The organism is Streptomyces sp. NPDC045955 (genome assembly GCF_056430805.1).
The window spans coordinates 324,558-382,228 of the sequence record NZ_JBWKKY010000004.1; the positions used below are offsets into that span (position 1 = coordinate 324,558).

At 71.5% G+C, this 57,671-nt stretch carries 47 protein-coding genes, 3 pseudogenes and 1 riboswitch (1 of these 51 only partly in view); of the genes and pseudogenes, 29 read left to right on the forward strand and 21 right to left on the reverse strand.

Features of this window, described 5'->3' with window-relative positions:
* From AC07F0_RS10700 to AC07F0_RS10710, 3 genes are all read right to left on the reverse strand, one after another.
* Positions 1-375, reverse strand: a 375-nt coding sequence (locus tag AC07F0_RS10700; protein ID WP_478976861.1) for an ALF repeat-containing protein, incomplete at its 3' end; no start/stop codon positions are given.
* A 114-nt stretch (positions 376-489) separates the two neighbouring features.
* Positions 490-2,208 (reverse strand): protein kinase domain-containing protein, encoded by a 1,719-nt coding sequence (locus AC07F0_RS10705; RefSeq protein WP_478976864.1) that lies wholly within the window; start codon positions 2,206-2,208, stop codon positions 490-492.
* Positions 2,209-2,504: 296 nt separating this feature from the next.
* Positions 2,505-3,086, reverse strand: coding sequence for a hypothetical protein (locus tag AC07F0_RS10710; protein ID WP_478976867.1), 582 nt, complete (start codon positions 3,084-3,086; stop codon positions 2,505-2,507).
* Between the two features lie 274 nt (positions 3,087-3,360).
* Between AC07F0_RS10710 and AC07F0_RS10715 the strand changes: the two genes are divergently transcribed.
* From AC07F0_RS10715 to AC07F0_RS10770, 12 genes are all read left to right on the forward strand, one after another.
* The gene (locus AC07F0_RS10715; RefSeq protein WP_436731275.1) at positions 3,361-4,215 is read left to right on the forward strand and encodes a bifunctional methylenetetrahydrofolate dehydrogenase/methenyltetrahydrofolate cyclohydrolase; all 855 of its coding nucleotides are present in this window, start codon (positions 3,361-3,363) and stop codon (positions 4,213-4,215) included.
* On the forward strand, positions 4,205-4,822 hold the full coding sequence (locus tag AC07F0_RS10720) for a DUF3017 domain-containing protein (RefSeq protein WP_478976870.1): 618 nt from the start codon (positions 4,205-4,207) through the stop codon (positions 4,820-4,822). The genes AC07F0_RS10715 and AC07F0_RS10720 overlap by 11 nt, the downstream gene beginning before the upstream one ends.
* Before the next feature lie 367 nt (positions 4,823-5,189).
* Positions 5,190-6,452, forward strand: a complete 1,263-nt coding sequence (locus AC07F0_RS10725; protein ID WP_478976873.1) for a helix-turn-helix domain-containing protein — start codon at positions 5,190-5,192, stop codon at positions 6,450-6,452.
* A 790-nt stretch (positions 6,453-7,242) separates the two neighbouring features.
* Complete coding sequence (locus AC07F0_RS10730; RefSeq protein ID WP_020273344.1) at positions 7,243-8,232, forward strand: malate dehydrogenase; 990 nt, start codon at positions 7,243-7,245, stop codon at positions 8,230-8,232.
* Positions 8,233-8,449: 217 nt separating this feature from the next.
* On the forward strand, positions 8,450-10,246 hold the full coding sequence (locus tag AC07F0_RS10735) for a hypothetical protein (protein ID WP_478976876.1): 1,797 nt from the start codon (positions 8,450-8,452) through the stop codon (positions 10,244-10,246).
* Entirely contained in the window at positions 10,233-10,589 is a 357-nt protein-coding gene (locus AC07F0_RS10740) for a hypothetical protein (RefSeq protein WP_478976878.1), read from the forward strand. Before AC07F0_RS10735 ends, AC07F0_RS10740 begins: the two co-directional genes overlap by 14 nt.
* Positions 10,590-10,644: 55 nt before the next feature.
* Positions 10,645-11,613, forward strand: a complete 969-nt coding sequence (locus AC07F0_RS10745; protein WP_478976881.1) for a hypothetical protein — start codon at positions 10,645-10,647, stop codon at positions 11,611-11,613.
* Between the two features lie 166 nt (positions 11,614-11,779).
* Complete coding sequence (locus tag AC07F0_RS10750) at positions 11,780-13,300, forward strand: aldehyde dehydrogenase family protein (RefSeq protein WP_478976884.1); 1,521 nt, start codon at positions 11,780-11,782, stop codon at positions 13,298-13,300.
* Positions 13,301-13,382: 82 nt separating this feature from the next.
* Entirely contained in the window at positions 13,383-14,912 is a 1,530-nt protein-coding gene (locus AC07F0_RS10755) for a GMC family oxidoreductase (RefSeq protein ID WP_478976887.1), read from the forward strand.
* Between the two features lie 32 nt (positions 14,913-14,944).
* Complete coding sequence (locus tag AC07F0_RS10760) at positions 14,945-16,015, forward strand: quaternary amine ABC transporter ATP-binding protein (protein WP_051185602.1); 1,071 nt, start codon at positions 14,945-14,947, stop codon at positions 16,013-16,015.
* A complete protein-coding gene (locus AC07F0_RS10765; protein WP_478976890.1) occupies positions 16,015-17,964 on the forward strand; it encodes an ABC transporter permease in 1,950 nt (649 codons plus the stop codon). Before AC07F0_RS10760 ends, AC07F0_RS10765 begins: the two co-directional genes overlap by 1 nt.
* Before the next feature lies 1 nt (position 17,965).
* The gene (locus tag AC07F0_RS10770; protein WP_478976893.1) at positions 17,966-18,922 is read left to right on the forward strand and encodes an ABC transporter substrate-binding protein; all 957 of its coding nucleotides are present in this window, start codon (positions 17,966-17,968) and stop codon (positions 18,920-18,922) included.
* A 6-nt stretch (positions 18,923-18,928) separates the two neighbouring features.
* Here AC07F0_RS10770 and AC07F0_RS10775 read toward each other — a convergent pair whose 3' ends face one another.
* The 3 genes from AC07F0_RS10775 to AC07F0_RS10785 are packed head-to-tail and all read right to left on the reverse strand — an operon-like array spanning position 18,929 to position 20,606.
* A complete protein-coding gene (locus AC07F0_RS10775) occupies positions 18,929-19,648 on the reverse strand; it encodes an isocitrate lyase/PEP mutase family protein (protein WP_478976896.1) in 720 nt (239 codons plus the stop codon).
* Positions 19,645-20,091 carry a carboxymuconolactone decarboxylase family protein gene (locus AC07F0_RS10780; protein WP_478976899.1) on the reverse strand — a complete coding sequence of 149 codons (447 nt, stop codon included), beginning with the start codon at positions 20,089-20,091 and terminating at the stop codon, positions 19,645-19,647. The genes AC07F0_RS10775 and AC07F0_RS10780 overlap by 4 nt, the downstream gene beginning before the upstream one ends.
* On the reverse strand, positions 20,088-20,606 hold the full coding sequence (locus AC07F0_RS10785) for a carboxymuconolactone decarboxylase family protein (protein WP_478976902.1): 519 nt from the start codon (positions 20,604-20,606) through the stop codon (positions 20,088-20,090). The genes AC07F0_RS10780 and AC07F0_RS10785 overlap by 4 nt, the downstream gene beginning before the upstream one ends.
* Positions 20,607-20,653: 47 nt before the next feature.
* Between AC07F0_RS10785 and pdxR the strand changes: the two genes are divergently transcribed.
* Together pdxR and AC07F0_RS10795 are read left to right on the forward strand one after the other, a co-directional pair.
* Complete coding sequence (gene pdxR / locus AC07F0_RS10790) at positions 20,654-22,042, forward strand: MocR-like pyridoxine biosynthesis transcription factor PdxR (RefSeq protein ID WP_478976905.1); 1,389 nt, start codon at positions 20,654-20,656, stop codon at positions 22,040-22,042.
* A gap of 48 nt (positions 22,043-22,090) precedes the next feature.
* The gene (locus tag AC07F0_RS10795) at positions 22,091-22,558 is read left to right on the forward strand and encodes a carboxymuconolactone decarboxylase family protein (RefSeq protein WP_478976908.1); all 468 of its coding nucleotides are present in this window, start codon (positions 22,091-22,093) and stop codon (positions 22,556-22,558) included.
* 83 nt (positions 22,559-22,641) lie between these two features.
* Here AC07F0_RS10795 and AC07F0_RS10800 read toward each other — a convergent pair whose 3' ends face one another.
* The 6 genes from AC07F0_RS10800 to AC07F0_RS10825 form a co-directional block, all read right to left on the reverse strand.
* Entirely contained in the window at positions 22,642-23,442 is an 801-nt protein-coding gene (locus AC07F0_RS10800) for an aminotransferase class IV (protein WP_478976911.1), read from the reverse strand.
* Between the two features lie 11 nt (positions 23,443-23,453).
* Positions 23,454-24,632: an FAD-dependent monooxygenase gene (locus tag AC07F0_RS10805; protein ID WP_478976914.1), complete on the reverse strand. Its 1,179-nt coding sequence runs from the start codon at positions 24,630-24,632 to the stop codon at positions 23,454-23,456.
* Positions 24,629-26,188, reverse strand: coding sequence for a class I adenylate-forming enzyme family protein (locus AC07F0_RS10810; protein ID WP_478976917.1), 1,560 nt, complete (start codon positions 26,186-26,188; stop codon positions 24,629-24,631). Before AC07F0_RS10810 ends, AC07F0_RS10805 begins: the two co-directional genes overlap by 4 nt.
* A gap of 68 nt (positions 26,189-26,256) precedes the next feature.
* The gene (locus tag AC07F0_RS10815) at positions 26,257-27,780 is read right to left on the reverse strand and encodes an AMP-binding protein (RefSeq protein ID WP_478976920.1); all 1,524 of its coding nucleotides are present in this window, start codon (positions 27,778-27,780) and stop codon (positions 26,257-26,259) included.
* Positions 27,777-30,194, reverse strand: coding sequence for an aminodeoxychorismate synthase component I (gene pabB / locus AC07F0_RS10820; RefSeq protein ID WP_478976923.1), 2,418 nt, complete (start codon positions 30,192-30,194; stop codon positions 27,777-27,779). The genes AC07F0_RS10815 and pabB overlap by 4 nt, the downstream gene beginning before the upstream one ends.
* Positions 30,195-30,224: 30 nt before the next feature.
* Positions 30,225-30,803: an antibiotic biosynthesis monooxygenase gene (locus AC07F0_RS10825; protein WP_478976926.1), complete on the reverse strand. Its 579-nt coding sequence runs from the start codon at positions 30,801-30,803 to the stop codon at positions 30,225-30,227.
* 400 nt (positions 30,804-31,203) lie between these two features.
* Here AC07F0_RS10825 and AC07F0_RS10830 point away from each other — a divergent pair, with 400 nt between their 5' ends.
* From AC07F0_RS10830 to AC07F0_RS10850, 5 genes are all read left to right on the forward strand, one after another.
* Positions 31,204-31,560, forward strand: coding sequence for a hypothetical protein (locus AC07F0_RS10830; RefSeq protein ID WP_478976929.1), 357 nt, complete (start codon positions 31,204-31,206; stop codon positions 31,558-31,560).
* Between the two features lie 14 nt (positions 31,561-31,574).
* On the forward strand, positions 31,575-32,756 hold the full coding sequence (locus tag AC07F0_RS10835; protein ID WP_478976932.1) for a glutathionylspermidine synthase family protein: 1,182 nt from the start codon (positions 31,575-31,577) through the stop codon (positions 32,754-32,756).
* Between the two features lie 147 nt (positions 32,757-32,903).
* Positions 32,904-32,990: riboswitch (ZMP/ZTP riboswitch) on the forward strand.
* Positions 32,990-34,471, forward strand: a complete 1,482-nt coding sequence (locus tag AC07F0_RS10840; RefSeq protein ID WP_478976935.1) for a glycine hydroxymethyltransferase — start codon at positions 32,990-32,992, stop codon at positions 34,469-34,471. (Overlaps the previous riboswitch by 1 nt.)
* 103 nt (positions 34,472-34,574) lie before the next feature.
* Positions 34,575-35,588, forward strand: a complete 1,014-nt coding sequence (trpS, locus tag AC07F0_RS10845) for a tryptophan--tRNA ligase (RefSeq protein ID WP_436731014.1) — start codon at positions 34,575-34,577, stop codon at positions 35,586-35,588.
* A 141-nt stretch (positions 35,589-35,729) separates the two neighbouring features.
* Positions 35,730-36,308: a 2'-5' RNA ligase family protein gene (locus tag AC07F0_RS10850; RefSeq protein ID WP_436731015.1), complete on the forward strand. Its 579-nt coding sequence runs from the start codon at positions 35,730-35,732 to the stop codon at positions 36,306-36,308.
* Positions 36,309-36,320: 12 nt separating this feature from the next.
* Here AC07F0_RS10850 and AC07F0_RS10855 read toward each other — a convergent pair whose 3' ends face one another.
* Both AC07F0_RS10855 and AC07F0_RS10860 read right to left on the reverse strand, forming a co-directional pair.
* Positions 36,321-37,076 carry an SDR family NAD(P)-dependent oxidoreductase gene (locus AC07F0_RS10855; RefSeq protein ID WP_436731016.1) on the reverse strand — a complete coding sequence of 252 codons (756 nt, stop codon included), beginning with the start codon at positions 37,074-37,076 and terminating at the stop codon, positions 36,321-36,323.
* A gap of 19 nt (positions 37,077-37,095) precedes the next feature.
* Positions 37,096-38,478 (reverse strand): FAD-binding protein, encoded by a 1,383-nt coding sequence (locus AC07F0_RS10860; RefSeq protein WP_478976938.1) that lies wholly within the window; start codon positions 38,476-38,478, stop codon positions 37,096-37,098.
* A 133-nt stretch (positions 38,479-38,611) separates the two neighbouring features.
* Here AC07F0_RS10860 and AC07F0_RS10865 point away from each other — a divergent pair, with 133 nt between their 5' ends.
* The 4 genes from AC07F0_RS10865 to AC07F0_RS10880 are packed head-to-tail and all read left to right on the forward strand — an operon-like array spanning position 38,612 to position 41,442.
* Positions 38,612-39,133, forward strand: coding sequence for a phosphatase PAP2 family protein (locus AC07F0_RS10865; RefSeq protein WP_478976940.1), 522 nt, complete (start codon positions 38,612-38,614; stop codon positions 39,131-39,133).
* Positions 39,126-40,070, forward strand: coding sequence for a decaprenyl-phosphate phosphoribosyltransferase (locus AC07F0_RS10870; protein ID WP_478976943.1), 945 nt, complete (start codon positions 39,126-39,128; stop codon positions 40,068-40,070). The genes AC07F0_RS10865 and AC07F0_RS10870 overlap by 8 nt, the downstream gene beginning before the upstream one ends.
* Positions 40,067-40,519, forward strand: a complete 453-nt coding sequence (locus AC07F0_RS10875; protein WP_478976946.1) for a GtrA family protein — start codon at positions 40,067-40,069, stop codon at positions 40,517-40,519. Before AC07F0_RS10870 ends, AC07F0_RS10875 begins: the two co-directional genes overlap by 4 nt.
* Positions 40,507-41,442, forward strand: coding sequence for a YihY/virulence factor BrkB family protein (locus AC07F0_RS10880; RefSeq protein ID WP_478976949.1), 936 nt, complete (start codon positions 40,507-40,509; stop codon positions 41,440-41,442). Before AC07F0_RS10875 ends, AC07F0_RS10880 begins: the two co-directional genes overlap by 13 nt.
* Here the strand turns inward: AC07F0_RS10880 and AC07F0_RS10885 are convergent.
* The gene (locus AC07F0_RS10885; protein ID WP_478976952.1) at positions 41,390-42,697 is read right to left on the reverse strand and encodes a D-alanyl-D-alanine carboxypeptidase family protein; all 1,308 of its coding nucleotides are present in this window, start codon (positions 42,695-42,697) and stop codon (positions 41,390-41,392) included. The two genes, AC07F0_RS10880 and AC07F0_RS10885, sit on opposite strands and share 53 nt — an antisense overlap.
* Before the next feature lie 91 nt (positions 42,698-42,788).
* Here AC07F0_RS10885 and AC07F0_RS10890 point away from each other — a divergent pair, with 91 nt between their 5' ends.
* The 3 genes from AC07F0_RS10890 to AC07F0_RS10900 all read left to right on the forward strand — a co-directional run bounded on the left by AC07F0_RS10890 (position 42,789) and on the right by AC07F0_RS10900 (position 46,270).
* Positions 42,789-43,028, forward strand: coding sequence for an SCO4848 family membrane protein (locus AC07F0_RS10890; protein ID WP_086604478.1), 240 nt, complete (start codon positions 42,789-42,791; stop codon positions 43,026-43,028).
* A gap of 23 nt (positions 43,029-43,051) precedes the next feature.
* Positions 43,052-44,548, forward strand: coding sequence for a metallophosphoesterase (locus AC07F0_RS10895; protein WP_478976955.1), 1,497 nt, complete (start codon positions 43,052-43,054; stop codon positions 44,546-44,548).
* A gap of 165 nt (positions 44,549-44,713) precedes the next feature.
* Positions 44,714-46,270 (forward strand): ABC transporter substrate-binding protein, encoded by a 1,557-nt coding sequence (locus tag AC07F0_RS10900; RefSeq protein ID WP_478976958.1) that lies wholly within the window; start codon positions 44,714-44,716, stop codon positions 46,268-46,270.
* Positions 46,271-46,489: 219 nt separating this feature from the next.
* On the opposite strand, the gene AC07F0_RS10905 is transcribed toward AC07F0_RS10900, so the two are convergent.
* Genes AC07F0_RS10905 through AC07F0_RS10915 form a run of 3 tightly spaced genes read right to left on the reverse strand, consistent with a single transcriptional unit; the run spans position 46,490 to position 48,210 of the window.
* The gene (locus AC07F0_RS10905) at positions 46,490-47,233 is read right to left on the reverse strand and encodes a TetR/AcrR family transcriptional regulator (protein ID WP_478976960.1); all 744 of its coding nucleotides are present in this window, start codon (positions 47,231-47,233) and stop codon (positions 46,490-46,492) included.
* A 17-nt stretch (positions 47,234-47,250) separates the two neighbouring features.
* Entirely contained in the window at positions 47,251-47,790 is a 540-nt protein-coding gene (locus AC07F0_RS10910; RefSeq protein WP_478976963.1) for a thiol-disulfide oxidoreductase DCC family protein, read from the reverse strand.
* Between the two features lie 12 nt (positions 47,791-47,802).
* Positions 47,803-48,210 carry a hypothetical protein gene (locus AC07F0_RS10915; protein WP_478976966.1) on the reverse strand — a complete coding sequence of 136 codons (408 nt, stop codon included), beginning with the start codon at positions 48,208-48,210 and terminating at the stop codon, positions 47,803-47,805.
* A gap of 119 nt (positions 48,211-48,329) precedes the next feature.
* Here AC07F0_RS10915 and AC07F0_RS10920 point away from each other — a divergent pair, with 119 nt between their 5' ends.
* Positions 48,330-48,722: a hypothetical protein gene (locus AC07F0_RS10920; protein ID WP_478976969.1), complete on the forward strand. Its 393-nt coding sequence runs from the start codon at positions 48,330-48,332 to the stop codon at positions 48,720-48,722.
* Positions 48,722-51,193 (forward strand): DUF4132 domain-containing protein, encoded by a 2,472-nt coding sequence (locus AC07F0_RS10925; protein WP_478976972.1) that lies wholly within the window; start codon positions 48,722-48,724, stop codon positions 51,191-51,193. Before AC07F0_RS10920 ends, AC07F0_RS10925 begins: the two co-directional genes overlap by 1 nt.
* 52 nt (positions 51,194-51,245) lie before the next feature.
* Here the strand turns inward: AC07F0_RS10925 and AC07F0_RS10930 are convergent, their stop codons facing one another.
* Positions 51,246-51,410, reverse strand: a complete 165-nt coding sequence (locus AC07F0_RS10930; RefSeq protein WP_478976975.1) for a hypothetical protein — start codon at positions 51,408-51,410, stop codon at positions 51,246-51,248.
* Positions 51,411-51,541: 131 nt separating this feature from the next.
* On the opposite strand from AC07F0_RS10930, the pseudogene AC07F0_RS10935 reads away from it, so the two are divergent.
* Positions 51,542-55,942: pseudogene (locus AC07F0_RS10935) on the forward strand (polymorphic toxin-type HINT domain-containing protein); the annotation flags it as partial.
* Positions 55,943-56,946: 1,004 nt separating this feature from the next.
* On the opposite strand, the pseudogene AC07F0_RS10940 reads toward AC07F0_RS10935, so the two are convergent.
* Positions 56,947-57,307 (reverse strand): annotated as a pseudogene (locus AC07F0_RS10940) (tyrosine-type recombinase/integrase); the annotation flags it as partial.
* Between the two features lie 38 nt (positions 57,308-57,345).
* Positions 57,346-57,671, reverse strand: a pseudogene (locus tag AC07F0_RS10945) (hypothetical protein); its annotated part runs 253 nt beyond the window's last position; the annotation flags it as partial.

Here is a 57,671-nt window from a genome sequence, read left to right on the forward strand (position 1 = left end):
GCCGGCTTCCCGCTTGACGCCCCGGCCGGAGTCCGGGTCGGCCAGGATGCGGGCGATGGCGACGCGGTCGTCCTCGGCCTGGGCGAGGCGGTAGCCCGTCTTCAGGAACTCCCGCATGTCCTCCACGGTGCCGTCGAGGGCCTCGTTGGCCTCCCTGACGACGCCTCGGCCACTGTCCTCGTCGGCGATGATGCGGAGGATCGCGATCCGCAGGTCGTCCTCCGACATCTCGTCCACCGGCGTGCCGTCCGTCACCGCGGTGGCGGACACGGCGGGGGCCGCCGGGGCCGGGCCGGCGGCGAGGGCCGGGGTGGTGAGCAGGAGGGCCGGCGCCAGGGCGGCGGCGACGATCAGGGCACCGCGGGTGGGTCTCATGCGTGAACCGTCCTAACGGGTAAGGGAGTTGGTGAGGCCGGGTGGTGCCAGGCGGCTGCCTGGGCCCGGTGCGGACATCCTCACATTGACCGCCGCGGGCGGCAGCTCCCTTTTTCAGGTCGAGGAGCGCAGCGCCGCCCACGTCCCGGGGCCGACCTTGCCGTCGGGGTCCAGCCCCTTGGCGCGCTGGAAGCCGCGTACCGCCGCGGCGGTGTCCTTGCCGAACTGGCCGTCCACGCCCGTGCCGCCCACGTCGTAGCCGCGCTTGGCCAGCATGCACTGCACCTGTACGACGCGCCGGCCGCTGTCGCCGCGGCGGGTGAGTTCGGTGCCGGAGTAGTGGGTGCAGTCGGTGAGCCACGGGGGCCTGGCCGGGGCGGTCGGTGTCCTGGACGGTTCCGTGGCCGACGGCCGGGGCTTCGCCGTCTCCGGCGCGGGAGCGGGGCCGGTGGTACGGGTGTCGGCCTCGGCCCCGTGGTCCGAGGGACCGGGAGAGGTGCCCGTGGTCGTCCCCTCGTTCTGCGGGACCCGGCTGGACGGTGTGGGGGAATCCGGGGGGTCGAGGCCCGGCAGGGACGTCCGGTCGTAATCGTCGCCGGACGCACGGGCCGTGGGCGCGGCGGAGCCGCTGTCACCGGCCGACGAAGGGCGGGTGGCCAGAAAGGCCGTCAGGGCGAGGGCGCACACGGTGAGTACGGCGGCGACGGAGGCGTAAGGTTTCAGCCGCCGCCGGGCGGGGGTTCCGGCCGCCGGTGTCGCCACCGGCGTACTCCCCGCCGCCGCAGGCCCGAGGCCCGGCTGCCCCGCCGCCGGTACGCCGGGTAACTGTGCCGCTCCGGGCGGCGCGAACCCCGGCATCGCAGCCACCGCCGGCCGTACCCGCGGCGGCCGTAACGGACTGTCCCTCAGCACCTCGCAGGCCCGTTGCCGGGCCAGGATGCGGCTGCCCAGCGGCTCCTGCCAGGAGGCGGACCGGGGCTGTGCCGAGGCCGCGTCGACCAGGTCCTGGGGGCCGGGGCGCAGGGCCGGGTCCTTGGAGAGGCACGCCGTGAGGAGGTCGGCCAGGGCCGGGTCGGCCGTCCGCACCTCGGACATGACCTCCGCGTTCGGCTCCTCCGAGGCGATGCGGTGCAGGACGTCCACGCCGGTGCCGTCGCCGAAGGGGGCGTGTCCGGTGACCGCGTGGACGACCGTGCTCGCGCAGCAGAACACGTCGGAGGCCGTGTCGCAGCGGCCGTCCCTGAGGTACTCGGGGGACATGAAGGCGGGGGTGCCGACGCGGTTGCCGGTCGTGGTGATCGCGCTGGCGTCGACGGCCTGGGCGATGCCGAAGTCGACGACGTGTGCGCCCTGTCGGGTCAGGAGAACGTTGGAGGGCTTGAAGTCCCGGTGCACGATCCCGGTCGCGGCCAGCGCGCCGAGCGCCCGCCCGAGATCGGCCACCAGCCGCCAGGCGTCGTCCGGTGGCAGGACACCGCAATCCCGCACCGCCTCCGCCAGGTTGAGACCGGGTAAGTACACGGTCGCCATCCACAGCAGCTCGCTGTCCGGTTCGAAACCCGTGCCCAGCAGCTCGGGTGTGTAGGGCGCGCCCACGCGCGCGTGCACGGTGGCCTCCCGCTCGAACCGCCGCCGGAAGGGCACGTCCTCGGCGTACTCGGGCCGGATGACCTTCACCGCGGCGAGCCCGGGCGTCCCGTCCCCGTGCCGCGCCAGATAGACCCGTCCCATACCGCCCCTGCCGAGCAGCCCCAGCGGTACGTACGGTCCGACCCGCACCGGATCGGCGGGCCGCAGCGGTACGCAACCGGTCTGCGCGACGGCGTCTGACATGGATCCCCCGGCTGTGGTCCTGGCAGCGATGCCGGAAACGGTACCGGAGGCAGGCCGCCGGCCTGACGTACCCGGCGCCCGGGGAGTACCTGTGAACTCTGAGGGTCACCGGTTCGGCGAAGCACAGACGGCGGGCCATGGCCGGGATGGACTCGGAGGGGGTGAGCGGCGGCCTCCCGTGCCTGACAGCCATGGACGTCAGACCAGGGCGACGCACCAGGGCCGTGCCCCCCTCGAACGGGTGAGACACGGCCCTTGGACGTGATGGGCGCGAACTGTTCCGCCCGCCGGGTCCGTCAGTAACGGGGGCGGTTGAACCAGGCCTTGCCGCCCGCGTTGCCGACGAACACCGCGACCAGGATGGCCAGGACAGTGTGCACCAGGCCCACGAGGATGAACGGGTAGATGCCGAGGACGGCGGTGATGATGGCGAAGACCAGGATGGTGACGCGGGCGCCGTTGCCGCCGTTCTTGAACTTCGTCGCCAGGACGGCCGCGAACACCAGCCAGGCCAGGCCGAAGACCACGTAACCCCAGATCACGCCGGTCGACTGGCCGACCAGGTCCTGGAAAGCGGTGTTGTCCTTGAGGGACTCGTCGTCCTTCGCGGAGTTGAGGGCCGCGGCGGCGAAGGCGAAGATGGCCACGCCGATGACCTGGAGGCCGACGATGACCCACATCATCACGCGGGCCGCGCCCACGGAGCCCGGCATCGCCGTCGGCGCGGCGGGACCGCCGTACTGGGACACCGGAGGGGCCTGCGGGTAGCCGTACCCGGGCGCCTGCCCCTGCTGCTGCGGGTAGCCGTAGCCCTGCTGCGGCTGCTGCGGCTGTCCCTGGGGAGCGCCGTAGGGGTTGTTGGGGTCGCCGTAGCTCATGGGGACTTTCCTCCGTTGGTCCGAGTGCGGGGACGACGCGTGACATCCGCACGGAGGAAAATCTTCAGTATTGCGACCGTCCCCCCGTTGAGCTGCCCGCGGCACTTGTCAGGTCATCGTTCTTCACCAGTGACGGGCTTGTCCAGCCGCATTCCTGATGTGTTGTGCAAGTGCAACATCACTGATCATGGGCGGATACGGGGGGAGGGGCCCCGCGGTGCCCGTATTGCGGCCGGATTGGAACCGTGGGCGGGTCATCCGCGAGGATGGGGTCATGACCGCCCAGATTCTCGATGGCAAGGCCACCGCAGCCGCGATCAAGTCCGATCTGACCGCCCGCGTGGCGGCGCTGAAGGAGAAGGGCGTCACGCCCGGCCTCGGCACGATCCTGGTCGGGGAGGACCCCGGCAGCCAGAAGTACGTCGCCGGCAAGCACCGTGACTGTGCGCAGGTCGGCATCGCCTCCATCCAGCGCGAGCTGCCGGCCACGGCGACGCAGGAGGAGATCGAGGCGGTCGTCCGCGAGCTGAACGAGGACCCGGCCTGCACGGGTTACATCGTGCAACTGCCGCTGCCCAAGGGCATCGACGAGAACCGCATCCTGGAACTGATGGATCCGGACAAGGACGCGGACGGCCTGCACCCGATGAACCTCGGCCGTCTGGTCCTGAACGAGCCGGCCCCCCTGCCCTGCACCCCGAACGGTGTGCTGACCCTCCTGCGTCGCTACGGCGTGGAGACCAAGGGCGCGGAGGTCGTGGTGGTCGGCCGGGGCGTGACCATCGGCCGGCCGATGCCGCTGCTGCTGACCCGGCGCAGCGAGAACGCGACCGTGACCCAGTGCCACACCGGCACGCGTGACCTGTCGGCGCACCTCAAGCGGGCGGACATCATCGTCGCCGCCGCCGGTTCCGCCCATCTGATCCGCGCCGAGGACGTCAAGCCGGGCGCGGCCGTCCTGGACGTCGGTGTCTCCCGCAGCGCCGAGGGCAAGATCGTGGGCGACGTCCACCCCGACGTGGCCGAGGTCGCCGGCTTCATCTCCCCGAACCCCGGCGGAGTCGGCCCGATGACCCGCGCCCAGCTGCTCGTCAACGTGGTCGAGGCGGCGGAGCGCAGTGTCGGCTGAACGGAACGCGGGGAGCGCGGCGAGCGCGGGCAGCGCCTCGGACGCCGGGGGCGCGGAGAGCGCCCCGGCCGTCACGGGCGCGCAGGCCGTGCACGGTGAGCCCGACGCGCTCGGTGTGGTCGATGGTGACGCCGATGCCGCGGTGCGCGACGAGGACGGCGACCTCACCGTGCGCGATCCCATCAGTGCCCCCGACGCCGAGGGGCGGCCGCGGCGGGTCACCCGGCGGTTTCCGTTGTTCACCAAGGACACCGCGCGGCCCGAGGGCGGTGGCCGGGCCGCGCCCGGCGACGCGTTCGCGCCGGCGCGGCAGTGGCCCGTCCTCGCCGTGCTGGGGCTGGTCGGACTCGGGCTGCTCGTGACCGCGTTCGGGCAGTTCCGGCTCGGGACGCTGCTGATCGGCATCGCCCTGCTGGGCGGTGGCGCGTTGCGCTGGCTGCTGCCGGACGTCGGCATGCTCGCCGTACGCTCCCGGTTCACGGACATCGTCACGTACGCCGTCATGGGACTGGCGATCGCCTTGCTGGCGATGATGGCGCAGCCGAATCCCTGGCTCCAGATCCCGTTCCTGAAGGACACACTGCACTTCACGGTCACCAGCGAGTGACCGACGGCGGTCCGTCCTCTCCCCCGAGGAAGGACGGGCCGCCGTCACGGCCCACCCTCCTGCACGGCGAACGGCCTGTTCAACGGCTGTCAGTACGCTGTGGCACGGAAGTGACGGTTCCGGTACGCCCGCCGGGAGATTCGGCATGAAGTGGTGCAAGGACGGGTTCGGCATGGACAATCGGGACGGTCCAGGGTGTATCGCGCGCGGGCCCTGTGCTCCTGTGCGCCCCCGGTCGGGGAACTGAGATCCTGGGAGGGCGCATCCCTGTGGGTAGCCAGAACGGGGACTCGGCCGAGGCCGCCGACGCGCGGGGCGTACAGCGCGGGAAACAACAGCACGTACCGGGGGGAAGAGGGGGGACGCAATGCCTCGTTGGAGGGCCTTGCCGGATGAGCTCGATCCGCAGATCAGGGAGTTCACCAGCCAGCTGCGCAGACTCGTGGACCGCAGTGGTCTGAGCATCGCGTCGGTGGCGGACCGCACGGGCTACAGCAAGACGTCGTGGGAGCGTTATCTGAACGGCCGGCTGCTCGCGCCCAAGGGCGCGATCGTGGCGCTGGCCGAGGTCACCGGGACCAACCCGATGCACCTCACCACCATGTGGGAGCTCGCCGAGCGCGCCTGGAGCCGCTCGGAGATGCGGCACGACATGACGATGGAGGCCATCCGGATATCCCAGGCGCGCGCCGCGCTGGGCGAGTTCGGCGGGCAGGACTTCGGAAGTCCGGCGGCCGGTGCCAAGAGCGACGGCAAGACGGCCGCCGCGGGCGGTGGAGGGGCGGGCAACCGAAGCGGCAGCGCCACGGTGACGCCGGGCATCGCGGGCCCGGCGGGCGTCGCCCCGACCGTGCCACCGCAGCCGACGGCGCCCGAGGTGCAGGACTCCACCGGCAGCGACGGGACCGGGGCCAACTCGTGGGGAGTCGCCGGATACCAGGGACCGTCCCAGGGCCGGGGGCGCACCGCCGGCACGGGGACCGGCGCCACGCCCGGTTCTGGTCCCGGCACCACCCGGATGCCGGGCGTCGGGCCGGACGCGTACGACACGCCCCCGCGGGACGCCGTCCCGGCGGGCGCGGGTGGTCCCGGCGGCACGGGCGGCTCCGGTGGGTCCGGGCGCTCCGGCAGTCCTGCCGGCAAGCGGCGGACCGCGACGTTCGTCGCGGCGGTCGTGGGTGTGCTCGTGGTGATCGCCGGCGCGTTCTACCTCACTGGTGGCGGTGGTGACGACGAGGCCAAGGGCGGCACGAAGTCGCCCTCGCCGAGCGCCACCACGAACCAGGAGCTGCCGCCCGGCGTGAAGTGCAGCGGCGACAGCTGCACCGGCAAGGACGCGGAGAACATGGGGTGCAGTGGTGACCTGGTGACCACGGCCCGGACCGCGACCGTCGGCACGACCGTCGTCGAGGTCCGCTACAGCGAGACCTGCAAGGCGGCCTGGGGCCGTATAACCCAGGCGGCCCAGGGCGACGAGGTCCAGATCAGCGCGGGCAAGGCGAAGCAGACCGGCAGCATCACGGCCACCGGCGACACCATCGCGTACACCCCCATGGTCTCGGTCAAGAACGCCACCGACGCCAAGGCCTGCGCAACCCTGGCCTCCGGCCGGCAGGGCTGCACGGAGTAGGGAAACCACCGCCCGGCACCCGACGAGGGTGTGGCTTCCGGTGGCGCGCCTGGCCCCGGCCGGGGGTGATCCGGCCGGGTGGGCTGGGGTCCGGCGCAGCGACTGGCACACAGAGGGCTGCCGTGCCCGGGGCGGGGCGTGGGGCTTCTGGTCGGGGGCTGGGGCCCGGTTGCCCTCCGCGTGCGGCGGGCCGCGCTGTCCCCGGTGGGCGCCTGGCTTGCGGCCGGAGTGCGGGGAGCCGGCAAGTGCCGGGCACACAGGGGCGCCTCGCGCCGGGCACACAGGGGCCCCTCGCGCCGGGCGGGGCCCCGGCGGCCTTGCTTCAGCGCCGGAGGAGAACTGCCCCCTGCGGGCGGGCGTCCGGCATCCGGCCGGGGCCAGAGGCTGCTGGGCGTCGGTGAAACGCGGGGTGCTTCGCGCCGGGGCGGGCCCATCGCGCCTGGTCGCAGGGGCGGACACCGGGCGCGGGCCCCGGCGGCAGGACCGGGTGCGGGAGGAATTTGGGTGAGAGTGGCATGCGCGGGGGAATCGGGGGCACGCGAACCGTACCCCCACGGGACTCCGGCTTGGTCGGTTCCCCCCGGCGGCCGCCTTCGTCCTCCTCTCCCGGACGGGCGGCCGCCTTTTGTTCGGGTGTCGGGTGGGTTGTGGGGTGGGCCACACCGACCCGGCCGTGCGGGATCCCGGATGCGCGATAGCCTGACCGCTGGATGGATCTCTTGACGCCAAGAGATCGATCAAACGTCCGGGGCAGGGACGCCCCACCGCCAGCTGTCATACGGAGAACGCCATGACCCGCACTCCCGTGAACGTCACCGTCACCGGCGCGGCCGGCCAGATCGGTTACGCCCTGCTCTTCCGCATCGCCTCCGGTCAGCTGCTCGGCGCGGACGTGCCGGTGAAGCTGCGCCTGCTGGAGATCACGCCCGCCCTGAAGGCGGCGGAGGGCACGGCCATGGAGCTGGACGACTGCGCCTTCCCGCTCCTGCAGGGCATCGACATCACGGACGACCCGAACGTCGCCTTCGACGGCACGAACGTGGGCCTGCTCGTCGGCGCCCGCCCCCGCACCAAGGGCATGGAGCGCGGCGACCTGCTGGAGGCCAACGGCGGCATCTTCAAGCCGCAGGGCAAGGCCATCAACGACCACGCCGCGGACGACGTCAAGGTCCTCGTCGTCGGCAACCCGGCCAACACCAACGCGCTCATCGCCCAGGCCGCCGCGCCGGACGTACCCGCCGAGCGGTTCACGGCCATGACCCGTCTGGACCACAACCGCGCCCTGACCCAGCTCGCGAAGAAGACCGGCTCCACGGTCGCCGACATCAAGCGGCTCACCATCTGGGGCAACCACTCCGCCACCCAGTACCCGGACATCTTCCACGCCACGGTCGCCGGCAAGAACGCCGCCGAGGTCGTCAACGACGAGAAGTGGCTGGCCGAGGACTTCATCCCGACCGTCGCCAAGCGCGGCGCCGCCATCATCGAGGCCCGCGGCGCGTCCTCGGCCGCGTCGGCCGCCAACGCCGCCATCGACCACGTGTACAGCTGGGTCAACGGCACCGCCGACGGCGACTGGGTCTCGATGGGTATTCCGTCGGACGGCTCCTACGGTGTCCCGGAGGGCCTGATCTCCTCCTTCCCGGTCACCTGCAAGGACGGCAAGTACGAGATCGTCCAGGGCCTGGAGATCAACGAGTTCTCCCGCGCCCGGATCGACGCCTCCGTCAAGGAGCTCGAGGAGGAGCGCGAGGCGGTCCGCGGGCTCGGTCTGATCTGAACCTGACGCAGATCTCCTCATCGATCCCCGGGCCGCCGCGGCGGCCCGGGGATCGATGCGTTCGGGGAGCGACGCGCGGTGAAGACCTTGTGTCCATCGCCGCCGCACAGTGAGCCCTCCCGGCATTCCGCTTCCACCGGCCTCGCCGGTCACTCTATGCTGATGGCTCCTCAACTCAAGGTTGTACAAGGTTCTTTTCGCGCATCGGGGGAGTGGCGTGAGCACCGCATACGTGCCGCAGCAACCGCAGCCGACACACGCCGGCGCACCACCGGCACCGCCGCCCACGCCGCCGCACGCCAGCGAGGCGACCCGGCTGCTGTGCGCGGGCACCTATCTGGACTCCGGGTACCGGGACCGCGTCATCGAGCAGCTGCATCTCAACGAGCAGCGGATCGTGGCCCCCTCGCTCGGCTTCGACGCGGCCCGCGTCCTCGCCCACGCCCTGCGGGCCCGGCGCCACGAGCTGTTGTGGGCCGGGGCGATCCTCGGCCTGTGGATCATCGGCGCGGCGCTGACCGGGGGGCTGCTGGCCACCTTCCTGGGCCCCAGCCTCTTCCTTGCGATCGCGTCCTGGGTCAGGGGCAGCGCCGACCGGCCGCCCCTGTACCGCAGGGTGCCGGCCTTCCTGTTCCGCTGGTGGGGCCGCATCGGCTTCGCCTGGCTGCTGGTCACCACGGTGATCGTGGCCTTCGGCGGCAACGACGACGGCTCCTCGTACGGATCGTCGTATGACTCGTACGACTCGTATGACTCGTACGGCTCCTCCGGCGCGTACGGTGACGGCACGCCGGGCCTGTCCGATGTGCTCCTCCCCGCCTCCAGCGACCTGGGTGAGCTGTTCGAGCCCTGGCAGGCCTGGCTGGCGCTGGTCATGTTCGTGCTCATCGCGCTGTGCACGGCCGCGCAGCGCGGCCAGTTCGCCCGGGTGCTGGCCGCCGAACTGTCCCCGCAGCGCTTTCCGGACGCCGCCGGTGACCCCGCGGAGCAGGACGAGGGACAGCGGTTCCAGCGACTGAAGGACCGCATCCGGCTGGAACAGCACGCTCCGCTGATCATGTACCACGAGGCGCGGCCGTTCTGCGGGGCCGGTGCGGCCTACGAGACCTGGGTCCTCGCCGTCGAGCTGCGGCCCGACGGCATGAAGAAGCAGCAGCCGATCAGCAACCGGACGGTGCTGGAGAGGGTCCGGCCGCTGCTGGAGCAGCTGCGGCTGCCCTCCGAGTACGCCGGCCAGTCGGTGCGTGACCGGCTGCGCTGGCTGGAGATCGACGAGTGCGTGTTCCTGCCCGCGGAGGGGCTGCGGCGGCGCGAGGAGGCGCCGTTCCACCCGCAGGCCTTCGAGGAGCACCGGGCGCGCGCGGTCGAGGAGGGCGCCGAGAAGCGCCGGCACTTCCTGCGCATCCGCGTCGGCGGCTGGGAGGAGGAGTTGGTCGTCACCGTCTTCGTGCGCATCCACACCCAGGGCGGCATGCTCATGCTTGAGATCGCCCCGCATGTGCTGCTGCCGGTGCGCGAGGACTTCAAGGACGCCGACCGCACGGCCCACCGCTTCCGCCACAACAACGTGTTCGGCAAGGCGGCCTGGGCCGTCGCCCGGGTGCCCGGCTCGGTGGCCCGCTCCCTGGTCGCCCTGGGCAAGGGCGTGCTGTACGCGTGGCGGCTGCTGACCGGCGGCTACGCGGAGGCGTTGCCCGACGGCCCCGCCCTGTCGGTACGGGAACTGGGCTCGGTGCGGGGCGGGTCCCTCTTCCAGGAGATGGACGTCCAGCGCTACCTCAAGAGCATCCAGGACCGTGTCGCGAACGGGGTGAAGGCCGCGATCGCCGACGCCGGTTACCAGACCGGCGAGTTCGTCCAGAAGATCGTCAACATCAGCAGCGGCGGCGTGAACATCGAGGGCGGTGTCGAGGGCAGCACCTTCGCCGTCGGCAGCCACGCCTCTGCCTCTTCCACCACCACGTCCGGCGGCGCGACGCCGCAGAAGGGGTCCGACACCGATGGCAACGAATGAGCCCAGCGTCAGCATCGGCGGCAACGTCGAGCGCAGCACCTTCGCCATCGGCAGCCACGCGCACGCCGAGAGCCACCACGGCACCTCGGCCCCGCGCGACGAGGCCGCCGAGGAGCTGCTGAAGGCCGTACGGGAACTGCGGGCCGATCTGACCCGGGTGCGGCAGAGCGAGGAGACCGCGCAGCTGGACACCGTGCTGGCGGAGACCGAGGACGAGATCAGCCGGACCGGCAGGGCCGGTGAGGGCCGCCTCCAGCGGCTGCGGGACCTGCTCGGGGACGCCCAGACCGTCCTGACGCTGTTCGCGTCGGCCGGGACGGTGGCAGGGCTGCTGGGGATGTGACGTCCGGGGGCGTGGCGCCTGGAGACAAGGCGCCCGGCGAGGTGAGAGGAGCCTTATGAGCGGGGGACAGCGGTACTGGAACGAGGAGACGCAGCGCTGGGAGGACGGCACCGAGGGGGCGGCTCAGCTCACCCCGCCGCCCCCGCCGCGCCCGGACTTCACGCCCCCTGTACCGCACACGGCTGATCAGCCCGAAAGCGGCGCCTGGTCCACGTCCGAGCTGCCGCGAAATCCGCCGTCCGGCGGCTGGCCGCCCGCGGACCCGACGGCACCCCCACCGGCGGCCGTCCCCCGCGGATACAGCCGCCGGCTCGTGTGGTCCGTGCTGGGCGGCGCCGCGGCGGTCGGGGTCGCCGTGGCGCTGGTGCTGACCTTGCCGGCCGGCGGCGACGGCACGGACGACCGCGACGACAAGGCGTCGAGCGCATCCCCGACCACCGGCAGCTCGACGTCCACCGCCGAGGGGCCCGAGCCGACCCCCGAGGAGACGGCCTCGCCGTCCGACCCGGCCACCGATCCCCCCGCCGGTTACGAGCTCTACGAGGACGCCGAGGGCTTCACCATCGCCCGGCCCGTGGGCTGGACGCGGAAATCGACGACCTCCCAGCACGGCATGGACGTGGTCAATTACCGCAGCCTGGACGGCCAACGGCGACTGCAGGTGTTCGAGGTGGCGGAAGCCTCCCCCGACGAGTCCTTCGAGCTGTTCCTCTCCGACGAAACGCCCAAGGCCGAGGGTTTCCGGAAGCTCGACCTGAACCACATGAACGACGGCGGGCTCACCGCCGCCCGGCTCGAATACCTCGCCGACTCCATCGGCGGCGAGCCCGAGGTCGGCACCTGGCACATCGTCGACGAACGCTTCGTGGCCCCGGACGGCAAGGTGTACGCCATCGCCGCCTACGGCCCCGACGCGGACGGCCGCGACGACGAACACGAGCTGCTCGACATCGCGCTCGCCCACTTCTGCCCGCCGAACACGACCTGCGGGACGGGGACGGAGACGGACGCCGTCCTGGGATGAACCTGGGAGATATGCCCAGGTTTGTCCACATCTTCAGTGATGCAGCGCACTTTCAGCCATGGATTGCGCATGCAACCGGGCGCCCCGGGCAGGCGAACTCGGTCTCCTGCGTGTCACATCTGTGACACGGGGGCGCTGAACAGGAACGGAAGGGCAAGCACCGATCATGGCGGAAAGTACCGAACTTCAGGCGCGTAAAACCATCCACGCGGGAGGAGAATGGCGCGCGGCCGTCTCCGGCGTCACGCGCGAGATCATCGACCCCGCGGACGCCCTGCCGTTCGCCGTGGTCGCGGAGGGTGACGAGAAGGACACCGATCTGGCGATCGCCGCCGCCCGGCGCGCCTTCGACGAGGGGGAGTGGCCGCGGACGCCCGTCGGGGAGCGGGCCGCGCTGCTGCGCCGCGTCGCCGACCTGCTGGTACGGGATCGCGAGCAGCTCGGCCGGCTGGAGGCCCAGGACGCGGGCAAGACCGTCGAGGAGGGCCGCGTCGACATCGACTGTGTCGCCGACGCCTTCCGCTACTTCGCCGACCTGGTCGCCGGCGAGGCTCCCGGCCGGGTCGTGGACGCCGGCTCGCCCGACATCCACAGCGTCGTCGTGCACGAGCCCATCGGCGTCTGCGCGATGATCACGCCCTGGAACTACCCGCTGCTCCAGGCCAGCTGGAAGATCGCCCCGGCCCTGGCCGCCGGCAACACCTTCGTCGTCAAGCCGAGCGAGATCACCCCGATGACGACCATCGCGCTGATCGAGCTGCTCGTCGAGGCCGGACTGCCCGCCGGGGTCGCCAACATCGTCACCGGGCCGGGCCACTCGGTCGGCGCCCGGCTCTCCGAACACCCCGACGTCGACCTGGTCTCCTTCACCGGCGGCCTGATCAGCGGCACCAAGGTGGCCCAGGCCGCCGCGCCGACCGTGAAGAAGGTCGCCCTCGAACTCGGCGGCAAGAACCCCAACGTGGTCTTCGCCGACGCCTGCGCCACCGACGAGGACTTCGACACCGCCGTCGACCAGGCCCTCAACGCCGCCTTCATCCACAGCGGCCAGGTCTGCTCGGCCGGCGCCCGCCTGATCATCGAGGAGTCCGTGCGGGACCGTTTCGTCACCGAGCTCGCCCGCAGGGCCGAGAAGATCCGCCTCGGCCGCGGCACCGAGGACGGCGTCGAGTGCGGCCCGCTGGTCTCCGAGCAGCAGCGCGCCAAGGTCGAGATGTACGTCGAGTCCGCCCTGAAGGAGGGCGCGGTGCTGCGTTCCGGCGGCAAGCGCCCCGAGCCGTCCCCCGAGCGCCCGGAGAACGGCTACTTCTACGAGCCGACCATCCTCGACCACTGCCACCGCGAGATGCGCGTCGTGCGGGAGGAGGTCTTCGGGCCGGTCCTCACCGTCGAGACCTTCCGTACCGAGGACGAGGCCGTCGCCCTCGCCAACGACACCGAGTACGGCCTCGCGGGCGGCGTCTGGACCACCGACGCGGGCCGCGCCCGGCGCGTGGCCGGCCGGCTGCGGCACGGCACGATCTGGATCAACGACTTCCACCCCTACCTGCCGCAGGCGGAATGGGGCGGTTTCGGCAAGAGCGGAGTGGGCCGCGAACTCGGCCCGGCCGGTCTCGCCGAGTACCGCGAGACCAAGCACGTCTACCAGAACCTCGCGCCGAAGCCGGTGCGCTGGTTCGCGGGCTGACCTCCCCCAGGGCCGCCCCCGCCGGCCTCCGAGCCCGATCCCTTCGTCCCCTCTGGTTCATCCTCTCTGGAGCAAGCACGCCATGTCCCACAACCATGAGTACGACTATGTCGTGATAGGCGGCGGAACAGCCGGTTCCGTCATTGCCTCCCGCCTGACCGAGAACCCCGACGTCTCCGTCGCCGTCATCGAGGGCGGCCCCAGCGACGTCGGCCGCGACGACGTGCTGACCCTGCGCCGCTGGATGGGCCTGCTGGGCGGCGAGCTCGACTACGACTACCCCACTACCGAGCAGCCACGCGGAAACTCGCACATCCGGCACAGCCGGGCCCGGGTCCTCGGCGGCTGTTCCTCGCACAACACCCTGATCGCGTTCAAGCCGCTGCCCGCCGACTGGGACGAGTGGGAGGCCGCCGGCGCCAAGGGCTGGGGCGCGGTGCAGATGGAGGCGTACTTCGCGCGTCTGCTCAACAACATCGTCCCGGTCGACGAGCAGGACCGGAACGCCATCGCCCGCGACTTCGTCGACGCGGCCCAGGAGGCGCTGGGCGTGCCGCGCGTGGAGGGCTTCAACCAGAAGCCGTTCACCGAGGGCGTCGGCTTCTTCGACCTCGCCTACCACCCCGAGAACAACAAGCGGTCCTCGGCGTCGGTGGCGTACCTGCACCCGGTGATGGACCATCGGCCCAACCTGACGATCCTGCTGGAGACCTGGGCGTACAAGCTGGAGCTGGAGGGCAGCCGCGCCACGGGCGTGCACGTGCGCACCAAGGACGGCGAGGAGATCCTCGTCAAGGCCCGGGGCGAGGTCCTGCTGTGCGCCGGCGCCGTCGACTCGCCCCGGCTGCTGATGCACTCCGGCATCGGCCCGAAGGCGGACCTGGAACAGCTCGGCATCCCCGTCACGCACGACCTGCCGGGCGTCGGCGAGAACCTGCTCGACCACCCCGAGTCGGTCATCGTCTGGGAGACCAACGGCCCCATCCCGGAGAACTCCGCGATGGACTCGGACGCGGGCCTGTTCGTGCGGCGCGACCCCGAACTGCCGCACCCCGACCTGATGTTCCACTTCTACCAGATCCCCTTCACGGACAACCCGGAGCGACTGGGCTACCAGCGGCCGGAGTTCGGCGTCTCGATGACCCCGAACATCCCCAAGCCCAAGAGCCGCGGCCGGCTGTACCTGACCAGCGCCGACCCCGAGGTCAAGCCCGCCCTGGACTTCCGCTACTTCACCGACGAGGACGACTACGACGGCAAGACCCTCGTCGACGGCATCAAGATCGCCCGCGAGATCGCCAAGACCGAACCGCTGGCCGGCTGGCTCAAGCGCGAGGTGGCCCCCGGCCCGGACGTCACCGGCGACGAGGAGCTCGGCGAGTACGCCCGCAAGGTCGCCCACACCGTCTACCACCCCGCCGGCACCTGCAAGATGGGCGACGCCGACGACCAGCTGGCCGTCGTCGACCCCGAGCTGCGCATCCGCGGCCTGGAGGGCATCCGCATCGCCGATGCCTCCGTGTTCCCCACCATGACCACCGTGAACCCGATGATCGGCGTGCTCATGGTCGGGGAGCGTGCCGCCGAGCTGATCGGTGGTGGTGCCAAGTGACCGCGACCCTCGAACCCCCCACGGAGCAGAGCATGGACACGACCCCCGTCTTCTCGGTGGAGGGCCTGTGGAAGGTGTTCGGCCCCAAGGCCGACCGCGTTCCGGGTGACCCCGAGCTCACCGCCCTCGACCCCGCCGAGCTGCGCGCCCGCACCGGCTGCACGGCCGCCGTCCGGGACGTCAGCTTCGACGTGCGCAAGGGCGAGGTCTTCGTCGTCATGGGCCTGTCCGGCTCCGGCAAGTCCACGCTGGTGCGCTGTCTGACCCGGCTGATCGAGCCGACCGCCGGCACCATCGCCATCGACGGCGAGGACGTCCGCGCCATGGACCGCTCCCGGCTGCGCGAACTGCGCCGCCACCGCGCCGCCATGGTCTTCCAGCACTTCGGCCTGCTGCCGCACCGCACGGTCCTCGACAACGTCGCCTACGGCCTGGAGATCCAGGGCATGGGCAAGGCCGAGCGGCGTGAGCGGGCCGCCGAGGTCGTCGCCAAGGTCGGCCTGGAGGGCATGGAGCACCGCCGTCCCGGCCAGCTCTCCGGCGGCCAGCGGCAGCGCGTCGGCCTCGCCCGCGCCCTCGCCGTCGACCCCGAAGTCCTGCTGTTCGACGAGCCGTTCAGCGCGCTCGACCCCCTCATCCGGCGTGAGATGCAGGAAGAGGTGGTCCGGCTGCACCACGAGGAGGGCCGCACCATGGTCTTCATCACCCACGACCTCCAGGAGGCCCTCAAGCTGGGCGATCGCATCGCCCTGATGCGCGACGGGCAGGTCGTACAGCTCGGCACGCCCGAGGAGATCGTCGGCTCGCCCGCCGACGACTACGTCCGCGAGTTCGTCCGGGACGTCCCGCGCGAGCAGGTCATGACCGTCCGTACGGCCATGCGCCGCCCCGCCGCCGACCAGGACGGCAGCGGACCGGCGGTCCGGCCCGAGGCGACGGTCTCCGAGGCCATCGAGGCGGTCGCCCGCGCCGGCGCACCGGCCCGTGTCATGGACAAGGGCCGCTGCGTGGGCGTGGTCGACTCCGACACCCTGCTCGGCGTCGTCGCCGGCACGGAGCAGCCCGCCCCGCCGGGGACCGAGCAGCCCAAGGAGGCGGTGTGATGGCGACGATCACCGCATCCCCGCCGCGTATCGGCCTGCCCGGCCTCCTCAAGCGCCCGGCCGTCCGCAAGCTTCTCTTCCTGGCCCTCGCGGCCGCGATCCTCGTCCCGCTGGCGAACGCCCGCTGGGCGAGCGGCACATGGCCGAGCGCCCTGACCGTCGACTTCTCCGAGCCGCTCGCCAAGGCCAGCGACTGGATCATCGACAACCGCGACAGCCACCCGCTGTTCCTGTACTTCCTCGGCCACGTCAGCAACGTCGTCGTCATCGCCGTACGGGCCGTCTACCTCACCCTCCTCGCCGTCGGCTGGGCGGGCGTCACGGCTCTGGGCGCGCTGGTCGCCTGGCGCGTCGCGGGTGTGCGGCTCGCCCTCGGCACGGGTATCGCGTTCCTGGCCTGCGGCCTGCTCGGCATGTGGGTGCCGACGATGCAGACGCTCGCCCTGATGGTCGTCGCGGTCGTCGCGTCGGTCGTCGTGGGCCTGCTGCTCGGGCTCGCCGCCGGGCTGTCCGACCGGATGGACCGCGTCCTGCGCCCTGTCCTGGACACCATGCAGGTGCTCCCGGCCTTCGCCTACCTGCTGCCGGTCGTGCTGATCTTCGGTATCGGCGTCCCGGCGGCCGTCCTGGCCACCGTCATCTACGCCGCCCCGCCCATGGCCCGGCTCACCTCGCTCGGACTGCGCGGCGCCGACAAGGAGGTGCTGGAGGCCGTCGCGTCGCTCGGCTCCACCGCACGCCAGCGGCTGCTGACCGCCCGTCTCCCGCTGGCCCGCAAGGAACTCCTCCTCGGCGTCAACCAGACGATCATGATGGCGCTTTCCATGGCCGTCATCGCGGCCGTCATCGGTGCGGGCGGCCTCGGTGACCGCGTCTACCAGGCGCTGGCCTCGGTCGACGTGGGCGCCGCGCTCGCCGCCGGTATCCCGATCGTGCTGCTGGCCGTCGTCCTGGACCGCGTCACGGGCGCGGCGGGGGAGCGGATCGGCGCCGAACCGGAGCCCCGGCGCGGGCTCGGCTGGCTGTACGCCCTGGTCGGTGTCGTCGCCGTGGCAGTCGCCGGCCGTCTCGCGGGCCGGCTCGACTGGCCCGACTCCTGGGTCGTCGGCATCGCCGAGCCCGTCAACCGCGTGGTCGACTGGATGACCGCGCATCTGTACTCGGGCGTCCCCGTGATCGGCGGCACCGCCGACTGGGCCGGTCACTTCACCACCTGGGTCCTCGACCCGATGCGTGACGGTCTGCAGGGGCTGCCCTGGTGGTCGGTCCTGCTGATCGTCGCCGCCCTGTCTTGGGTGATCGGCACCTGGCGCACCGCGCTGACCGCCGTCCTCGCCATGGCCGCGATCGGCGCGCTCGGCGTCTGGAAGCCGTCCCTCGACACCCTGTCGCAGGTCCTCGCGGCCGTCGTCGTCACCCTCGTCGTCGGCTTCGCCACCGGCATCGCGGCGGCCCGCAGCGACCGCCTGGAGCGGCTGCTGCGCCCGGTCCTGGACGTCTTCCAGACGATGCCGCAGTTCGTGTACCTGATCCCGGTCGTCGCCCTGTTCGGCGTCGGCCGCGCCCCGGCCGTCGCCGCCGCGATCGTGTACGCGCTCCCGGCCGTCGTCCGCATCACCACCCAGGGCCTGCGCCAGGTCGACCCGGCCGCGCTGGAGGCCTCCGGCTCGCTCGGCGCGACCAGCTGGCAGCAACTGCGGCAGGTCCAGCTTCCGCTGGCCCGCCCGGCCCTGCTGCTCGCCGTCAACCAGGGCCTCGTCCTGGTCCTCGCCGTCGTCGTCATCGGCGGCCTGGTCGGCGGAGGCGCGCTCGGCTACGACGTCGTCTTCGGGCTCGCCCAGGGCGACCTGGCGACCGGTCTGGTGGCCGGCGCGGCGATCGTCTGCCTCGGCCTCATGCTCGACCGGGTGACCCAGCCCACCGAACGCCGCGCGAAGAAGGGAGCGTGACATGCGAGTCCGTACGACAGCCGCGGTCGCCGCGGTGAGCTCCCTGGCGCTGCTCACCGGCTGCGGTGCCGCCGACATGACCAAGCAGGCCTCGCCCTTCGCCAACGCGCAGGGCGCCAAGACCGTGACCATGTCCGTGCAGTCCTGGGTGGGCGCCCAGGCCAACGTGGCCGTCGCCCAGTACATCCTGGAGCACGAGCTGGGCTACCGCGTCGACACCGTCCAGGTCGACGAGGTGCCCGCCTGGGACGCCCTCAGCCAGGGCCGTGTCGACGCGATCCTGGAGGACTGGGGCCACCCCGAGCAGGAGCAGCGGTACGTCAAGGACAAGAAGACGATCACCCGCGGCGGTGAACTCGGCGTCACCGGCCACATCGGCTGGTTCGTCCCGACCTACCTCGCCAAGCAGCACCCGGACATCACCAACTGGAAGAACCTCAACAAGTACTCCCACCTGTTCCGCACCCCGGAGAGCGGCGACAAGGGCCAGCTGATGGACGGTTCGCCGTCCTACGTCACCAACGACAAGGCGCTGGTGAAGAACCTGAAGCTGGACTACCAGGTGGTGTTCGCCGGGTCCGAGGCCGCGCAGATCACGCAGATGCGGCAGTTCGCCAAGGAGAAGAAGCCCTTCCTCACCTACTGGTACTCGCCGCAGTGGCTCTTCAAGAAGGTCCCGATGACCGAGGTGAAGCTGCCGCCGTACAAGGAGGGCTGTGACGCCGACCCGGAGAAGGTCGCCTGCGCCTATCCGCACACGCCGCTGCAGAAGTACCTGAACTCGGGCTTCGCGAAGAACGGCGGCAAGGCGGCGGCCTTCCTGAAGAAGTTCAAGTGGACGACCGAGGACCAGAACGAGGTCTCCCTGATGATCGCCGACAAGAAGATGACGCCGGAGGACGCGGCGAAGAAGTGGGTGGACAGCCACCGCTCCACGTGGAAGAAGTGGCTGTCCTGAGCGTCCCTACGGTCGCAGGCCGGCGGCGATCTCCCGCAGCGCGCGGGTGGCCCGCCGCTGGAGCCCCGGCCCGAACGTGATCCGGGTGGCCCCTCGCGCGCCGAGTTCGGCGGGCGTGGGGCCACCCTCGGTCGGGGCACCCACGTTGATCGGCCCCTGGATACCGGCCCGCAGCAGCGGCAGCACCTCCGGCGGGGCCCCGATCGGATAGACGCAGTCGGCGCCCGCGGCTACGTACAACGCGGCCCGCTCGATGGCCTGTTCGGGATCGGAGACCCCGCGGGCGAAGGTGTCCACGCGCGCGTTGACGAAGAGCCGGTCACCGGCCGCGTCGCGCACCTCCGCCAGCCAGGCGGCGTGCGCACGGGGGTCCTTCAGCACCCCGTCCTCGGAGTCCTCCAGGTTGCAGCCCACCGCCCCCACCTCCAGCAGCCGCTCCACGAGCTCCTTCGGCGCGAGCCCGTACCCGCCCTCCACGTCCGCCGACACCGGCACGTCGACGGCCCGGACGATCCGGGCGACCGCCGCGAACATCTCGTCGGCCGGGACCTGCCCGTCCTCGTACCCGAGGGAGGCGGCGACCCCGGCACTGGGCGTGGCGAGCGCCGGGAACCCGGCCTCCGCGAACACCCGGGCGCTGGCCGCGTCCCACGGGCCGGGCAGCACCAGGGGATCGCCGGGCGCCCGGTGGTGGTGCAGGGCGCGGAACATCTCGGCTTTGCTCATGGCGTGTGACCTCCCGGCGGAATCCGGCGGCTGACCATCACCCGGTTCCAGTTGTTGATGGCGACGACCAGGCCGATCAGATGGGCGAGCCCGGCCTCGTCGAAGTGCTTCGCGGCCTGCTCGTACACCTCGTCCGGCACAAAACCGGTGGTCAGCACCGTCACCGCCTCCGTCAACGCCAGCGCGGCCCGCTCCCGCTCGTCGAAGACGTCCCCGGCCTCCTCCCAGGCCGCCAGCAGGTCGAGCTGCTTCTCGCTCACGCCGTGCTCGCGGGCGATCGCGAGGTGCATGTCGAGGCAGAACGCGCAGTGGTTGAGCTGCGAGGCGCGGATCACCACGAGTTCGGCCAGGGCCGGGTCGCCGAGGCCCTTCTTCGCTGTGGCGCTCAGAGCTGACAGGGCCCGGCCGACCGCCGGGTCGAGCGCCCGCGTCCGAGCCGTCACTTGTACTGGCCCGGCTGGTAGTGCCCCGGCGTCATCCGGCAGGTCACCCCGAACCGGTTCCAGGCGTTGATCGTCGTGATCGCGGCGATGAGCTGCGCCAGCTCGGCCTCCTCGAAGTGCTTCGCGGCTTTCTCATACACCTCGTCCGGCACGAAACCGTCCGTCAGGACCGTCACGGCCTCCGTCAGCTCCAGGGCCGCGAGCTCCTTCGCGGTGTAGAAGTGCCGCGACTCGTCCCAGGCGCTCAGCTGGAGGATCCGCTCGACGCTCTCGCCCGCCGCGAGGGTGTCCTTGGTGTGCATGTCGATGCAGAAGGCGCAGTGGTTGATCTGGGAGGCGCGGATCTTCACCAGCTCGTACAGCTTGTGGTCGAGGCCCTGCCGGGCGGCGATCTCCAGTCGGACCATCGCCTTGTAGACCTCGGGCGCGTGCTTGGCCCAGTCCAGGCGGGCGGGCTCCTCGGGGGCGTACTCCACGGTCGTCGTGTCGGTCGTGTCATCGGTGTGCGTCGTCATGTCCTCGACCCTAGGAAGAAAGCAGCCCAGGGGTATGGTCCATTTCCATGGTGGAATCTTGGGCCACTCTGGGCATCGACCTGCACCTGGAGCCGACCGGCCCGGGTCTGCGCCGGGGGCTGACCGACGCCCTGCGCGAGGCGGTGCGCTCCGGCCGGCTGGCCCCCGGCACCCGGCTGCCCTCCTCCCGCGCGCTCGCCGCCGACCTGGGCATCGCCCGCAACACGGTCGCCGACGCCTTCGCCGACCTGGTCGCCGAGGGCTGGCTCACCGCCCGGCAGGGCTCGGGGACCCGGGTCGCGGCCCGGACGGTGGTACCGCCGGCCGGCACGGCACCCCACCCCCGCGAACGCGCCCGCCCCGCCTACGACCTGCGCCCCGGCAGCCCCGACCTCGCCTCCTTCCCGCGCGCGGAGTGGCTCAAGGCCGCCCGCCGCGCCCTGACCGCAGCGCCCCATCACGCCCTCGACTACGGTGACCCCCGGGGCCGCCCCGAGCTGCGCGCCGCGCTCGCCGGCTACCTCTCCCGGGCCCGGGGCGTGCGCGCCGACCCGGAACGGATCGTGGTGTGCGGCGGGCTCGCGCACGGTCTGAAACTGCTCGGCACGGCCCTGCGGGCGCGCGGGGCGCGAACGGTCGCGGTCGAGTCGTACGGGCTCGATGTGCACTGGAAACTCCTGGCCGCGTCCGGTCTGCACACGGTCCCGCTGCCCTTCGACCGGCTGGGCACCGACCCCGGCGAGCTGTCCGCCGCCGACGCGGTCCTCCTCACCCCCGCCCACCAGTTCCCCATGGGCGTCCCCCTGCACCGCGACCGCCGCGCGGCTGTCGTGGACTGGGCGCGCCGCACCGGCGGGCTGGTGCTGGAGGACGACTACGACGGCGAGTTCCGCTACGACCGTCAGCCCGTGGGCGCGCTCCAGGGACTGGACCCCGACCGGGTGGTCTACCTCGGCACCGCGAGCAAGTCCCTGGCCCCCGGGCTGCGGCTGGCCTGGATGGTGCTGCCGCCGGGCCTCGCGGAGGAGACCGCCGCGGCCAAGGGCGGGGTCGACACGTGCGGGGTGCTGGACCAGCTGACCCTGACCGAGTTCCTCAACGCCGGGGCCTACGACCGTCATGTCCGCGCGACCCGCCTGCGCTACCGGCGCCGCCGCGACGCCCTGGTCGCCGCCGTCGCGGCCCGGGCCCCCGAAGCCCGGGTCACCGGCATCGCGGCCGGACTGCACGTCCTGCTGCGGCTGCCGCCCGGCACCGAGCAGTCGGTGGTCCAGGCGGCCCACTGGCAGGGCCTGGCGGTCCACGGACTCACGCGCTACCGGCACGCCGCCGCGGTCACCGAACCGGCCGACGCCCTCGTCGTCGGCTACGGGACACCGCCGGACCACGCGTGGTCGGGGGCGCTGGACGCGCTGTGCGCGGTACTGCCCGGATAATCGCGCTAATTCCCCTCAGGAATGCCGCTCAACGGATATGGTCGCCCCATGAGCGAAAGCACTTCCCTGCCCCGCGTGGCCCTGAAGAAAATAACGCCCGACGTCTCCGCCGCCATGGGCTCCCTGCATGCCGCCGCCGTTTCCGCGGCTCAGGACGCCAAACTCGAACCGGAAATGCTGGAACTGGTCAGGATCCGCGCCTCCCAGATCAACGGGTGCGCGTTCTGCATCGACATGCACACCAGGGACGCCCGCGGCCAGGGCGAGACCGAGCAGCGCGTCTACGCCCTGAACGCCTGGCGGGAGACGCCGTTCTTCTCCGAACGCGAGCGTGCGGCACTGGCGTTGACCGAGGCGGTGACGCTGGTCCACGACGGCCACGTCCCGGACGCGGTGTACGCCGAGGTGGCCGGGGTCTTCGACGAGAACCAGATCGCGGCGCTCATCTGGTCGGCCACGGTCATCAACGCCTACAACCGGATCGCGATAGCGACCCGTATGGTGCCGAAAAGCTGAACGAAATGCGGAAGATGGCGGCGGAAAAGGCGCCGGGTCGAATTCGGCCCGGCGTCACTGTTTTCCTTTTCCAATTCCTCGATTCAGTCGGACGGCAGCGGCTCCGACAAGCTGTCCAGCCAATCCCGCCATTCCCCGGCCCGCTTCGCCAAAGGCGCCCGCATCGGCCGCCCGACCCAGTCCGTCACGGGCCGGATTCCGTGCAGCGCGTTCACCAGCCACACCTCACGGCCGTCCAGCTCGGCCACCGTCCGCTCCCGGTGCGCGATCCGGATCCCGGACCGCAGCGCCCGCTCCTGGACCAGCCCGGCCGTCACTCCCGGCAGGACGGGCAGCCGGGGAGGCGGCAGGCACAGGGTGTCGTCCTCCCACCACAGCACGCTGGCCGTGGCCGACTCCAGCACCGTGCCCGACGGCGCGATCAGCACCGCCTCCTCCGCGCCCTCGCCGCAGGCCCGGCGGCGCACCCGGGCCAGGGTGTCCAGATCCGGGCCCTTACGGCGGGGCACGGTCCGCGGATCGCACTGGCCCGCCGCCCACAGCCGCACGTCCGTGCCGGGCGGCGGCGCGGGCCGCAGCAGCAGCCGCAACTCCAGGGATCCCGCCGCGAGTTCCACCCGCGGGAACCACGCACCCGTGCGCGGCAGTACGGCGGTGACGTCCTGCCAGAACGCGGAAAGCCGGCGCGGCTGTGGCCCGCCGCAGTCGGCGCAGGCCCGCGCGAACCGCTCCCGGTGCCGGTCATAGGCCCGCACCCGGCCCTCGCTCACCAGCCACGAGTCCGCGACGAGCAGCCGCCGCGCGGCCGCCTGGTCCGCGGCCGGGGCCAGGCCACGGCCGGGCGTCCACGCCCACAGGCCTTCCGCCACCGCCGGTGTCGTCACCCACACCCTCCTCAGTACTTGCGTCCGGCCACGGCCGGTGCTCCGTGCCGGGGGCCGTACGGCGCGTGCTCCAGCCACGACCCGCACCATGGCAGCACCGGCGCCAGGGCCGCCGCCGCCCGCTGTCCGGCCCGGACGATCCGGCGGCGCGGCCGCAGATGGTCCAGGGCAGCACCGGCGGCGGCACTGTTGAACAGGGCCGCCGCCCGCCGCACCTCGGCGAAGGAGGCGACCGCCTCGCCGGTCCCCGCGGCGATCGCCTCGGCGGCGGCCGCCGCGTCCGCGATCCCGCTGTTCATGCCGCGTGCCCCGAACGGCGGGAAGAGATGCGCCGCCTCTCCGGCCAGCAGCACCCGCCGGTGCGGATCGGTGAAGGAGGCCGCCACCTTGCGCAGGAAGCGGTACGTCGACACCCACAGGATCCGCTCGCCGTAGCCGTCCCCGACGACCGAGGGCAGCCAGCGCCGTACGGCCTCCTCGGTGCCGAACTCCTCCGGCCGGTCGTCGTCCCGGCACTGGAGGTCGACCTGGAAGCCCCCGGTGAACGGCACCCGCATCACACTGCGCCCGCCCACCCCGGGATGCTCGTAGTGGAAGACCCGCTCCAGCGGCAGCTCCGCGCCCGGCACGTCGGCGATGTCCACGACGACGTGGAAGCCCTCGCCGTGCGTGCCCTCCAGGGCGATGCCCAGCTCGCGCCGGACCGTGGAGCGGGCCCCGTCGGCGGCGATCGCGAACGCGCCGGACCACACCCGCCCGTCCTCACCGGTCAGCCGGACCTCCGTCCCTTCGGCGCGCACACCCGTCACGCGCGCGCCCCACACGAACTCCACCCCGGCCTCCGCGCAGGCCGCGCGCAGGAACCGCTCGGTGTCCGTCTGGCGCAGGCTGGTGAAGGGCGGCGGGCCGGACGGGGGCGGGAACGTCCGGGAGTGCACCTCACGCCCCCGGTAGAGGGTGCGCCTGGTGTGCCAGGTCCGCCCGTACGAGGTGATCTCGGCCGCGAGGCCGGGCCGCATCGCGTCCAGCAGGCCGAGGGTCTCCCGGTGCACGAACAACGCCCGGCTGCCCGGCCGTTCCCGGTCCTCCGGCTCCGCCTCCAGCAGGACGGCCGGCAGGCCGTGCGCCCGCACCGCCAGAGCCGCCGACAGGCCCACGGGACCGGCGCCCACGACCAGGACCGGGGTCATGCCCGGACCCCTTCGGTGAGCATCCGGGTGATCTCCACCCGCTTCACCTTCCATGTCGCGGTCATCGGCAGGTCCTCGAACCGCCACTGCCGCGGCTCGGCCATCGCCGGCAGCCCCGCCGTGGCCCGCCGCCAGCGCTCCGGGTCGAGGGGCCGCTCGCCGCGCACGCACACCACCGGCACCGGCTCCCGGTCCGCACCCGGCACGATGACGACCTCGCGCAGCTCCTCCAGCCGGGACATCAGCGCGTCCTCGACCTCCAGATTGCTGTGCACGGCGTCGATCTGATCGACTTCCCGGTCGATCAGGTACAGCGCGCCCAGACGGCCCCGGTAGCCCATGTCGCCCATCTCCCACCAGCCGTCGGCGAGCTGACGGTCGTAGCGCTCCGGCATGCCGAGGTAGGTGAGGATCCGGCCCCGGGTGCGGGCCTCGATCCGGCCCGGGGTGCCGGGCGGGACCCGTCCGCCCCCGGCGTCGGTGACCCGGACCCGGGTGAAGCCGGGTATCCCGAACCCGACCCGGCGCCCGTCCGCGCGGGCCGCGCTGCGCCGCGTCACCACCTGGAACGCCACCGGGCCCGTCTCGCTCTGCCCGTACAGCTGGACCAGCCAGGGCGTACGGCGCCGCGAGGCGCCCAGCAGCCGCTGGACGGTGCGCGGATGGATCGCGTCGAACGTGGAGCCGTACGCCCGCACCCGGGACAGCGGGGCACCGGGCGCGTCGGCCAGTTCCTCCCACAGCACGAACGTGTTGGGGTGCGTCTCCACGATGCCGGGCCGGTGCCGGACCAGCAGCGGGCCCACCGCGGCCGGATCCGGGTCGGTGATCAGCACCAGCGGGCTGCCGAAGTGCAGCAGGACGCCGAGCAGATGGTAGAAGCGCGAGTGCACGAACGACATGTGCAGCGCCGCCGGCTCGCCCCGGGTGGGCCAGCCCATCGCCTGCTGTGGCACGAGCCGGTTCCACATGGTGTGCGCGCAGTGCACGGCCAGTTTGGGCACGCCGGTGGTGCCCGAACTGTGGGTGATCAGGGCGGGTTCACGGGGATGCAGCCGGACCGGCGGGGGAGGCTCGGCGCCGGCGTACTTCGCCAGGGGCTCCGCCCCGGCCGCGTCGTCCACGCAGAGCGTCCGCCGCACGAGCCCGGACAGGGCGAGCTCCTTCAGGCCGTCCAGGGTGGCGCTGTCGGTGATCAGCCAGGGCCGGCGCAGCCGCTGGAGGAGCTGCCCGGCCACCGCCGGGGCCAGCGCGGGCGACAGCAGCACCGGCACCGCTCCGATACGGGAGACGGCGCAGGTCAGCAGCATGATGTCGACGTTGTCCGCCTTGTGCACCACGACCTGCTCCGAGGGCCGCACCCCGGCCTCCCACAGCCGCCCGGACAGGTCCTCGACCAGGTCGGCCAGCACGGTGTAGCTCAGGTCGACCCCGAGGGCGGGGGCGACGTCCAGCGGCCGGTCCAGGGTGACGAAGACGGCCCCGTGCCGGTCGGCCGCACGCCGGAAGACCGGTCCCAGATAGAAGCCGCGGTCGGTGAACAGGGGTGCTCGCATGCGGTCGTTCCTCTCTGCGGGGTTCACCGGGCGCCCCTCCGCGGGGTTGACCAGGCTCTCTGCGGGTTTCACCAGGCTCCCCGTCGCACCTGATGGCGGCGCAGCTTCCCGGTCGGGGTGCGCGGCAGCGACGGGACGAAGCTGACGCTGCGGGGGACCTTGAACGCGGCGAGACTCTCCCGCGCCAGGCCGAGGAGCTCGTCCGCCAGGCCGTTCCGCACCGGTGACGCGGGAACCACGAAGGCCCGCAGCCGGCTCGCGCCCCGCCCGTCGGGCACAGCCGCGACCGCCACCTCCCGCACCGCCGGATGGCCGCGCAGCACGGCCTCCACCTCCAGCGGGGAGACGGTGATGCCGCCGACCATCTCCATGTCGTCGGCCCGGCCCAGATGCCGGAAGGAGCCGTCCGGTTCGCGGCGCGCCCGGTCGCGGGTGGCCAGCCAGCCGCCGACCAGGGCCTGGGCGGTCTCCTCGGGCCGGTTCAGATAGCCGGGCGTCACCGTCGGCCCGCGCACCCACATCTCGCCCTCCTCGCCGTCCGGCACCGGGTGGCCGTCCCGGTCCCGCAGCTCCACCTCGAAGCCGGGCACGGGACGGCCGACGGTCCCCGGGTGGTTGTGGGCGAAGCCGTTGGCGCAGAACGCGTGACCCGCCTCCGTGGAGCCGATCTGCTCCAGCACGGGCGCGCCGAGCAGCGCGGTCACCTGCTGGGCGAGCCCCTCCGGCAGTCCCTCCCCGGCCGACACCGCGGCCCGTACCGAGGCGAAACAGCCCTCGTGCCCGTGGCCCCGCTCGGCCACCAGCGCGGCGTACGCGGACGGCACGGAATACAGCAGCGTCACCCGGTGCCGGGCGACGAGTTCGTCGATCGTCGCCGGGGTGGGGCGCCGGTCCACCAGCACCGCGGACGAGCCGGAGAACAGCGGGAAGACGAAGGCGTTGCCGAAGCCGTAGGCGAAGAACAGCTTCGACACCGACAGGGTGACGTCGTCCGCGGTGATCCGCAGCACCCGCCGGCCGACGAGGTCGTGGTACGTCCGCGGATCGCCGTGCGTGTGCACGACGCCCTTGGGGCGGCCCGTGGTGCCGGAGGTGTACTGGACGTAGAGCGGGGTGTGCGCGTCGGCCTGGTGGGCGGGCGCGGGCTCGGCGGCGGGGGCGAGCGCCATCAGCTGGTCGGCGCCCAGACGGGCCCGTCCGGCGAACCGCTCCTCCAGGCCCGGACCCGTCACGCAGAGCGCGGCCCCGGTGTCCTCGGCCAGGAACGCGTGGTCGGCCGCGGGGAGTTCCGGGTTGACCAGGGCCGCGACGGCGCCGAGACGGGCGGTGGCGAGGAAGGCCGTCACCCAGGCGAGGGAGTCGGGCAGCGCCAGCAGCACACGGTCCCCGGGGCGTACCCCGTGTCCGGCGAGCACGGTGGCGGCCCGGGCCGCGAGGTCGTGCACCTCGCCGTGGGTCCAGGCCCGGTGCCCCTGGTGGAAGGCGGTCCGCCCGCCCCACCCGCGCCGCTCGGCGCGTTCCGCGAGCTGGGCCGCGAGGTTCCCGGGCGCCTCGGCCTCGGCGGGGAGCAGCAGGGCTTGCGGACTGGTCATCGCCGTGCCTCCTCGGCGGCCCCGGCCCGGTCTCCCGGCGGGGCCTGTCGCCGGTTCCGGTCGGCCGTGTGCCGGTGCAGGGCCCGCATCGGGGCCGCGGTCTTCAGCAGCATCTCGTCGTACTCCGCGTCCGGATCGGAGCCGAGGACGATCGCCCCGCCCGCGCCCAGGTGCATCTGGCCGTCGGCGAACACGGCCGTACGGATGACGATGCCGAGGTCCGCGCCGCCGCCGCATCCGAAGTAACCGAGGGCCCCCGAGTACACGCCCCGGGCCTCGGACTCCAGCGAGTCGATGATCTCCAGCGTGCGCAGCTTCGGCGCGCCGGTCATCGAACCGCCGGGGAAACAGGCCCGGACACAGTCCACCGCGTCCGTGTCCGCCCGCAGCCTGCCCTGCACGGTCGAGACGAGCTGGTGCACGGTGGCGTACGTCTCCGTGGCCATGAGCTTGGAGACCCGCACCGAGCCCGTCCGGCAGACCCGGCCCAGGTCGTTGCGGAGCAGATCGACGATCATCAGGTTCTCGGCCCTGGTCTTGGCGTCCGTCGCCAGCGCGTCCCGCAGCCGGGCGTCCTCCTCGGGCCCCTCGCCCCTCGGCGCGGTCCCCTTGATCGGCTTGGCCTCGGCGGTGCCGTCCCGCCCGATCCGCAGGAACCGCTCGGGCGAGGACCCGGCCACCTCCAGTTCCCCGAACCTCAGGAACGCCGCGTACGGGGCCGGGTCGTCGCGGCGCAGCGTCCGGTAGAACTCCAGCGCGTCGGGCGGAGCGGGCAACCGGGCGGCGTTGGTCAGGCAGACCTCGTAACTGGTGCCCGCCCGCAACTCCCGCTGGCACGCCTCGATGTCCGCGAGATACGTCGCCCGGTCGCGCACCAGCCACGGCTCGGCGGCGCCGGGGTCCGCCGGGGTGGGCGCCACGGGCAGGGGCGGCCGCTGCGTCGCCACGCACGTGAGGTCGGCCAGGGCGCTCTCCAGCCAGTCGGCGGCCTCCCGCGCGGCCTGTGGGGTGTCCTCCGCGAGGCAGACGGCGTACGTGAAGCCCTCCTGGTGGTCCACCGCGATCACCCGGTCGGCGAACAGCCAGGCGGCGTCCGGGACGGGGGAGCGGTGCCGGTTGGGCGACCCGCAGTCCGCCTTCACCTCGTAGCCGAAGTAGCCGACGTACCCTCCGGTGAAGTCGAACGGCAGCCCGGTCGCGTCCACGCGGCGGCTGCTCAACTGCCGCTTGAGGTAGTCGAAGACACTGGCCGCGACCTTCCTCACCGGCCGCCCCGCCCGCTCGATCTCACAGCGCCCGGTTTCGACGTCGTACCGCACGAACTCGGCGAGCGGCCCGCTGCCGTCCCCGAAGAACGAGAACCGCGACCGCCCCGGCTCCACGAGCGAACTGTCCAGCCAGAACGCCCGCCGGGCCCCGGCGTACATCCGCCCGAACGCCGCCTCGGCGTCCACGGCCCCGGCGATCCGCCGACTGTGCAGCCGATACCCGACCCGATGAGGCCGGCGGGGCCGGGGGATGGTGGCGGCGGGAGGGGCGCCGGCGCCGGAGGGGACGGGTGTCCCAGCCCCCGCGGACGGACCGGCCCCGGAGGGTGACATGGCCCCTCCGGACGGCGCGCCCCCGCCCGACTCCCCGCCCCCGGCGTCGGACGCGGCCACCCCCGCCACCGGGACCGCGGCCGCAGCCGCAGCCGCAGCCGCAGGCCGACGGTCCGCTGCCGGTGACAGCGACAGCGACAGCGACACCCCCGCCTCCCACTCCGGTACCGCCACCCGGCGTCGGACCGCCTCCGGGGACGGCACCGCCGTGTTCTTCGTGCGCAGCTTGCCGGCCCGCTTCGCGGTCAGGTTGCGGAAGTTCACGAGCATGCGGTGGCCGAACTCCGTGAGGACGGACTCCGGGTGGAACTGCACGCCCCACAGCGGCCGCGTCCGGTGCCGCAGGCCCATCAGGACGCCGTCCTCCGCCCAGGCCGTGGCCTCCAGCATCTCCGGCAGCGGTTCGCGCACGGACAGCGAGTGGTAGCGGACCGCGGTGAAGTTCTGCGGCAGGCCCTGGAACAGATCACGCTCGTCATGCCGGATCGTGGAGAGATGCCCGTGCCGCGGCTCCGGAGCGGGCCCCACCACCCCTCGCTCCCCGAGCGCGATCCCCTGATGGCCGAGACACACGCCGAGCACGGGAACCGGGGAGGTCGCGACCAGCCTGGCCGCGATGCCGAAGTCACGCGAGTCCGCCGGGTGTCCGGGCCCCGGGGACACCACCAGGTTGTCGAACTCCCGGAGATCCGGCACCCCGTCGGCGGCGGCGTCGTTGCGGACGACCACCGGCTCCTCGCCGTTGACCTCGGCGATCAGCTGGAACAGGTTGTACGTGTACGAGTCGTAATTGTCGATGAGCAGGGTCTTCACCCGCCCACCTCCCTCTGTTCGTTCGCGGGCCTACATGGCCCGGCGTTTGTGCCGACCGCGGAGCGCCTGGAGCGACGGGTACAGCCATTTCCTGAAGAAACGCTGGAGCCGCGGCATGAGAATCCAGGTGACAAGGGCCGTCACGCACAGGCATAACAACAACGTGCGGAACAGTGCATTGAGGTCACCGAGATAGGGAAGCACCGTCAGATTGAACAGGAGCACTGGCGGGAAAACCGCGCTCATATTCACGAACCACAGTTTCCATTTCGATGGCGGCGCTGGTGGCGCGGGAGTCAGAGTCTGCGCCTCGAACCAGGCCCGGGCTCCCCGCACCCGCCTGCGCGCCGCCTCCTGGGCGAGCCCTTCCAGCCGGGCGTCCCACTGGGCCCGGGAGGAAGATTTCTCCCAGGCCAGGGCCGAACCCTCGCTGGCGAAGCGATAGACGACATGCCACTCCGCCCCTCCGTCGACAAGTACCCCACCCCCCAGAAACCCCGGTTGCCGCGCGGTCGCGCCCAGCATGGCCCACCCCCAGGAGTGGAAGTCGGCCGCACGGCCCGGCGTCACGCGATAGGCCACGGTGACCGTGACGGGATTGCTGGTCACGCCATCCCATACGGAAAGCGGTTAACCCGCGTTCAAGATTCAACAAACAATTTTCCGATCGTCCGGAACGTGAAGCTGTTCAGCAGGTGGAAACCCCTCGGCCTCCGGCCTCTGCTCCTGTTCGACCGGCGTCTGGGCCGCGGACGGTCCCCGAGTCACACGGCCGGCGCCGCCCCCACGGCGTAGATCGGCAAACGACCGCAGCGCGACACCGTCGCCGCGCCGAAGCAGACCGCCGAACCAAGGGCCCACACGCTTCCAAAAATCACAAAACGACAGTGGGGAGGGCGTGTGAGCCAGGGGGCCGTGCGCGCCCGCTCACGCCGGTCTCTAGGCTGACCGCTCGGCAGTACATGACAGGGATACGCGGTACACGACGGGGACACGGGGAGACACACGCATGGCTGAAACACGGCGGCGACTGCGCTCGAGCACGGTGGTGCTGGGCGGCATGGGGGTCCTGGCGGCTGCCCTGTCCGCGTGCGGCTCCGAGCCGGACCGCCGCTGCGTGGACCGGGACAGCTACGACTACATCAACGGCTACAAGATCGTCGCCGACAAGAACTGCAAGTCCGGCTCCTCGTCCTCCTCCGGCAAGAGCCGCAAGAAGACCGGCGGGACCACCACCTCGAACGCCGACTGGTACTACGACGCCGACGTCAGCGGCCGCTACGCCGACAACGGCACCTTCAGCCGCAGCGAGGCCGTCGACCGGGGCGGCTTCGGCTGCTCGGGCTCCGGCAGCGGCGGCGGCTGACCGGGGGCGTACGCATGGAACGCCACACCATCACCCCCCGCCCCGGCTGGCAGCAGACCGTCGAGGAACAGGGCCTGATCTATCCCCTCACCCGCTACCCCGACGACTCCCTGCGCCCCTACTGGGACGAAAGCGCCTACTACGTCTTCACCCTCCCGGAGATCGAGGCCCTGGAGGAGGTCGTCGAGGAACTCCACCGCATGTGCCTGGCGGCGGCCGACCACATCGTCACGGAGGACCGTTTCGCGGACCTGGGCATCACCGACCCGCGCCTGGCCCGGACGGTCGCCGAGTCCTGGCACCGGCGCGCCGAACTCCCCTCCGTCTACGGCCGTTTCGACCTCCGCTACGACGGCACCGGCCCGGCCAAGCTCCTGGAGTACAACGCCGACACCCCCACCTCACTGGTGGAGGCCGCGTCCCCCCAGTGGTTCTGGATGGAGGACCGCTTCCCCGGCGCCGACCAGTGGAACTCCCTCCACGAACGCCTGATCGACGCCTGGCGGAAACAGGCCGCCCTCCTCCCGCCGGGCAGCCCGCTGTACTTCGCGTACTCCTCCGCCGACGAACTCGGCGAGGACATGATGACGGTCGCCTACCTCAAGGAAACGGCCGAGCAGGCGGGCCTGGCCACCGACTGGATCTCCATGGAGGAGATCGGCTGGGACCGGCTCTCCGGGCGCTTCGTCGACAACCGCCTCCACTTCATCCGCAGCATCTTCAAGCTCTACCCCTGGGAGTGGCTCACCACCGACCGCTTCGCCGACCACGTCCTGGACACCCTCGACAACGGCGGAGGCACGGGCACGACCCTCTGGATCGAGCCGGCCTGGAAGATGCTCCTCAGCAACAAGGCGCTCCTGGCCGTCCTCTGGGAGCTGTACCCCGGCCATCCCAACCTCCTCCCGGCCTACCTGGACGGCCCCAGGGACCTGCCCGCGAAGGGCTGGGCGGCCAAGCCCCTGCTGGGCCGAGAGGGCGCGGGCGTCACGATCCACGAGCCCGGGTCCACCCCCACCCTCCGCGACGAACCGTGCTGCTACCAGCAACTGGCCCCGCTCCCCGACTTCGACGGCAACCGAGTGGTCCTGGGCGCGTGGGTGGTCGAAAACGAGTCGGCGGGCCTGGGCATCCGCGAGTCCTCCGGTTTGGTCACGGACGAATACGCACGATTCCTGCCCCATGTGATCTTGTAGACGGGGCTCAGGCGGACGTACCTCAGGGGCGCGGGGCTGTGACATATGCGGCTCCGCCGCGTGGGCGCGATCAGCCACAAAGCACCCGCACCCGGCAGCGAAGAGCGCCCCGCAGATGCTCCCCCGCCCCCTCACCCGGTACCCTGATCCACGGGCCGTGACTGGCGCGCTGGGATGGGACAAACCATCGGGGAGCGGCCCGAGCAGAGAGAGCCGTGCGCCTGGGCCGTACCGTGAACGCTGAACGCAACGTCCGGAGGTCCCACATGCCAGCCGAGCCCCTCTCCACCGCTTCCACCGCCTACCGCGCCGCCCTCGACGTCATCCGCGCCGTCGAGCCGCGCGTAGCCGACGCCATCGGCCAGGAGGTCGCCGACCAGCGCGAGATGCTCAAGCTGATCGCCTCGGAGAACTACGCCTCCCCGGCCACGCTGCTGGCGATGGGCAACTGGTTCAGCGACAAGTACGCCGAGGGCACCATCGGCCGCCGCTTCTACGCCGGCTGCCGCAACGTCGACACCGTCGAGTCCCTCGCCGCCGAGCATGCCAAGGAACTCTTCGGCGCCCGCCACGCCTACGTCCAGCCGCACTCCGGCATCGACGCCAACCTCGTCGCCTTCTGGTCGGTCCTCGCCCAGCGCGTCGAGGTCCCGGCCCTGGAGAAGGCCGGCGCCCGCCAGGTCAACGACCTCTCCGAGGCCGACTGGGCGGAGCTGCGCCGCGCCTTCGGCAACCAGCGCATGCTCGGCATGTCCCTGGACGCCGGCGGCCACCTCACCCACGGCTTCCGCCCGAACATCTCCGGCAAGATGTTCGACCAGCGCTCCTACGGTACGGACCCGGCCACCGGCCTCATCGACTACGAGGCCCTGCGCACCTCGGCCCGCGAGTTCAAGCCGCTGATCATCGTCGCGGGCTACTCGGCCTACCCCCGCCTGGTGAACTTCCGGATCATGCGGGAGATCGCCGACGAGGTCGGCGCGACCCTCATGGTCGACATGGCGCACTTCGCCGGCCTGGTCGCGGGCAAGGTCCTCACCGGCGACTTCGACCCGGTCCCGCACGCCCAGATCGTGACGACGACCACCCACAAGTCGCTGCGCGGCCCCCGCGGCGGCATGGTCCTGTGCGACGACTCGCTCAAGGACCAGGTCGACCGCGGCTGCCCGATGGTCCTCGGCGGCCCGCTCCCGCACGTCATGGCCGCCAAGGCCGTCGCCTTCGCGGAGGCCCGCCAGGAGTCCTTCCGCGACTACGCCCAGCGCATCGTCGACAACTCCCGCGCCCTCGCCGAGGGCCTGATGCGCCGCGGCGCGACCCTGGTGACGGGCGGCACGGACAACCACCTGAACCTGATCGACGTCGCCTCCTCCTACGGCATCACCGGCCGCCAGGCCGAGGCCGCGCTGCTGGAGTCGGGCATCGTCACCAACCGCAACGCGATCCCCGCCGACCCGAACGGCGCCTGGTACACCTCCGGCATCCGCATCGGCACCCCGGCCCTGACCACCCGCGGCCTCGGCACGGCGGAGATGGACGAGGTCGCCGGCCTGATCGACCGCGTCCTCACCACCACGGAGCCGGGCACGACCAAGTCGGGCGCCCCCTCCAAGGCGGCCCACGTCCTCGACGCGAAGATCGCCGACGAGATCAGCCACCGCGCGACGGACCTGGTGGCGGCCTTCCCCCTGTACCCGGAGATCGACCTCGGCTGAAGCGCCCCGTAAGGGGCGCGGGGGAACTGCGCGAACGGTGCCCACCGGTCCGCGGTTCCCCACCCGCCGAAAGCACCCACGGCCCTCTGAGACAATGGGCAACATGGCCTCTGACCGACCCCGCGTGCTCTCCGGAATCCAGCCCACCGCAGGCTCGTTCCACCTCGGCAACTACCTCGGCGCCGTCCGCCAGTGGGTGGCCCTCCAGGAGACCCACGACGCGTTCTACATGGTCGTCGACCTGCACGCGATCACCATCCCGCAGGACCCGAAGGACCTGCGTGCGAACACGCGCCTGGCCGCCGCCCAGCTGCTCGCGGCGGGGCTGGACCCGGACCGCTGCACGCTCTTCGTCCAGAGCCACGTCCCCGAGCACGCGCAGCTCGCCTGGGTCATGAACTGCCTCACCGGCTTCGGCGAGGCGAGCCGGATGACCCAGTTCAAGGACAAGGCCGCCAAGCAGGGCGCCGAGCGCGCCTCCGTCGGCCTGTTCACGTACCCGATCCTCCAGGTCGCGGACATCCTGCTCTACCAGGCGCACGAGGTCCCGGTCGGCGAGGACCAGCGCCAGCACGTCGAGCTCACCCGTGACCTCGCCGAGCGCTTCAACGGCCGTTTCGGCCAGATCTTCACCGTCCCGAAGCCGTACATCCTCCGGGAGACGGCGAAGATCTACGACCTTCAGGACCCGTCGATCAAGATGAGCAAGTCGGCGTCCACGCCGAAGGGCCTCATCAACCTCCTCGACGAGCCGAAGGCCACCGCGAAGAAGGTCAAGAGCGCCGTCACGGACACCGACACGGTGATCCGCTACGACGCCGAGAACAAGCCGGGCATCAGCAACCTCCTCACGATCTACTCGACCCTCACCGGCGAGACCGTCGGCGAGCTGGAGGAGAAGTACACCGGCAAGATGTACGGCGCGCTCAAGACGGACCTCGCCGAGATCATGGTCGACTTCGTCACGCCGTTCCGGGAGCGCACCCAGCAGTACCTGGACGACCCGGAGACGCTCGACTCGATCCTGGCCAAGGGCGCCGAGAAGGCCCGCGCCGTCGCCGCGGAGACCCTCGCCCAGGCGTACGACAAGGTCGGCTTCCTGCCCGCCAAGCACTGAACCCGCTCCCGCGCACGGCCGTACCGCCGCACAGCGCTGTACATCACTTCCGTTGCGCCTGCCTGGAACCGGGTCGTGGCCGTACAGTCGATAACCGGGTGGTCGTATCAGCGACCCGCAAACTTAACGACAGGAGACGACGTGGGGACCGTAACGATCGGTGTCTCGATCGCGGTCCCGGAGCCTCACGGCAGCGAGCTCCAGCAGCTGCGCGCGGGCTTCGGCGACGCCGCGGCTCACGGCATCCCCACGCACGTCACCCTGCTGCCGCCGACGGAGGTCGACGAGTCCGCCCTGCCGGCCGTCGAAGCGCATCTGGCCGAGGTCGCCGCGGCCGGCCGGCCGTTCCCGATGCGGCTGTCGGGGACCGGCACGTTCCGGCCCCTGTCCCCGGTCGTCTTCGTCCGGGTCGTCTCGGGCGCGGAGGCCTGCACCCGCCTCCAGGAGCAGGTCCGCGACCCCGCCGGGCCGGCCGCACGCGAACTGCAGTTCCCGTACCACCCCCACGTCACCGTGGCGCACGGCATCGAGGAAGCGGCGATGGACCGCGCCTTCGAGGAACTCGCCGGCTACGAGGCCGAGTGGCCGTGCACCGGCTTCGCCCTCTACGAGCAGGGCGCCGACGGCGTCTGGCGCAAGCTGCGCGAGTTCCCCTTCGGCGGCTCGGTGGTCCCCCCGCAGACCGGCCGCGTGGAGCGCGGCTCGGTCCCCACCCGCTGATCCGCTCGCGGATCAGACGGGCAGCCGCCGGAACACCCCGCGCGGCAGGTGCCGCAGCGCCGCCATCACCACGCGCAGCGCGCCCGGCACCCACACCGTCTCCGAGCGACGCCGCAGCCCCAGCTCGACGGCCGTCGCCACCGCCTCGGGCGTGGTCGCCAGCGGCGCCTCGGGCAGTCCGGCGGTCATCCGGGTCCGCACGAAGCCGGGGCGGACGACCATGACGTGCACGCCCGTGCCGTGCAGCGCGTCGCCCAGGCCCTGCGCGAAGGCGTCGAGGCCGGCCTTGCTGGAGCCGTAGATGAAGTTGGCGCGGCGGGCCCGCTCGCCCGCGACGGAGGACATCACGACCAGCGAGCCGTGCCCCTGGGACTGGAGCGAGCGGGCGCACACCAGGCCCGCCGAGACCGCGCCGGTGTAGTTGGTCTGCGCGACCCGCACCGCCGCCTCCGGGTCGCGTTCGTCGCGGGCCTGGTCGCCGAGGAGGCCGAAGGCGAGCAACACCATGTCGATGTCGCCCTCGGCGAAGATCTTGCCGAGCACGGCCTCGTGGGAGGTGGGGTCGAGCGCGTCGAAGGCGACGGTGTGCACGTCCGCCCCCAGCCCGCGCAACTGCCCGGCGGCCTCCTCGAGGGCGGGTGACGGGCGGCCGGCCAGCCAGACCGTGCGGGTGCGGCGGGCGATCAGCCGGCGGGCGGTGGCCAGCGCGATCTCGGACGTACCGCCGAGGACGAGCAGGGACTGGGGGAGACCGAAGGCGTCCTTCATGACAGCTCCTAGGGATCGCTCAGAGATGGAGGCGGCGGGCCAGGTCGGACACGAATACCCCGTGCGGGTCCAGCTCGGCGCGCAGGGCGCGGAAGTCGTCCAGGCGCGGGTACATGGCCGCGAGCAGTTCCGGGCGCAGCCGGGCGTCCTTGGCGAGGTAGACGCGTCCGCCGGCGGTGGCGACCTCCTCGTCGAGTTCGTCGAGGAAGGCACCCAGGCCGGGCAGGCCCGCCGGGATGTCCAGCGCCAGCGTCCAGCCGGGCACCGGGAAGGACAGCCACCCCGGGTCGGACTCCCCGAAGCGCTTGAGGACGGCCAGGAAGGACGGGCAGCGGCGTTCGGAGATCCGGCGCACGATGCGGCGCAGGGCGTCCTCCTGGCCGTAGCCGACGACGAACTGGTACTGAACGAAGCCGCCCCGCCCGTAGACGCGGTTCCAGTGCGGCACGCCGTCCAGGGGGTGGAAGAAGGCGGAGATCCGCTGGAGTTGGCCGGTCCGCGCGCGGGGGGCCTTGCGGTACCAGAGCTCGTTGAACAGGCCCACGGTCGTCCGGGTGAGCAGGCCCTCGGGCAGGACGCCGGGGGCGGAGGGGAGGCGCGCGGTGCGGAAGGCGAGCGGATTCCGGCGCAGCCGTGCCGGGAGCGCGTCAAGGGGCGCGTGGTCGCCGCGGGTGAGGACCGCGCGGCCGGTGGCGGCGCCCCGGGCCAGCAGGTCGATCCAGGCGACCGAGTAGCGGTAGCGGTGGTCGGTGGCCGCCAGCCGGGCCATCAGGTCGTCCAGGTCCCCCGCCCGTTCGGTGTCGACCGACACCAGCGAGGACTCGACCGGCTGGAGCCGGATCGTCGCGGTGAGGATCACCCCGGTCAGGCCCATGCCGCCGGCGGTCGCTTCGAAGAGCGGCGTGCCGGGGATCACCGTGTGGATCTCGCCGTCGGCGGTGAGCAGTTCGAGGGCGAGCACGTGCCGCGCGAAGGAGCCCGAGACGTGGTGGTTCTTGCCGTGGATGTCGGCGCCGATCGCCCCGCCGACGGTGACGTAGCGGGTGCCGGGGGTGACCGGCACGAACCAGCCGAGCGGCAGCAGCACCTCCATCAGCCGGTGCAGGGAGACGCCCGCGTCGCACAGTACGGTGCCGCCGTCGGCGTCGATCGCGTGGACGCGGTCCAGGCCCGTCATGTCGAGCACGGACCCGCCCGCGTTCTGCGCCGCGTCCCCGTACGCCCGCCCCAGGCCCCGGGGGATCCCGCCGCGGGCCCCGCAGTCGCGGACGGCCGCCGCGGCCTCCTCGTACGTCCGCGGGCGGATCAGCCGGGCGGCGGTGGGAGCGGTGCGGCCCCAGCCGGTGACGGTGGTGCGGTCCAGGCCCATGACGTCCGGGCCGGAATCGGTGTCGGCAGACATGCCCGTGACCGTATCGCCCCTGTGTGAGCTATTAGTTCGAGAACATGGCGTCCCTCCCCGAAACGGGTGATTAATGGGATGTCGCTCAATATTGCCGGACTTCAGGCCAGGTGGGCGTGAACAGTGAGTCCACATGGACGACCTCGACGACCTGCACGACATGGATCACCGGATCGTTTCGGCGCTCAGGGCGTGCGGCACCGACCCACGCGTCGCAGGCGCCGCACGCGCCCTGTCCTGGGCGGGGGAACACGCGGCGCTCTGGCTGGCGGCGGGAGTCGCCGGAGCAGCCGCCGACGGCCAAAGACGCGGCGCCTGGCTGCGCGGTACGGCACTCACCGCGGGGGCGCACCTCGTCAGCATCGGGGTGAAGCGGGTCGTGCGCCGCCCACGCCCCGCGCACGTCGAGCCCCTGGTGCGCACCGCCGGCCGGCACTCCTTCCCCAGCTCGCACGCCACCTCCGCCGCTGCCGCCGCCGTCGCCTTCGGCGCCCTGGGAGCGCGCACCGTCCCGCCGCTCGCCGCCGCCGTGTGCGTCTCACGGCTGGTGGCCGGCGTCCACTACCCCTCGGACGTCGCGGCGGGCGCGGCCCTCGGCGCGCTCACGGCCCGGCTCGGCGCCCGCTGGATGAGGGGAGGGGCCCACCATGGCTGAGACGGCCATCCTGCGGCAGCGCACCCACGGCGAGCCGTCCGCGCCACCGAGCAAGGGCGGTCTCCTGGCCGGTCTCCTGCGGACCGCGCGGCCCCGGCAGTGGGTGAAGAACGTCCTCGTGGTCGCCGCCCCGGCGGCCGCCGGCGAGCTCTTCTCCCGGCACGCTCTGCTGCAACTCGCCCTCGTCTTCGTCCTCTTCACCGCCTGCGCCGCCGCCGTCTACCTCGTCAACGACGCCCGCGACGCCGAGGCCGACCGCGCCCACCCCACCAAGCGGCACCGCCCGGTCGCCGCCGGACAGGTCCCGGTGCCGCTCGCCTACGCCGTCGGCGGCTGCCTCGGCCTGTTCGCGCCCGCCGCCGCGGCCTGGCTCTGCTCCCCGGCCGTCGCCGCCCTGCTGACCGCCTACCTCGGCATGCAACTGGCCTACTGCGTCAGCCTCAAGCACGTCCTCGTCGTCGACCTCGCCGTCGTCACGACCGGCTTCCTCATGCGGGCGATGATCGGCGGGGTGGCCCTAGGCATCCCGCTGTCGCGCTGGTTCCTGATCACGACCGGCTTCGGCGCGCTGTTCATGGTGGCGGCCAAGCGCTACTCCGAAGCCGTGCAGATGGCCGGAAAGGCGGGCGCCACCCGCGCGTTGCTCACCGAGTACACCACCGGCTACCTCCGCTTCGTCTGGCAGCTCGCGGCCGGTGCCGCCGTCCTCGGCTACTGCCTGTGGGCCATGGAGGAGGGCGGCGTCCCGCACACCAGCGTGCTGCCCTGGCGGCAGCTGTCCATGGTCGCCTTCATCCTCGCGATCCTCCGGTACGCCGTCTTCGCCGACCGGGGCACGGCCGGCGAACCGGAGGACGTCGTCCTGCGCGACCGGGCGCTCGCCCTCATCGGCCTGGTGTGGGTGGCGATGTACGGCCTGGCGGTGGCCAATTGGTGACCACGCGCGCGTGGTCGGGCCCCACGGCCCCCGGCCGCCGGGAGCTCCTGGGGTTCGCCGCCGTCGGTCTGCTCGCCTACGCCGTCGACCTGGCCGTGTTCACCTGTCTGCGCGGCCCCGCCGGACTCGGTCCGCTCACCGCCAAGGCGCTGTCCTTCGTCGCGGCCTGCTCGGTCGCCTACGCGGGCAACGCCCTCGGCACCTACCGGGACAGGCGGATCAGCGGCCTGCGCCCGTACGCCGCCTTCTGCGCGGTGAACCTCGCCGGCGCCGCCGTCCAACTGCTCTGCCTCACCGTCAGCCACTACGGCCTCGGACTCACCTCCCAGCGCGCCGACACCCTCTCCGGCGCGGTCATCGGCATGGCGCTGGCCACGATTCTGCGGTTCTGGGGTACCCGTACATGGGTCTTCAGGGCGGAGGGCAGAGTCGGATCATGGACTGGCTGAAAAGGCTCCCGGTCATCGGGCCGTGGGCGGAGCGGCTGATGATCACCCACGCGTGGCGGTCGTACGAGCGGCTGGACCGCGTCAAGTGGACGCGGCTGGCCGCCGCGATGACCTTCACGAGTTTCGTGGCGCTGTTCCCGCTGCTGACGGTGTCCGCCACGATCGCCGCCGGCACGCTCAGCACGGAGCAGCAGAACAAGCTCCAGGACAAGCTCGCCGAGCAGGTGCCTGGCATCTCCGACCAGCTGGACATCGCCGGCCTGGTGGACAACGCCGGCGCCATCGGCCTCATCGCGGGCGCGCTGCTGTTCTTCACCGGTGTCAGCTGGGCCGGCTCGATGCGCGAGTGCCTGCGCGGGGTGTGGGAGCTGCCCGACGAGGAGGAGAACCCGGTCCTTCGCTACGCCAAGGACGCGGGCGTCCTGATCGGCCTCGGCGGCGCGCTCCTCGTCACCATCGCCGCCTCCACCGTCGCCTCCGCGATGATCGGCTGGGTCACCCGGCACCTGGGCATCGACGAGGGCGGCTGGAGCGGCGTCCTGCTGCACATCGCCGCGTTCCTGATCGCCGTGCTCGCCGACTTCCTGCTGCTGCTCTACGTCCTGACGCTGCTGCCCGGCGTCGAGCCCACGCGCCACCGCCTGTTCGTGGCGGCGCTGACCGGCGCGGTCGGCTTCGAACTGCTGAAACTGCTGCTCAGCGGCTACTTGCAGGGCGTGGCCGCGAAGAGCATGTACGGCGCGTTCGGCGTGCCCGTCGCGCTGCTGCTGTGGATCAACTTCACCTCGAAGCTGGTGCTGTTCTGCGCCTCCTGGACGGCGACGCAGAGCAAGGAGGACGAGCTCCAGGGCGTGCCGGACGTCCCGGACGTCAGGGGCGGGTCCGGCGGCGTACCAGATCCGGCAGCGGCCAACGGCGGTTGACCAGGAACGCGCCGCCCGCGAGCAGCACCAGCACACCGCCGATGATGCCGAGCGCTATCCCGATGCCGCTGGAGCCGCCCACGCCCGGGCCGCTGGCCACCGGCTTCGAACCGGTCCCAGCCGTGCTGCCCGCGCCGCTCCCGGAGCCGCCGGCCTCTCCTGAAGGGTTCGCGCCGGGCTGGGAACTGGCCTGCGCGGCGCTCTTCGGCGGCACCAGCTCACCCACCGGCTGGACCTTTCCGGCCGCCTTGAAGCCCCAGTCGAACAGTCGTGCGGTCTCCTTGTAGACCTCGTTGTGCTCCTGCTTCTGCGGATTCATCACCGTCACCAGCAGCACCTTGCCGCCCCGCTCGGCGACACCGGTGAAGGTGGCACCGGCGTTGGTGGTGTTGCCGTTCTTGACGCCGGCGATGCCCTGGTAGACGGGCAGGCCCGCGTCGCCGCTCAGCAGCCGGTTGGTGTTCTGGATCTCGAAGGACTCACGGACCGGCTTGCCCTTCTTGTTCTTCTTCGTCTGGCCCGGGAACTTCGCGCTGACCGTCGAGCAGTACTCCCGGAAGTCCTTCTTCTGCAGCCCCGAGCGGGCGATCAGCGTCAGGTCGTAGGCGGACGAGACCTGCTTCTCGGCGTCGTAACCGTCCGGGCTGACGACGTTCGTGTCGAGGGCCTGGAGCTCCTCGGCGTGCTCGTTCATCTCCTTGACGGTGTTGTCGACGCCCTTGTTCATGGCCGACAGCACGTGCACGGCATCGTTTCCGGAGCGCAGGAAGACGCCGAGCCACAGGTCGTGGACCGTGTAGGTCTCGTCCTCCTTTATCCCGACCAGGCTGGAGCCCGAGCCGATGCCCGCCAGGTCGGAGGGGACGACCTTGTGCTTGGCCGTCCTCGGGAACTTCGGCAGCAGCGTGTCCGCGAACAGCATCTTCAGCGTGCTCGCCGGGGCCAGCCGCCAATGCGCGTTGTGCGCGGCCAGCACGTCACCCGACTCGGCGTCGGCGACGATCCAGGAGCGGGCGCTCACGTCCTTCGGCAGCACCGGCACGCCGCTCGCCAGGTTCACCTGCGTGCCCGGCTGCCCGAGCCGGGCGCCGCCCACGGTCGACATCGACGCCGGGGGAGTGGCCGACGGGCTCGCCGACGGACTGCCCGAGGGGCTCGGGGCGGCGACGGCGGCGGGCGCGGCCAGGGCGAGGGACGACAGGGCGGCGGAGGTGACCAGCAGGGATCGCCTGACGGTCTTCTTCGGAGCGGGCACGACCGGAAACGTACATGCAGTACGCAAGGAAGTCCCGCCTCCGCCCCCACCCCGCGAACGGAACCGGACAGGCACTGGCGATACTGGAGCCATGAAGCTCAGCCGCCCCGTCTCCTGGTTCCTGCTCGCCTTCGGGGTGTGGAGCTGGGTCATCTGGATCACTTTCGTCAAGAACCTTGTCAAGGACAGCAGCGGACTCGCCTTCGACGACGGTCATCCCACGGCGTACTTCTGGGTGCACCTGCTGCTCGCCGTCGTTTCCTTCGTATTGGGGACGGTCATCGGGGCCATCGGGTTGCGTGGTCTGCGCGCACTGCGCCGGACGTCATAACGGCAATCGGGAGACACGACACCGTGGCCATCGTCTTCGTACTCGTCGCAACGCTCGTCCTGGCCGTCATCGTGACGGCCAACTGGTACGTGTGGCGCCGCCTGTTCCGCGACACGACCCGCGGCCCGGGCCCCACCCGCCGCACGGGCGCGGCCCTGATCGCCGGCGGCTGGCTCCTCGCGATCACGGCTCTCGTGGCCGAACGCACCGGCGCCCCCTTCTGGCTCCAACAGGTCCTGGCCTGGCCGGGCTTCCTGTGGCTGGCCCTGTCGATATACCTGCTGCTGGCGGTCGTTGCGGGGGAGGCCGTACGGCCAGTGCTGCGGTGGTTCCTCGAACGGCGGGCGAGGGCGAGCGGAGCGGGCTCCGAACCCGGTGCCGGTGCGCCCGGCGGTGCGGGTGCGCCCGGCGGCGCCGGTGAGCCCGCTGCCGCACCACAGACGGACCGGGCCGGCGAAGTACCCCTGTCCGCGATGGCGAGCGGCCCGCAGCCGGACGGCGGGGCCGGTGCGCCCGGCGGTGCACCCACGGCCGTGGCGGCGACCGCCACGCACGCCGACCCCGGTGGCACGGTGACCGCTCCCGCCACCGCCCCTCACGCCCAGGCCGGCCCCGCCCCCGCCACCCCCGACAGCTCCCCGCAGCCGCTCACCACCCCGGACGCCACCGACAGCACCGCCTCCGCTCCCGCCGGCCCTTCCCGCCGTCTCTTCGTCTCACGGGTCGTCGCCGGGGCCGCCGCGGCCGCTGCCGTCGGGACCGTGGGGTACGGGACGTACGGCGTGCTGCGCGGGCCGAAGGTGAAGCGGGTCACCGTGCCCCTGGCCAAACTGCCGCGCGCCGCGCACGGGTACCGGATCGCCGTGGTCAGTGATGTGCACCTCGGCCCGGTCCTGGGCCGCGGCTTCGCGCAGCAGGTCGTCGACACGATCAACGCGACCCAGCCCGACCTGATCGCGGTCGTCGGCGACCTGGTCGACGGCAGCGTCAAGGACCTGGGCCCCGCGGCGGCCCCGCTGGCGCAGCTGAAGGCCCGTCACGGGTCCTACTTCGTCACCGGGAACCACGAGTACTTCTCCGGCGCCGAGCAGTGGGTCGAGGAGGTCCGCCGCCTCGGACTCGTCCCGCTGGAGAACGCCCGCAGGGAGATGCCGTACTTCGACCTGGCCGGAGTCAACGACGTCGCCGGCGAGGACGAGGGCCAGGGCCCCGACTACGCCCGGGCCCTCGGCGACCGCGACACGGCACGCGCGTGCGTGCTGCTCGCCCACCAGCCCGTGCAGATCCACGACGCCGTCGAGCACGGCGTCGACCTCCAGCTGTCCGGCCACACCCACGGCGGCCAGCTCTGGCCCGGCAACCTCGTCGCCGCCGCCGCGAACCCGACCCTCGCGGGCCTGGAGCGCTACGGCGACACCCAGCTCTACGTCTCACGCGGCGCGGGCGCCTGGGGCCCGCCCACCCGGGTGGGGGCACCGTCGGACATCACCCTGATCGAGCTTGCGTCGCAGCAGGCCTGAGCCTGTGAGAACGCTGTGAAACCGGACCGAAACGCCCATCGGTAAGTTCTTTCCCAACTCGGCAGATCTCCCTTCCGCTCGCTCGAACTCCTGTGATTGGGTGAGGCCGCCACAAAGGGGTGTGGCACTGGCACAAGGGCCCACGGGCCTGGGAGGGCAAGGCCGATGCGATCGGTTCGCATGCGGATACTCGCGGGACTGCTCGTCCTGGCGGCCGTGGGTGTGGGCGCCTGGCAGCTCGTGCCGTCGAAGAAGGACGGCACGGCCATCACGGTCGGCACGACGGACGCCGTCACGTCCCTCGACCCGGCCGGCGCCTACGACGCCGGTTCCTGGGCGCTGTTCAGCAACGTCTTCCAGTCGCTGCTCACCTTCGCCCCGGGCGGGACGGCACCCGTACCGGACGCTGCCAGGAGCTGCGCGTTCACCGGCGGCACCCTGACCACGTACCGCTGCCGACTGCGTTCCGGCCTCACCTTCCCGAGCGGCCGGAAGATGACCGGCGAGGACGTGAAGTACTCCTTCGACCGGATCATGAAGATCAAGTCCCCGGTCGGCCCGGCGTCCCTGCTCGACACCCTCCGCTCCGTGGACGCCGACGGGCTGACCGTCACCTTCCACCTGTCCACGCCCGACGCCACCTTCCCGTTCAAGGTGGCCACCGGCGCGGGCTCGATCGTCGACCACACCGCGTACCCGGCCGGCAAGCTGCGCACCGGCAGCCGGGTCGACGGCACCGGCCCGTACAAGCTCACCAGCTACACGAAGGACACCAAGGCGGTCCTCGCGCCCAACAGCCGCTACCGGGGCGTGGTCAAAGGCGGCGCGAACAGGCCCGTCGAACTGCGCTACTACGCCACCCCCGCCGCCCTGGACACCGCGTGGAAGGACAAGCGCGTCGAGGTCACGACGGACCAACTGCCGCCCGCGGTCCTCGCCGGCCTGAACCCGAGCGATCCCGCGCAGCGCGTCTTCGAGGCGGACGGCTCCGAGACCCGCAACCTGTACTTCAACACCCGCGCGGGCAAGCCCCTGCACAACCCGAAGGTCCGGCAGGCCATGGCCTGGCTGATCGACCGCGAGCGGCTGGCCGCCACCGTCTACGACGGCACCGTCGACCCGCTGTACTCGCTGATCCCGGCGGGCCTCACCGGCCACACCGCCTCGTTCTTCGACGACTACCCCGAGCCGGACCGGAAGAAGGCGCGGAAGCTGCTCAACCAGGCCGGCGTGACCCTGCCCGTCCGCTTCACCTACGGCTACGCCGAGGGCCGCGGCGCCGGTGAACAGGAGGCCGCCGAGATCAAACGGGAGCTGGAGGCGAGCGGCCTGTTCAAGGTCACCCTCAAGGGCTACGGGTGGACCGACTTCCAGAAGCGCTGGGCGAGCGGCGAGCTCGACGCGTACGCCGTCGGCTGGGTCGCCGACTTCCCCGACCCGGACACCTTCCAAGCCGCGCTCGTCGGCACCGGCAGCGCCATGAACACCGGCTACAGCAGCAAGACCGTCGACCGGCTCATCAAGGACAGCCGGCGCTACGCCGACCGTGGCGAGGCCGACCGGGACTTCCAGTCGGTGCAGCAGACCGTCGCCCAGGACGTGCCGGTGCTGCCGCTGTGGCAGGGGAAGGAGTACGTCGTCACCACCGAGGACATCGGCGGCGGCCAGTACCTGTCGGACGGTACGGGCGTGTTCCGGCTCTGGAGCCTCACACAGCTCTGATGTGCTCCTGCCGCCGGCGCTCCGGGCCCTAGTGCCGCGACAGGCAACGTTCGCCCCGTCGCGACGCCCGGGACGCCCTCTCGCCGCACCGCCCGAAAGCCCAAGTACGTCCAGTACAAGGGCTTCCGGGGCGGCACTCCCCCAGCCTTCGGCCGGGGGGACCCCCAGAGCACGCACCGGACGCCGCTCCTTGACGGGCAAACGTTGCCTGTCGCGGCCCTAGGAGTCGCTCCGCCGCCCGGCCGGGTCCGGGACCGCCCGGGTCATTCCCGGCAGGAAGTCCGTGAACAGCTCGTGCACCTCGCGCACGAGCGGCCGCATTACCCGGAAGCGGGCCAGCGCGACGCCCCGCGCGGTGAGCCGGGCCCCGCGCTCGGCGAGCCGGTAGCTGCGCTCCCGGCCCTCGGTCCGGTCGAAGATCCAGTACAGGACGAGGCCCATCTGGGACAGCCACATCAACTCGGGCAGGATGTCCCGCAGTTCTTCGGCCACCTTGGTCTTCGTCGCCCCGGCCAGCACCTCCCGGTGGACGCTGATGGCCTCCTCGCGCGCGTGCTCCGACTCCGGGGAGAAGGGGCTGAGCGGGCTGTCCGGGTCGGCGGCGTTCTTGAAGAATTGCACCGCGAACTCGTGGTAGGGGGCGGCGATGTCCAGCCACGCCCGCAGCACGCCCGCGAGCCGGGCCTCCAGATCGGTCTCCTGGTCCAGGATCGCCCGGACCGCCACCTGGTGCTCGGCGGCGATCCGGTCGTAGAAGCCCTGGATCAGGTGTTCCTTGCCCTCGAAGTAGTAGTACGCGTTGCCGACGGAGACCCCGGCCTCCTTGGCGATGGCCCGCATCGTCGTCTTGTCGTAGCCGCGCTCCTGGAACAGGCGCATGGCCGTCTCCAGGATCAGGGCGCGGGTCTGCTCGGACTTGCTCGGGGTGGCGCCGTCGTCGGGGCCGTCGTTCTTCGCGGACACGGGAAGAGAGCCTAACGTCAGCGGCCCGGCGCCCGGCGAGGGGCGCAGCTGCCGTCGGCGCAGCCCGGCGCGGTGTAGGTCCAGCCGGCGTCCGGGTCGTACGCCCACCCGTCCGCCCGCCGGTACACCCGGCCGCCCCACCGCGCCCCGCTTCCCTGGCCTCGGTTCCACTGGGCACCGCGCCACTTGGCGGCGGCCAGCACCGCGCCCTTGGCGAGCCGGGCGCCGGACGGGGTGCTGAGCCGGTGGGCGAGCGGCCGGTGCTCGCGCAGCGCCCACAGGGTGACGATCCAGGCGGCGGGGCCCCGGTACACCTGCCCGGCGTCCCCGACGACGGTGATCTCTTCCAAGGTGGCGCCGTGGTCGAGGCCGGGAAACCGCCGCCGGGCCTCCTCGGAGCCGGCCGGGACCAGCTCCAGCGGCACCAGCTTCGGCTGCCGCAGGAGCCAGTCGCGCAGGAACGCGCACAGGGAGCACTCGGCGTCGTACAGGACGGTGAGCCGGCGGACCGGTGCGGGTGCGTTCGTGCCGGTCGTGTTCGTGCCGGTGGCGTTCATGCCGCTCTCCGGTCAGGCCTGGGCCTGCGGGGCGGCCCAGCCCTGCGGCGGCACCGGCGGAACCTGCTCGCGCTCCATGGCACCGCGCCGCCGGATCCGGTTGAGCACGTAGACGTTGGCCAGGTGCATCACGCCGAGCACCAGCAGCACCACACCGAGCTTGGTCGACAGGGCCTCGAAGACGCCGCGCGTGTCGGTGATGGTCCCGTCGCCGCTCAGGTACAGCGCGACGAACCCGAGGTTGACGAGGTAGAAGCCGACCACCAGGAGGTGGTTGACGGCGTCGGCGAGCTTCTCGTTGCCGTGCAGCACGTCGGCGAGGAAGATCCTCCCGTTCCGGCTGAGCGTGCGGGCCACCCAGATGGTCAGACCGATGCTGATCAGCAGGTAGATGACGTAGGCGACGACCGTGCGGTCCATTGCCCCACCCTTCTTGAACACGTTCAAAACGCTGTCGGGGATGACTCTAGACCGCTTTTTGAACATGTTCAACACAAGGGGCCGGGGGATTGTCAGTGGTGCCTCGTACTGTCGTCGGCATGGCAATCGTGACGTTCGTCGACGAGACGACAGCGGGGGAGCGGCGGGCGGCCTGGGGGCTGGAGATCGCCGAGGAGCGGCTGACCGCAGGGGAGTTGATCCGGCGCCGGGTGTTCCAGGAGGTCGCCGAGTTCAACGCCCGGACGCCGGAGGTGTTCCAGGGCCTCGTGCAGCCCGCGGACACCGAGCGCGTGCTGAACGGATACGCGTTGCGCACGCCCCGCCGGATCGACCCGGAGGCGCAGACGGCCCTGGCCTTGCGGGCGTTCGCGGGGAACGGCTTCCTGGTGCTGGTGGGGGACCGTCAGGTCACCGACCTGGAGGAGGAGATCGAGCTGACGCTCGGCACCGAGGTCACGTTCCTGAAGCTCGTTCCCCTGGTCGGTGGCTGATGAGTGCCTTCCGTACGCCCCGGTCCCACCTGGACCGGCTGCGCACCAGGATCGCCGACGGCGACATGGGCCGGGTCGCCGACGAGGCGCTGCGGGTCCTGGACTCCAGCCGCGGCACCTGGGGCGGCAGTTGGGAGCCGGTGCTGGACCTGCTCCGCGACCTGCCGGCCGACCGCCGCCGCGAGTTGCTGCACGCCCTGGCCGACCGCTTCGGACAGGCCGGTGACGACACGGAGGACCGCTGCCGCCACCTCGCCCTGTGCGGCCTGGTCTCCGAGGGCCTCGACGACGACCCGCTGGCCGCCGAACGCCACCGGGCCCTGGCCGACCTGGCCCGGCGTCAGACCTTCTGGCACGCGGCCCGCTTCGACGTCCTGGCCCGCGCCGAACTCGCCGCGGGCCGCCCGCTCCCGGCACCCGTGGTGGCCGTCGTCCGCCGCGCCGTCCTGGACGCCTACCGCGCGGACGACCTCACGAGCCTGGCCCGGCAGCTCACCGACCCTGTCCTCAACGTCGGTGAGGCCTGGTCCGAACAGGCCATGCGCGACGCCACGACCCCCGACTGGCAGGCACTCCTCAGGCACGTGCTGACAGCCACCTCCTCCAAGCCCACGGCCAAGTGGGACAAGGGGGCGCGTGCCCTGCTGGACACGCTGGGGCCGGACGCGGTCCGCGAGACGCTCCTCTCCTGGCTCGCCCTCGTCGGCCGCCCCCGCACCCTCCCGCTGGAGCGCCGCGCGTGGGAGCCGGACATCAACAACGCCTACGACCCGTACAACGCCACAGCCCTGCGCGGGCTGGCCTGGCTCCTCTCCCTCCTGCCGCCCGACCCCGGCACGGCGCGGGCCCTCGGCGCCCTGGTCGAGACCTCGCTCAAGAAGGTCGCGGGCATCGGCCCCCGCAACCCCAAGGTCGCGAACGCGGGCGTCGTCGCGCTCGCCCGCGTCGACTCCGAGGCCGCCCTCGCCGAACTCGCCCGGCTGGCCACGCGGGTGACCTACAAGAACACCGCCAAGCTCCTCGACACGGCCCTGGAGGCCCGGGCCACCGCGCTCGGTCTCAGCCGCGAGGAGATCGAGGAACTGGCGGTCCCGGCGTACGGCCTGACGGAGGCCGGCCGGGCGACGCACCACATGGGCGAGGCGACAGCCCTGCTGGAGATCCAGGGCACCCGGGCCGTGCTGGGCTGGCGCAACGCGGCCGGCAAACCGGTCAAGAGCGTCCCTGCCGCGGTGAAGCGCGACCACCCGGACGAACTGAAGGACCTGAAGACCGCGGTCAAGGACATCGACAAGATGCTCTCGGCCCAGAGCGAGCGCCTGGACCGCCAGTTCCTGGCCCGCCGCAGCTGGCCGTACGCCGTCTGGCGCGAGCGCTACCTCGACCACCCCCTGGTCGGCACGCTCGCCCGCCGCCTGCTGTGGACGATCGACGGGAGAACGGCCGGATATACGGACGGGGAACTACGGACCCTGACCGACGAACCGCTCACGCAGGGCACGCGGGTCGAACTCTGGCACCCGATCGGCCACGAGCCCGCCGAGGTCGTGGCCTGGCGCGACTGGCTGGAACGGCATGGCATCACCCAGCCCTTCAAGCAGGCCCACCGCGAGGTCTACCTGCTCACGGACGCCGAGCGCGCGACCCGCACCTACTCCAACCGCTTCGCGGCCCACGTCCTGCGCCAGCACCAGTTCCACTCCCTGGCCGCGCTCCGCGGCTGGCGCAACAAGCTCCGTCTGTGCGTCGACGACTCGGCCCCTCCCGCCACCCGCGAGCTGCCCCAGTGGGGCCTGCGCGCCGAGTACTGGATCGAGGGCGACGGCGAGGAGTACGGCGTCGACACCACCGACTCCGGCAGCTACCTGCGCCTGCGCACCGACCAGGTCCGCTTCTACCCGATCGACGCCCCGGAGAACTCGGCCCACTGCTCCGGCGGCGAGTACGCCATGTGGCTCGCCCCCGGCCAGGACCCCGTCGCCCCCCTCCCCCTGGACGACATCCCGCCCCTGGTCCTCTCCGAAGTCCTGCGGGACGTCGACCTGTTCGTCGGCGTCTCCAGCATCGGCAACGACCCCACCTGGCAGGACGGCGGCCCCGGCGGCCGCTTCCAGGAGTACTGGACGTCGTACGGCTTCGGCGAGCTGAACCAGAGCGCCGAGACCCGCAGGCTCCTGCTCGAACGCCTGGTCCCGCGCCTGGCGATAGCCGACCGCTGCGCCCTGGAGGGCCGCTTCCTCCACGTGAAGGGCGAGCGCCACACATACAAGATCCACCTCGGCTCGGGCAACATCCTCAGATCCCCGAACGACCAGTACCTCTGCATCGTCCCGAAGTCCGACCCGTCGGCCCCGCACACGGGCTACCTCCCCTACGAGGGCGACCGCATGCTGGCGGTGATCCTGAGCAAGGCGATGATGCTGGCGAACGACACGAAGATCACGGACCCGACGATCCTGAGCCAGCTGTGAGCGGAGCCGGGGCCCGCCTTTCGAAGGACCCCGGCCACACGCCCCAGAGACATCACCCGATGGTGATACGGGTCTTCCAGTAGTCCGCCCGCCCGATGATCTCGGTACCCGAGCCGCTCAGAACGGTCTTGCCGCCCGGGTGAAAGCGCACGGACCCTTCGGCGAGGACGGCCCAGACATCGGGTACGGCGTCCCCGTCGGCACTCGGCGTGCCCATCAGATGAGGCCTGCTGCCGCTGTCCCAGCCCGAGGCACCGTACTCGTTGTCCTCTCCGCCTGACGAGTTCGCCGCGGTCGCCAGCGAGCCGAGAGCGACCCCGCCGCTGGAAGCGGCGATGCCCTTGCGCCGCGCTGCGGACGTACAGCGACTGGCGGGGGCACCGCCAGGTCAAGGTCAAGAAGGGCAGCAAGACCAGCTCCGAACCCGGTGTGCCCCAGTCCCAGTCCCAGTCGGTGACGCGCTACTTCCTGGGCACCGGCGGCGAGGTCAAGGACTCCGGCGGCGCCTACACCCTGCTGGCGGACGACGAGCCGCAGTACGCGGGCATGACCGCCGAAACCATCACCTACGTGGACTCGGGCGGCGAGGTGCTCAACCGCACCCTGAACCGCCCCTGGTCGAAGCAGACGGCGTCCCGCTCCCGTGAGAACGAGGATGCGACAGCCGCCGACCCACTGCTCGCCCACCGCACGGGTATCGAACGGACGGACGAGATCCAGAAGGTCGGCTCGAGCTGGCGGGCCGTCCGTACTCTCACGACTCCCGACGACACCTACGGTCTCCCGGTCCAGGTGGAGACGGCCGTGGTCAAGCCGAGCGGCTCCTCCGAGACACTCTCGGACCAGACCTGCACCAAGACGTCCTACCTGCACAACACCACCGCTTGGCTCATCGGCCTGCCCAAGGAACAGCGCACCACGGGCACGTCATGCGCCGGATACGCCACCGCTGATCCCGCGACCAAGCTCACATCGGCGAAGCGGTTCACCTACGACAAGCTGACCCACGGTGCGACGCCGACGAAGGGCATGGTCACATCGGTTGCCGAGACGGACGGCACGGGCACCTCGTACTCCGTGGTCACCGAGACCACGTACGACGCACTCGGCCGCGTCCGCACCGTCGCCAAGCCGGGTGCCGGCACCTCGGAGACGCGATACACGCCCGAGACCGGTGGCCCGGTCACCTCGACCAAGACGATCAACGCCAAGGGCCACACGGTCACCACGACCTACGACCCGGGCCGGGGCCTGCCGCTCACGGTCACCGACGCCAACGGCCGCGTGACACGCACGGAGTACGACGACCTCGGGCGCCTGGTGAAGGGCTGGTCCGCGTCGCGTTCCTCGGGTGGCAAGTCGCCGAGCGTCATCGTCGGTTACCAGCCGGCCACCGCCACCACCAGCGCGAACAAGCCCGCCGCGGTGTCGGTCAGCACCCTCAGGGACGACGGCTCCTACACCCGCGACGTGACCCTCTACGACGGCTTGTCGCGCGAGGTCCAGAAGCAGGTCGAGGCCCACGGCCCCGGCCGGATCATCGTGGACACCAAGTACAACGACCACGGCCTGGTCGCCGAGAAAACCGGCGCCTACCTCGCCAAGGGCGAACCGGACACGGAACTCTTCAGGCCCAGGTCCACCTCGCTGATCCCGTCCTGGACCCAGTACCGCTACGACGGCCTCGAACGCGAGGCTCGCGCTTCCGTCTACCACGGCGGCGGATACAAGTACGCGACGTTCACCTGGTACGACGCGGTCAGCAAGACGATTAACCCGCCGGGCTCCACGGCCCCGAGGACACGCACGTACTTCGACGCCCTCGGCCGGACCACGTCCGTCCGGCACTTCACCCAGGACGCCTCCTCCGCGACCGCGGGACGCACCACCACGTACGAATACGACGCCCGGGGCAACCGCCACAAGGTCACCGACCCGGCGGGCAATGTCTGGTCGTACACCTACGACGCCCGCGGACGCGTCACCTCCGCCACCGATCCCGACACCGGAACCACGGACACGTGGTACGACTCGGCCGACCGCCCGAACCGCGTCCGCAGCGCGCGCGGCCAGGAGACCTTCACCGAGTACGACGTCCTCGGACGGCCCAGGTACGTCCGGCAGGGGTCCGCAAGCGCCACTCCCGTCAAGGAGTACACCTACGACGAGGCGCCCGGAGGCATCGGTCAACCGGCGTCGTCGAAGAGGCACACCGACAAGGGCGACTACATCAACCGCGTCACCGGTTACGACCCCGAGTACCGCGTCACCGGCCGCGAGACGGTCGTCCCGGCCAACTCCATGACGACCGGTCTGGCCGGAACCTACGCCTACTCCTACACCCACACACCGACGGGCAAGCCCCAGTCGGTCACCCTGCCGGCCGCCGGCGGCCTGGCGAAGGAGAAGGTCGTCACGCGCTACAACGGGGACGGCCTGCCCGAGTCGACCTCCGGCCGGACCTGGTACACGGCCGACGCCACCTACTCGCCCTACGGCGAGGTGCTGCGCACGGTCTCCGGCTCCCAGCCGCACCGCGTCTGGACGACCAACTTCGTGGATCCGCACACCGGCCGGCTCCAGCGCACGGTGGCGGACCGGGAGACGGCGGGTCCGCACCGCATCACGGACGGCTACTACTCCTACGACGCGACGGGCACCATCACCTCCAACGCCCGCAAGCTCAGCGAGGCGACGGGCAGCACCTGGGACACCCAGTGCTTCACGTACGACGTGATGGGGGAACTGGCCCACGCCTGGACGTCGAAGATCGAGCCGACCGGTGGGGCCACGGGCTGCAAGGCGGCGAACGGCACGACCTGGGGCCCCCGCACCACGTACGCGTTCTCGTCCGGCCCGGTCGCCGACGCCCCGGACGCGGCAGCGGACGCGACGACCCCGGACGACTCCCTCGCCTCCTCGCTCGCGGCAGCGGCCCCGGACACCAGCACGCTGGCCACGGGCACGACGGCCTACCACCAGTCGTTCACGTTCGACTGGCTCGGAAACCGCGCCACGCTCACGGAGCACGACCCGGCGAACGCGACGAAGGACGTCACCTACTCGTACGGCTACGGCAAGACGGTCGCAGGCACCGGCACAACGACGTACCAGTCCCAACCCCACACCATGACGTGGATCAGCTCCACGCCATCGGGCAAGGACAGCGGCTACACCTACGACGCCACGGGCAACACCACGGTCCGGGACCTCCCCGGCACCACTCAGGACCTGGCCTGGACACCGGAGAACAAGCTCGACTCGATCACGGACGACGGCAAAAAGACGACGTACGTCTACGACGCCGAGGGCAACCGCCTGCTGGAGAACTCGGCTTCGGGGTCGACGCTGTACCTGGGCGAGACGGAACTGACGACGGACGCGTCAGGCGCGACCACCCGCGCGTCCCGCTCCTACGGCCATCCGGGTGCCCCCACGGTGGTCCGCACGGCGGCCAACGGCTCGTCCACCGGCCACAAGATCACCACCCTGATCAGCGATCACCTCGGAACGGCGAACACCTCGGTCGAACTCGCGACCGGTCAGCCGGTCACCCGTCGTGCGTTCAAGCCGTACGGCGAGTCCCGCGGCACGAAGCCGGCCACCTGGCCCAACAAACGCGGCTACTTGGGCGTCGGCATCGACGACACGGCCACGGGCCTGACCCACATCGGCGCCCGCGAATACGACCACACGTCGGGCCGCTTCCTCTCCGCAGACCCGATCATCGACATCGCGGACCCGCTCCAGATGAACGGGTACGCCTACGCCAACAACAGCCCGGTCTCGCATTCCGACCCCACGGGCTTGTGGATCGATGACGGAACGGGCCACAGCGAGCCGCGCCGCGATGGCGGTCCGACGGGCCCGCAGAACCCGAAGGGTCCCGGTGTGCCCCGGGGCGGCACCGGCCCGGGTGGCTGTTACTACAGCTGTAAGCCCAAATCCGGTTGGGTGGAAAAACAGACTCCGGTCACGAACAACACGCAGCGGCTGCTGGACTACTTCTACGAGTACGGCCCGAACGGACGCTTCCCGGACGGTAATTACTGGTACACGCCCGTCATTGAAGAAAGCGGCACGAGCAATGCGTGCTTCGGGCGGGAAGGCTGCCGCCTGGCGTACAAATTCCTGTTGAAGAGCGACGATGTCGCAGAGGCGAAGCGCATAGCCGCCAACTACTGCCTTCAGAACTTCGACAGATGCCTGGACGACGCCGAATCCTATGACCGGGGAAAGCGGTGGGAAACCCTCCCGTACGCCTTCATCCCCGGAGGCGGCAGGGCCGGTAAGGGGGCGGCCAGTGGCTGTAAATGCTTCCTGGCCGGCACCGACGTCCTCATGGCGGACGGCACCACCAAGGACATCGAAGACGTCGAAGTCGGCGACAGGGTCCAGGCCACCGATCCCGAGACCGGCGAGACCGGCCCTCGGAAGGTGACCCGGCTCATCCGGACGGAAGCCGACAAGCACTTCAACGAACTGTCCATCGCCACCGAGGACGGTGTCGAGAAACTCACGGCCACTCACGAGCACCCCTTCTGGTCCCCGTCCCAGCAGGACTGGATCGAGGCGGGCGACCTCAAGCCAGGCATGACCCTGCGCGCCGACGACGGCGACACCGTCATCGTCACGGGCAACCGGCCCTTCACGAAGCACGCACGGACGTACAACCTGACGGTCGATGACCTGCATACGTACTATGTGCTCGCAGGGGCCACGCCGGTACTCGTTCACAATTCCAGCTGCACGGTTTACCGGACGCAGAGTTCCCATCCCGACAGTCAGCGTCTGGCAATCGATGCGAGCGGTAATGTCTCATTGAGTGGAGAGGGGCGCCTTTACTTGAATATGAGTGGCGATGCTTCGCATTCACTGGAGTTCCGTGGTGCAGACGGTCAGGTATTGGGATTTGATGTTGATAGTGCATTCGTCAGCCGGGTGCGTGAATTGGCCCTTCCGCAAAGGAAGCCGCGTGGGTTCGCAGGCAGTACGAGGGAGTGGAATCGGCTAAGTAGGACACGACCAGATATTGCAGACCCCAAAGTTTCGCCAGGCCTCTATGGAATCCCGTCTAACATGTTCGATGATCTCATGGGGGCAATCGTTCCCGGTTCCGGTCGGGTGGTTCGATGAGTACCCGTAGGTTCGTTGGCGAACTAGAGCGAGTCGATTCTCCCCCTCCTTGTGGAACCGAAGATCCCCCAGTGCTAGCCGCGTTCTCGGTCATCACCTGCGTGGGTGCGACCAGCTATGTTGCCAGGGTTCGCGCCGTCTTGTCCGCAGCAATTAGTGCGGCGAATGAGATTGATTCCGTTGCGGAGTCTCTTCCGGAGAACCTCATTCCCGATTGGTTCGCAGAAGTGACTCGCGGCTCCGTTGTGAACGGTCGAGATGTACCGGCCTCCTTGGGGATTCGGCAGTACGTTTCCCGTGAAGGCGAAGAACCGTGGGAGCTCCAGGACTGGCTCTATTGCTTCGATCCGCACCTGAGAGGTTGGGCATGGTGGGATGCGACCCAAATTTCCAGTGACTCGGTGCTGCTATGGGTCGATTCCTCTGGGGAACCGGTATTCCCGTGTGAAGAGTTCCGCTGGCTGGCTTATGCCTGTGGTGCGAAGACTGTTGAGGGGCCGACTCTAAGGGCTATCTCGGAGTGGCGGCAATCGCGTCAGGATTCGACGACATAGAGAAGTGCTCGTGGCCACGCTGGCAGGTTCTTACGTGGGGTCAAGAGTACGTTGACGGCAACGTCAGTGGACGACGGTTGCGTCAGGCGGGTCGTCAGGGTGGTCGTCGGCCCAGCCGAATGCGTCGTTGAGGATGTCGATGGCCTGCCATTGGAGGCAGAGTCGGACGTGGGCGTAGACGTCGGCGGTGACGCCGATGTGGGTGTGGCCGAGGAGTTCTTTGACGACGAGGTCGATGCCTGGCTGCAATAGCAGGGTGGCCGTCGAGTTGCGTAGGTCATGGAAGCGGATGCGGCTGGGCCTGGCCCGGTCGAGCAGTCGGCCGAAGCGCCGGGTCATGATTGGCCGGGGCGATCGGCCCGCCGATTGGCGTGGTGAAGACGAGACCGCCGTCCTTCCACCTCACCCCGGCCACCTTGCGTTCTGCGTCCGGGACTGGGCCAGGGTCCGCCGTACCGCCGTGTCGGTCGGTGCCGTGACGCGGTTGTCGGTGGCGTCCAGGTGGAACTCGACGCACTGCCACTTCCCGGCCGTCGCCGGCGCGGAGGTCTTCCACGCGGTCCAGTCGCCGGTGGGTCCGAGGTCGGAGCCGACGCCGTAGAAGTTGCGCTTCTCCGTGGGCACGTACTGGCCGCCGAGCGGGCGGACCAGGGTCGGGGAGTCCGGGCCGGACGCCTCCGCCAGGGTCCAGTGCGCCCAGTCGGGGGCGGTCGGGAACGCGTCCACCCTCAGCCGCATCCGGGCCCAGAAGCTGTTGCCGGGCGGGGCGAGGTGCCCGAACACCAGGA

Excerpts from the sequence above, each read along its gene's own strand:
- AC07F0_RS10815 (WP_478976920.1), bottom strand. The coding sequence starts at position 27,780 with ATGACCAGTCCGCAAGCCCTGCTGCTCCCCGCCGAGGCCGAGGCGCCC.
- AC07F0_RS10750 (WP_478976884.1), top strand. The coding sequence starts at position 11,780 with ATGGCGGAAAGTACCGAACTTCAGGCGCGTAAAACCATCCACGCGGGA.
- AC07F0_RS10915 (WP_478976966.1), bottom strand. The coding sequence starts at position 48,210 with ATGGACCGCACGGTCGTCGCCTACGTCATCTACCTGCTGATCAGCATC.
- AC07F0_RS10760 (WP_051185602.1), top strand. The coding sequence starts at position 14,945 with ATGGACACGACCCCCGTCTTCTCGGTGGAGGGCCTGTGGAAGGTGTTC.
- AC07F0_RS10805 (WP_478976914.1), bottom strand. The coding sequence starts at position 24,632 with ATGACCCCGGTCCTGGTCGTGGGCGCCGGTCCCGTGGGCCTGTCGGCG.
- AC07F0_RS10705 (WP_478976864.1), bottom strand. The coding sequence starts at position 2,208 with ATGTCAGACGCCGTCGCGCAGACCGGTTGCGTACCGCTGCGGCCCGCC.
- AC07F0_RS10795 (WP_478976908.1), top strand. The coding sequence starts at position 22,091 with ATGAGCGAAAGCACTTCCCTGCCCCGCGTGGCCCTGAAGAAAATAACG.
- AC07F0_RS10835 (WP_478976932.1), top strand. The coding sequence starts at position 31,575 with ATGGAACGCCACACCATCACCCCCCGCCCCGGCTGGCAGCAGACCGTC.
- AC07F0_RS10725 (WP_478976873.1), top strand. The coding sequence starts at position 5,190 with ATGCCTCGTTGGAGGGCCTTGCCGGATGAGCTCGATCCGCAGATCAGG.
- AC07F0_RS10890 (WP_086604478.1), top strand. The coding sequence starts at position 42,789 with ATGAAGCTCAGCCGCCCCGTCTCCTGGTTCCTGCTCGCCTTCGGGGTG.
- AC07F0_RS10925 (WP_478976972.1), top strand. The coding sequence starts at position 48,722 with ATGAGTGCCTTCCGTACGCCCCGGTCCCACCTGGACCGGCTGCGCACC.
- AC07F0_RS10765 (WP_478976890.1), top strand. The coding sequence starts at position 16,015 with ATGGCGACGATCACCGCATCCCCGCCGCGTATCGGCCTGCCCGGCCTC.
- AC07F0_RS10775 (WP_478976896.1), bottom strand. The coding sequence starts at position 19,648 with ATGAGCAAAGCCGAGATGTTCCGCGCCCTGCACCACCACCGGGCGCCC.
- AC07F0_RS10755 (WP_478976887.1), top strand. The coding sequence starts at position 13,383 with ATGTCCCACAACCATGAGTACGACTATGTCGTGATAGGCGGCGGAACA.
- AC07F0_RS10900 (WP_478976958.1), top strand. The coding sequence starts at position 44,714 with ATGCGATCGGTTCGCATGCGGATACTCGCGGGACTGCTCGTCCTGGCG.
- AC07F0_RS10910 (WP_478976963.1), bottom strand. The coding sequence starts at position 47,790 with ATGAACGCCACCGGCACGAACACGACCGGCACGAACGCACCCGCACCG.
- AC07F0_RS10930 (WP_478976975.1), bottom strand. The coding sequence starts at position 51,410 with ATGGGCACGCCGAGTGCCGACGGGGACGCCGTACCCGATGTCTGGGCC.
- pdxR (WP_478976905.1), top strand. The coding sequence starts at position 20,654 with ATGGTGGAATCTTGGGCCACTCTGGGCATCGACCTGCACCTGGAGCCG.
- AC07F0_RS10745 (WP_478976881.1), top strand. The coding sequence starts at position 10,645 with ATGAGCGGGGGACAGCGGTACTGGAACGAGGAGACGCAGCGCTGGGAG.
- AC07F0_RS10785 (WP_478976902.1), bottom strand. The coding sequence starts at position 20,606 with ATGACGACGCACACCGATGACACGACCGACACGACGACCGTGGAGTAC.
- AC07F0_RS10855 (WP_436731016.1), bottom strand. The coding sequence starts at position 37,076 with ATGAAGGACGCCTTCGGTCTCCCCCAGTCCCTGCTCGTCCTCGGCGGT.
- AC07F0_RS10740 (WP_478976878.1), top strand. The coding sequence starts at position 10,233 with ATGGCAACGAATGAGCCCAGCGTCAGCATCGGCGGCAACGTCGAGCGC.
- AC07F0_RS10870 (WP_478976943.1), top strand. The coding sequence starts at position 39,126 with ATGGCTGAGACGGCCATCCTGCGGCAGCGCACCCACGGCGAGCCGTCC.
- AC07F0_RS10830 (WP_478976929.1), top strand. The coding sequence starts at position 31,204 with ATGGCTGAAACACGGCGGCGACTGCGCTCGAGCACGGTGGTGCTGGGC.
- AC07F0_RS10860 (WP_478976938.1), bottom strand. The coding sequence starts at position 38,478 with ATGTCTGCCGACACCGATTCCGGCCCGGACGTCATGGGCCTGGACCGC.
- AC07F0_RS10865 (WP_478976940.1), top strand. The coding sequence starts at position 38,612 with ATGGACGACCTCGACGACCTGCACGACATGGATCACCGGATCGTTTCG.
- AC07F0_RS10880 (WP_478976949.1), top strand. The coding sequence starts at position 40,507 with ATGGACTGGCTGAAAAGGCTCCCGGTCATCGGGCCGTGGGCGGAGCGG.
- AC07F0_RS10810 (WP_478976917.1), bottom strand. The coding sequence starts at position 26,188 with ATGCGAGCACCCCTGTTCACCGACCGCGGCTTCTATCTGGGACCGGTC.
- AC07F0_RS10730 (WP_020273344.1), top strand. The coding sequence starts at position 7,243 with ATGACCCGCACTCCCGTGAACGTCACCGTCACCGGCGCGGCCGGCCAG.
- AC07F0_RS10710 (WP_478976867.1), bottom strand. The coding sequence starts at position 3,086 with ATGAGCTACGGCGACCCCAACAACCCCTACGGCGCTCCCCAGGGACAG.
- AC07F0_RS10715 (WP_436731275.1), top strand. The coding sequence starts at position 3,361 with ATGACCGCCCAGATTCTCGATGGCAAGGCCACCGCAGCCGCGATCAAG.
- trpS (WP_436731014.1), top strand. The coding sequence starts at position 34,575 with ATGGCCTCTGACCGACCCCGCGTGCTCTCCGGAATCCAGCCCACCGCA.
- AC07F0_RS10770 (WP_478976893.1), top strand. The coding sequence starts at position 17,966 with ATGCGAGTCCGTACGACAGCCGCGGTCGCCGCGGTGAGCTCCCTGGCG.
- AC07F0_RS10920 (WP_478976969.1), top strand. The coding sequence starts at position 48,330 with ATGGCAATCGTGACGTTCGTCGACGAGACGACAGCGGGGGAGCGGCGG.